The following is a 53,615-nucleotide window of genomic DNA, read 5'->3' as shown; positions in this document are numbered from 1 at the left end:
CAAGCGCAGGCCGACTCGGCCGGCACGGCCCGCATCGCGCGGATCGAAGCCGCTGCCGCCCGCCTTGCGGCAGCCGGCCCCGACACGCCGGCCAGTCCGGCGCCGCGCCCGAAACACCGGCAGCCTGCAATCGCTCGCGCACAGCTTGCGCGGGCGAACGCGGAACCCGAGTCCACCGATCGTTGAAGTCATTCAAGGGGATGCTCATGAACTCCGCCTACCTCGTCTTCCTGCGCCGTGCGGCTCTGGCCATGCCGCTCGCCTTCGCACTTGCCGGCTGCATGTCGTCGTCGCCGGTGTGGGACAGCCGTTTCGGCGACTCGGTGCGTGCCGTCGCACAGGCCCAGATCATCGACCCGCATGCCGCCGACCATGCGGCATCCGATCCGGGGGTCGACGGCGCGGCCGCTGCATCGGCACTCGACAACTACGACAAGTCGTTCAAGCAGCTCGAACCGAAAGGCAACACCTTCGTGATCGGCATCGGCAAGGCTGCCGAATAACGACAGCACGCTCAGGGAGAACGTCATGTCCAGCGCAGTCCGTCGTCCGAACCTCACGCGTCGCGGTTTGCACCGTCGGCGCGGTGCCGTCGCGATCATCGTCGGTCTCGCGCTGGACCGCGGCAAGCTGTATGTCACGCGCAGCGAACCGCAAAACAGCGCCGACGCGTGCGCGCTGTCCGCCGCGCATGACCTGACGTCGGCCATCGGCCTGACCGTTGCCGAAGCGGACGGGATCGCCGCCCTTCACCACGACGCCGCCGCGGGAAAGCCTCTATTCCTCGACGGGCGGCAGCGCCTGTCAATAATCGAACCGACGAGGCACACGTCATGATCAACATCCTCGTAGCTTCCGACGACACGGCGCGGCTTACCCAGATCGCGCGCCTCGTCGCCGACAGCGGCCGCTATCGGGTGACCCGCGCGGCCGGGCGCCCGTCGCAGATCGAGCATCGTACGGACGGGCTCGACGCATTCGACATCCTGCTGATCGATTGCGCGACGATCGATGCGACCGAGCTGTCCGCGATCGAGCGGATCTGCCGGCTGCATCCGGGCCTGACCGGCATCCTCGTGACGGCCGATGCGTCGCCGCACATGTTGCTGGACGCAATGCGGGCCGGCACGCGCGACGTGCTGCAGTGGCCGCTCGATCCGGCAGCGCTCGCCCGTTCGCTCGAGCGCGCCGGCGCGCAAAGCACGCGGCGCGACACCGCGGACACGCGGATCGTGTCGTTCATGTCGTGCAAGGGCGGCGCGGGAACGAGCTTCACCGCGAGCAACGTGGCGTACGAGATCGCCGAAGGCTTCAAGCGCCGCGTGTTGCTGATCGATCTGAACCAGCAGTTCGCCGATGCCGCGTTCCTCGTCAGCGACGAAACGCCGCCGTCGACGCTGCCGCAGCTCTGCACGCAGATCGAACGGCTCGACGGCGCGTTTCTCGATGCGAGCGTCGCGCACGTCACGCCGACCTTCCACGTGCTCGCCGGCGCGGGCGACCCGGTGAAGGCCGCCGAGATGCGCGAGGACGCGCTCGAATGGATCCTCGGCGTCGCCGCGCCGCGCTACGACTTCGTGATCTTCGACACCGGCGTCAGCATCAATCCGCTGTCGATAGTCGCGCTGGACCGCAGCGACGAGATTTATCTCGTGCTGCAGCCGGCGATGCCGCACGTGCGCGCGGGGCGCCGGCTGCTCGAGATCCTCGTGTCGCTCGGCTACTCGACCGACCAGTTGCGGCTCGTTGTGAACCGCGCGACGCGCGCAAGCGAGCGGACCCGCACCGCGCTGGAGGAGGTGCTCGGCCTGCAGGCGGCCTGCACGATTCCCGACGATGCCGACACCGTGCGCGAAGCGATCGACCAGGGCTATCCGTTGTCGCGCGTCGCGCGCAGCGCCGCGGTCGCACGGGCGCTGCAGGGCTGCGCGAAGCGGATCGTCGACGGCGATATGCGCGCGGGGCACGACGCGGCCAGCAGCGAACCGTTGATGTCCCGGCTGTTCGGCCGCAAGGCCGCGCCGAAGCTCAAGTCCATGTGAATTTCTCGGGGAAACCATCATGTCATTGCGCGAACAGATGTCCTTGTACCGGGCGCAGCCGCAGTCGGCAGCCGGCGAGCCGGCGTCGCCCCATTCGTCGGTACGCGACGTGTACCAGAAGCTGCGCCGCGAGATTCACCTGGCCGTGCTCGAGCGCGTCGAGCTGGAGCGTCTGTCGCGGCTGCCGCAGGATCAGGTCCGGCAGGAAATCGCCACGCTGATCTCGCGCATCCTCGACGACGAGCGGATGCCCGCGAACGACATCGAACGGCGCCAGCTCGCGATCGACGTGTACGACGAGATGTTCGGCTTCGGTCCGCTCGAAACGTTGCTGCGCGACCCTGGCATCTCGGACATCCTCGTGAACACGTACCGGCAGGTCTACGTCGAGCGCTGCGGCCAGCTCGAGCTGACCGACGTGACGTTCTATGACGACGCGCATCTGATGAAGGTGATCGAGAAGATCGTGTCGCGCGTCGGGCGCCGCATCGACGAATCGAGCCCGATGGTCGATGCGCGGCTGCCCGACGGCTCGCGCGTGAACGCGATCATTCCGCCGTCGGCGATCGACGGGCCGCTGATGTCGATTCGCCGCTTCGCGGTCAACCCGCTGAAGATGGACGATCTGGTGCGATTCAAGAGTCTGACGCCGCCGATGGCGGAGTTGCTCGATGCGCTGTCGCACGCGAAGGTGAACGTGCTCGTGTCGGGCGGCACCGGCAGCGGCAAGACGACGCTGCTCAACATCCTGTCCGGTTTCATCCCGAAAAACGAGCGGATCGTGACGATCGAGGACGCGGCCGAACTGCAGCTGCAGCAGCCGCACGTGCTGCGTCTCGAAACGCGTCCGCCCAACATCGAGGGCAAGGGCGAGATCACGCAGCGCACGCTCGTGCGCAACGCGCTGCGGATGCGGCCGGACCGGATCATCCTCGGCGAAGTGCGCGGCGCCGAAGCGCTCGACATGCTCAACGCGATGAACACCGGTCACGAGGGATCGCTCGCGACCATTCACGCGAATACGCCGCGCGATGCGCTCACGCGGCTCGAGAACATGATCAGTGTCGCCGGGCTGGCGCTGCCGCCGAAGACGATGCGCCAGCAGATCGCCTCGGCGATCTCGGTCGTCGTGCAGGCCGCGCGGCTCACCGACGGCAAGCGCAAGATCGTCAGCATCCAGGAGCTGACCGGGATGGAGGGCGACGTCATCAACATGCAGGAGATCTTTACGTTCAAGCGCACCGGCGTGGACCGCGACGGCACGGTGCGCGGCCACTTCTGCGCGACCGGTGTGCGGCCGAAATTCGTCGAGCGGCTGCAGGCCTTCGGCATCAACCTGCCGGACTCGCTGTACGACCCGTCGCAGCGCTACGAGACGAACTGACGAGCGGCCGCCGTCTGATTCCCGGGGAGGCTTCATGGGCGCGATCTTTTACGGATTTGTGATTCTGACCTTCATCGCGGTGGTGCTCGCGATCGAAGGCATCTATCAATGGTGGAACGCGCGGCACGGGATGGCCGCGCGGCGGATCGAGTCGCGCCTGCGCGCGATGTCGGCCGGCGGCAACGTGCAGCAGCAGCGGATGTCGATCCTGAAGAAGCGGATGCTCGACGAGTCGAAGCCGTTCGACCGGCTGCTGCTGCGTGTGCCGCGCGTGCATGCGCTCGACCTGACGCTGCAGCAGTCGGGCCTCGACTGGACGGTCGCGAAGCTGGTCGTGCTCGGCGCGGTTTTTGCGGTGACGGCGACGCTCGTACTGAGCTTCACCGTGCTGCCGCTCTTCGCCGTGTTGCCGATTGCGTTGCTGTGCGCGTGCCCGCCGATGCTGTACGTGATGCGGTATCGCAATCGACGGATGCGCAAGCTCCAGCGGCAATTGCCCGATATCTGCGACATGATCGCGCGCGCGCTGCGCTCAGGCCATTCGTTCACGAGCGCGCTCGGCATGGTCGGCGAGGAGTTTCCTGATCCGATGGGCGGCGAGTTCCGGATCACGTTCGACGAGATCAACTATGGCGTGTCGTTGCACGATGCGTTGATGAACCTCGCGACACGCGTGCCGGCGCACGACCTGCGCTACTTCGTGATTGCCGTGCTGATCCAGCGCGAGACGGGCGGCAACCTCGCCGAACTGCTCGACAGCATCGCGTCGCTGATCCGCGAGCGCTTCAAGCTGTTCGACAAGGTCCGCGTGCTGTCGGCGGAAGGGCGGCTGTCCGCATGGATTCTCGGGCTGCTGCCGTTCGGCGCCGCGGCCATGATGGCGCTGCTGAACCGGGAGTTTCTGTCCGTGCTCTGGGAGGATCCGGCGGGGATCAAGATGGTCGGCTCGATGCTGGTGTCGATGATCTTCGGTCTGTTCTGGATTCGCCGCATCGTGCGGATTCGCGTCTGACGCGCGTCACAGGCTTCACGAACCGTTTTGAGGCTGTCATGCAAAACCTGAGCGTAGTAGAGACCGTGATGTTGGTCGGCCTGTTCATCTTCGTGACCGGCGGTGCGTTCGTCGCGATGCTGCTGTTCGCGCCGCGCAACATGGAGCGCCGGATCCAGCAGGCCGGCGGTGCGAGCGCGGGTATCGGCATCGCCGACGGCGGCGAGCAGGCCCCGCACTGGGTGACGAAGCTGGTCGAGATGTCGAAGCCGATCTCGCGGCTGTCGGTGCCGCAGGACGGCTGGGAGACTTCGCCGCTGCGCATCCGGCTGATGAATGCCGGATGGCGCGACCCGAGTGCCGCGGCACTTTACTTCACCGCGAAGACCCTGCTCGCGCTCGCGCTGCCGTGCGCCGCGCTGCTGTCGGTGATCACGACGCGGCTCGCGGAAGAGCGGATGCTGCTGTCGTTCATCCTGATCGCGCAGGCCGGGATCGGCTACTACCTGCCGAACGTGATCCTCGCGCGGCGGATCGCGGCGCGTCAGCGGACGATCTTCGAGGATTTCCCCGACGCGCTCGACCTGCTCACCGTGTGCGTTGAAGCGGGGCTCGGGCTCGATGCGGCCTTGATGAAGGTCAGCGACGAACTGCGCTTTCGCAGCGAGGTAGTCGCGAGCGAGTTAGACCTGCTGCTGCTCGAGATGCGGTCCGGGTTCACGAAGGAGGCGGCGCTGCGCAATCTCGCGTTGCGGACCGGCGTGGAGGATATCGAATCGTTCTGCGCGATGCTGATCCAGGCGGACCGTTTCGGGACGAGCATCAGCGAATCGCTGCGCGTGCTGTCCGACATGCTGCGCACGCGGCGGCGGATGCGTGCCGAGGAGCGCGCGGCGAAGATCGCGCTGAAGCTGCTGTTTCCGCTGATTTTCTGCATCTTTCCCGCGCTGATGGGCGTGCTGATGGGGCCGGCGTTGATTCACGTGTATCGCGTGCTGCTGCCGACTTTCGTCAACATTACACATTGAGCCGAGCGAAACGAATTTCCGTGCCGCCTCGATGCAACGACCGGTCGGCACGGTCAGTGTCTTCATGGGACATTCCTTCCCCCGGGCGACGTCGCGAGACAGGTCGATCATAGCGGCGTCAATGCAACCCGGACCCATGGTCGACCCTGGATACAGCCGTAGTCCACTGCCCGCACGGGTGGCCCCCTACTGCTAACCCTGAATGGCCTGTCGTGTCCGTGTACCTGAACACGACCCACGCATCCGCGCGCCGAAGGGATGCGTCTCCTTCGTCAGACGAACCCGGCCGGGGAGTCCGGGTTCGCGCGTCACTGAAAGTGATGCACATAGCGCAGCACCATCCGCGTGCCCTGCGGCCGGTTGCGCGCATAGACCTCGAAATACGCGTTGAACAGCAGGTGATCCTGCGGCGAGAAGCTGTACATCGCGCCGGGCCCGATCGCGAGCACGGCTTCCCGCGTGCCGGATACGTCCTGCCCGTTCGCCTTCATGTCGGTGGTCTGGCGCAGCCAGTAGCCGTTGAGCCCCAGCCGCAAGCCGGGCCGCACCTCATACTCGGTCGCGAAGTTCGCATGCACGGCCTGGCCGGGCTGCGTCGACGTCACGTCGGACCCGAGCGCGCTTGCCGGTTCATGGTTGGTCGCATTCCACAGATAGTGCAGCCGCCATGACACGGTCCACTTCGGCGTGACCCAGAACGTCGCGGCCCAATACGGATCGAACGACCAGAAATGACTGCCCGGATTGATCGCGCGCGCCGGATCGTAGGCGCCGGTCGGCGCGATGAACTGGAACTCCACGCGCTGCGCAAAGCGCGGCCCCTGCGCGCCCATGACCGGATCGAACTGGATGAACGGGCCGACCAGCAGGTCGCCGAGCCCGGCACGCGAATTCAGCGCGATGTCGCCGATCCCGTCGTTGGTATGCACGGACGCCACCCACGGCAGGATCACGTCGAGCCCCGGATGCATGCCGCGGAACGTCAGCGGTGACTGGTAGACGAGCTGGCTCAGCCCCGCGAACAGGTTGATGTCCTGCTTCGGCAGCCCGACCTTGTTGCCCGCGTTGTCGTTGACGCGGCCGGCCGTGTAGTACTCGAAGTACTGCGTGCCATACCAGCCGGAGCCGGCCGGCGGCATCCCGTCGAGAAAACTCGTCATCCCCAGGTTGACCGATGGCAGGTCGGTCGCATGGGCCGGGGTGTGACCCGCGACGCCGGCGAACACGAGGCCCGCGATCGCGAGCAGGCGAGAGCCGCATTTTTTCATCACCACCTCCTGAGTATTTATTTGTAGGACTAATCAAATGATGCGTTAAAGACCGGGATGATCCGAGATCGTCCGATACTGGCCCGCATGGAATACGAGCGGCGGCTTGCGAAGCACGTCGAGCTGCTCGATCTGGCCGATAAACAGCAGGTGATCGCCGCCTTCGTAATGGCCGACGTGACGGCACACGAAGCGCGCGCTTGCGCCGTCGAGGCACGGTACGCCGCCCGAATCCGCGTCCACGTGCGGCACGCCGTCGAACTTGTCGGCGCTCGGGGTCGCGAAGCGGCGCGACAGCTCGATCTGGTCGTGCGCGAGAACGTTGATCGCGAAGTGCGTGGCCGCCACGAAATCCGGGCGGCTCGGCGCGAGCTTGCGCAGGCTCCACAGCACGAGCGGCGGGTCGAGCGACAGCGACGAGAACGAGTTGGCGGTGAGGCCGACCTTGCGCCCGTCGGCGGCGCGCGTGGTGATCACGGTGACACCGGTCGGGAACTGCCCGAAGGCGGCCCGCAATTGCGTCGGGTCGATGGCGGGATGGCCGGAAGCGGTCGTCATCATCGCGCCGGCTCCGAACGTGCAGCGTGTTCGCCGATCAGCGCGGCGCAGGCAGACGGATCGAACCACCACGGCGAGAATTGGCGCGGATCGTCGAAGCCGTCGACGATCGTCCGGGCGAGCGACGGCAACTGGCCGGCCGCGCCGAGCAGTTCGAGCACGTGCGGCGGCGGCGGAGTCAGCAGCGAGTTGGTCCAGCGCACGACGTGCTGCGCATAGGCCCAGTAGCGTTCGAACGTCTCGTGCATCCAGCCTTCGTCGAACGGCGCCGTCTCGCGCGCGAGGATCGCGTCGCCATACACCTTCGCGCACTTGGCCGCATTGTTCGAACCCTGGCCGGTGATCGGATCGTTGACGACCACCGCATCGGCCATGCCGAACACGGTGCGGCCCGACGGCAGGCGGAAGAACGGCTTGCGCACGGTCGGCGTGAAGCGCCCGGACAGCGTGCCGTTCGGGTCGGTGAGCTCGACATCGCGGCAGCGCTCGAATTCCCACGGCACGTACTGCTGCAGGAACGACAGGCTCCGGTCGAGATGCTGCTCGGGCGTCTTCACGTCGGCCCAGCAGTCGAGCGGGCCGCCGGGGATGCCTTCGAACACCATGATCTCGCACGGGCCGGTCGTGGTCAGCGCGGGGAACACGAAGTATTCGCCGATGCCCGGCAGCAGGTTGAAGCGCACGCGCGAATACGGCTGGCTCGGCGTCATGCCCTTCACGTAGGTGAGGGCCAGCGCGCGCTGCGGGCGGTCGAACGCACTGCGCGCGTCGTCGCGGCCGAGCAGGTTGACGATCTCGCCCTTGCCCGCGGCGAGCAGCACGAGATCGTGGCTGTGCGCCAGCTCCTCGAGCTCGGGCACGCCGACGTCGCAGATGCGCACGTCCGCGCCGCGACGCCCGATGGCGTCGAGCCAGTCGGCCATTTTCACGCGCTGGTCGACGGACTGCGCGTAGCGGGTCAGGCGCGACGACCAGTCGATCGCCTTGCGGCCGTTGCCGTCCGGATGCGGCACCGCGATGCCGATGCCGTCGACGGACGGGCACGCTTCTTCCCATTCGTTCAGGCCGAGGTCGCGCTCGATCTGCAACGCGGTATGGAACATGCACTGGCTCGACATGACCTTGCCGGCACGGATCTGCCCGGCGTCGCGATTGGTCGCGAGCGTGACGTGATAGCCGTGGTCGAGCAGCGTGAAGGCGAGTTGCAGGCCGGACTGGCCTGCACCGACGATGGCGATGCGTTTCATGATGAAAATCCTTGGTAGAACGAATTACATGAGGCGGAACGTGAGCCGGGAGACGTGGCTGGCGGTTATTCCGTCAGCCGCGGAATCGCCGGCACGGCCTGCTCGGGGCCCATCGCGGAGTAACCGCCGTCCACCGCATAGTCGGCGCCGGTCACGAAGCTCGCCGCGTCGCTGCACAGGAACGTGACGACCTGCGCGACTTCCGACGGGTCGCCGACGCGCCCGAGCAGATGAAACGGCGCCGCCACGCGATCGGTTTTCGCGCGGTCGCCGTGCGTCATCTCGTCCATCACGCGCGACCACGTCCATCCCGGCGACACCGAGTTCACGCGAATGCGGTCGGCGGCCAGATCCATCGCCATGCTGCGCGTGAGCTGGCGCATCGCGGCCTTCGACGTCGGGTACAGCCAGCGGCCGGTTTGCGCGCATTGCGCCGAGATCGAGCTGAAGTTCACGATGGCGCCGCCGCCGCGGCGCGTCAGGTACGGATGCACGGCCTTCGCCATCATCGCCGCCGAGACGACGTTGACATCCATCGCGGCGAGCCAGTCGTTGCGGGTGGCCTGGATGCCGTTGTCGACGTAGCTGCATGCGAGGTTGATCAGCAGGTCGACCGCGCCGAAGCGCTCGGCGACGGCCGATACCGCGCGTTCGATCGCACGGTCGTCGGTGATGTCGGTCGCGATGAACATCCCGCGTTCGCCGAGCGAATCGGCGACGCGCGCGCCGTTCCGCGCATCGAGATCGAGGATCGCGACGCACGCGCCGGCGCGGCTCAGGTCCTGCGCGACGGCGGCGCCGATCAGCGTGGCGCCGCCGGTGACGATGGCGACTTTGCCTGCAAGGGCTGTCATGGGGTGTCTCCTGATGCTTGAGTGTCGGTGGGCAAGGGCGGTGCGTGTTCAGCCTGCGTCGGGCGACTGCGCGCTGTCGTGCCAGCGGCTCATCAGCCCGTTCGACGGCACGGTTTCATCGAGCAGCTTGCGCGCCGTTTCGACGCCGGCGACGGGCAGGCCGGCCGCGTCGAGCAGGCCGATCTGCACGAGCACGCTCGCCTGATCCCAGTAGATGTGTTCGTGATAGAGCTTGTCGCCGCGGAACTTGACGATCGCGACGAGCGGGATCTCGACGCGCTTGCCGGTCGGCGCGACGCCGGGCAGCATCCAGTCGATCTCGGTCGTGTGAGTGAAGCAGAACAGCAGTTCGTCGACGATCTGGCTCGCGCCGACCGTGCGCGAGATCGGCGTGATCGTCGTGTCGGGCGGATTCGCGTGCACGAAGTGATGCGTATAGAAGCGCTTGAGTTCGTCGTAGCCGACACCGCCCGTCAGCGTCGGGATATGGTTCACGTAAGGTTGCGCGACCATCGTGGCCATCGTCGCGTCCACGTTGCGCGTGTCGAATTCGTGCCGCAGGTGTTCTTCCCACAGTGTGGACAGGTCGTAGTGCGGGCCGAGCGCCGTGCGGAATGCGGCAATCGCGCGCTGGTGCGCCATTACCGAGGCCGCCTTGTCGAAATGATCGCCGCCGATGCGCGCGAATGCGTGGTCGACGCCTAGATAAACATGCACGTCGACGCCGTCGCGGCCGGACAGCGCGGCGACGATGCGCTGCTGTGCGTCGGGCGGGCAGAAGCGGTCCTGCGCGGCGATCTGCAGCACGAGCCGCCCGCGCAGGTGCGATGCTTCGTCGAGTGCGTGCTCGATCCCGACGCCGTAATAGCTGACCGCCGCGGCCACGCCCGGCAGCCGGCACGCGGCCAGGTACGCGAGCTTGCCGCCGAGGCAGTAGCCGAGCACGCCGGCCTGGCCGGTGCATTCCGGGCGTTGCGTGAGCACGGCGAGCGCCGCCCCGATGTCCTCGACCCCCTTGTTTTCGTCGTACTCGCGATACAGCGCCATCGCGCGCTCGAAGTCGGCGGCGGAGTCGCCCAGCTCGATGCCGGGGGACTGACGCCAGAACAGGTCGGGCACGAGCACCGTGTAGCCTTCTTCCGCGTAATAGTCGGCCACGTCCCGCATCGTCGCGTTCGCGCCGAAAATCTCGTGGCACAGCACGATGCCGGGCCCTTTGCCGGCGGCCGGTACGCTCAGGTAGGCGCGAAACGTGCCGCCGTCCGGCGATGCGATCTCGATGTGATGTCCTTTCAAGTGTCCCTCCATTCTGTTCGTGGCTTGCATGGGCCCAGTATTGGCGGACGAAACGCGCGCTTCTATCCGCTTTCTTCGGCCGGTATCCGCGAATTCCGGAAACCTGCGGATCGGCCCGTCGCGTCGGGGCCGGAACGCGGCGCACTGCGGGTATGTGCGGATGCGGAAGTCCCGCACAGTTTTCTACGATGCGCGAACGGTCCGCTTCTTGCATCAGGTACGCGGGGCTTGCGTAGTGTAACGAAGCGGACTGTCCGGATACTCCGGACGCTATCCGGATCGTGCGACCGGATTCCCGGGAAGCGGGAATGCGTGCACAGCGCAAGTGCGATCGAGCACGACGGGAGAACATCGATGGGGCAATTTTCCGGAACGGGCTGGCTGGGCGAGGCCACCTGTTTCAATCGCGACACGCTGCTGCTGCAGTCGAACGATCTCGACGAGGTGCGCGCGCGCGTGGCGGATGTGTTCAAGCCGCATCGACTCACGCTGACCGGCGATTCGCGCGGGCTGCGCAGCCGCATGCACCACGCGCGCTGGGGCAATCTGTCGTTGAATCTGCTCGACTATGGCGGCGAGGTGTCGATCGAACCCGGGCCGCTCGAGCATTTCTACCTGTTGCAGATGCCGCTGCGCGGCGATGCGGAGATCGAGTGTGGCGCGACGCGCTTCGTATCGTCGCCCGACACGGCGTCGCTGCTGTCACCGACGCTGTCGCTGCGGATGCGGTGGGGCGAAGCGTGCCCGCAAGCGATCCTGCGCATCGAGCGCGAGGTGATGGAGCGGCATGCGCAGCGGCATTTCGGCGACGACCGGCGCGTGCCGGTGGAGTTCGAGCCGGCATTCAGCTTGTCTTCGCCGCAGGGCGCGTGTCTCGCGCAAATGCTGCCGATGCTGGCCGATGCGATCGCAACCGACGGGCATCCGCTGCGTCATCCGCTCGCGTTCGAGCAGCTCGAATCGACGCTGCTGAACCTGTTGCTGTATGGCCATCCGAACACCGCGCGCAACGGCACGCGCCCCGCGCCGGCACCGCTCGCGCCGTTCTATGTGCGGCGCGTCGAGGAGTATGTCCGCGCGCATCTCGACGAACCGCTGACGATCGAACGGCTCGCCGAACTCGCCGGCGTCAGCCCGAGCACGCTGTTCGCGGGGTTTCGCAACCGTCACGGCATCACGCCAATGGCGTTCGTGCGCCAGTTGCGGCTGCAACGTGTGCGCGACGAACTGCGCGACGACGCGACGCCGGGGCTCGCGTCGGTGACGGACGTCGCACTGAAATGGGGGTTCGCGCACCTCGGGCGGTTCGCGATCGAGTACAAGCGCGCGTTCGGGGAATCGCCGTCGGCGACGCTGAGAATGCGGCGCGTGCGCAACTGAAGGCAGCAACGCCGACGCAGGCTCGCGCGTTGAAGGCGTGGCTACGCCCGATGCGTCGGCGGGCGAGCCGGAGCGTCGCGTTTCTCGCGCCCACGGTGCGCTGTGCGGATGGTCGTCGGGACTGACGACCCAGGCGGCGCGGGTCAGATCGGGTCAGATCGAGGCGGGTGAGCGGGTGCGTGGTGCGACACGACGATGACTACTGCTGGCGCGAGTGAGGATGGTGGCCCGGAAATGCATCGCCGCCGGCAAGCGCGATGGCTTGCCGGCGGCGTCACGCAAGATGACCGGTTGCCGCGACCGGGCCGGCCTCGTTGCGCGTGTTTCAGAAATGCACGACGGTCCGGATGGACTTGCCTTCGTGCATCAGGTCGAACGCTTCGTTGATGCCGGTGAGCGGCTTCGTGTGCGTGACGAACGGTGCGAGCTGGATCGTGCCGGCCATCGCGTCCTCGACCATGCCCGGCAATTCGGAACGGCCCTTGACGCCGCCGAACGCGGTACCGAGCCAGCGGCGGCCGGTGACGAGCTGGAACGGACGCGTCGAGATTTCCTGGCCGGCGCCCGCGACGCCGATGACGACCGATTGACCCCAGCCGCGGTGCGCGCATTCGAGCGCGGCGCGCATCACGTTCACGTTGCCGATGCACTCGAAGCTGTGGTCGACGCCCCAGCCGGTCATCCCGACGATGACTTGCTGGATCGGCTCCTGATGGTCCTTGGGGTTCACGCAGTCGGTAGCGCCGAACACGCGTGCGAGGTCGAACTTGCCGGGGTTGGTGTCGATCGCGATGATGCGGCCGGCCTTCGCGAGCTTCGCACCCTGGATCACGGCGAGGCCGATGCCGCCCAGGCCGAACACGGCCACCGAATCGCCCGGCTGAACCTTGGCGGTGTTCTTCACCGCGCCGAGGCCGGTCGTGACGCCGCAGCCCAGCAGGCAGACCTGCTCCGGGTTCGCGTCCGGGTTGATCTTCGCGAGCGAGACTTCGGCGACGACGGTGTATTCGCTGAACGTCGAACAGCCCATGTAGTGATAGACCGGCTGGCCGTTGTAGCTGAAACGCGTGGTGCCGTCGGGCATCACGCCCTTGCCCTGCGTGGCGCGCACCGACACGCACAGGTTGGTCTTGCCGCTCTTGCAGAACAGGCACTCGCCGCATTCGGCGGTGTACAGCGGAATGACGTGGTCGCCGGGTTTCACGCTGGTCACGCCTTCACCGACTTCCACGACGATGCCGGCGCCTTCATGGCCCAGCACGGCGGGAAAGAGTCCTTCCGGATCGTCGCCCGACAGCGTGAAGGCGTCGGTGTGACAGACGCCCGTATGGGTGATCTTGATCAGCACTTCGCCCTTGCGGGGCGGCTCGACATCGATCTCGACGATCTGCAGCGGTTTACCCGCCTCAAACGCAACAGCAGCACGTGATTTCATGGCAATCCTGTTAAAAAAATACCGAATGGAGCGCTACGTCGACGATTCCGCCTCGGTCAACGTAAGTAGGACCGAACGAGCGTGACGATTTCGTCGATCGATCCGGAAGCGGGCCGCGGGGCGTCCGCGAGTTGGGTGAACTCCTCGCGCAAGTGACTTTCCAGCACGTTGGCCATGACACCGTTGATCGCGCCGCGGATGGCGGCCAGTTGCTGCAGGACCGGGCCGCAGTCAGCGCCCTCCTCGAGCGCCTGCTCGAGCGCGTTCAGTTGCCCGCGAACGCGGCGCACGCGGGTCAGGACGCGTTTCTTTTCTTCGGGGGAATGCGGCATGGTGTCGTGGCTTCCGGATACTGGGGGGTAGTATAGAACAAGGCGGCGCGGAGGTATACGGGGGCGTTCCCGGGGCGGCTCGGCGTGAGCCGACCAGGAAGGAGAAGGGGCTCGGTCGGCAATCGATGCGCGGTTTCGGCGGCGGCGTCGCTGTTCCCTGCGCCCTGCGCCGTCAGATCAACAGCTCGAGCGTGCGGAACAGCGCCAGATCCTCGCCGCGCGCCGAGCGTGCATGCCGCCGGATCACCTGCAGCAGGCAGTCGATGAAGCAGCGTGCCGCGTCGCCGAGCGTGCTGCTGCGGCGCGTGACGATCCCGAGTTCGCTCGGCTCGAACGTCTCCTTCAGCGGCAGCACACGCATCCGCTCGCCGAACGGCCGCACCGCCGCGAGGATCGTCGGGCACCACGTGCACATGCCGGCCTGTTCGAGCATCGTCTGCAGTATCGCGACCGACTGCGCGCGCACGATGCGCCGTTCGTCGATCTGCGCGCCGTGGCGCGTGAACAGGTAGTCGACGAGCGCGGCCTGGCCGTCGGCGGACGAATTCAGCACCCAGTCGCAATCGAGCAGCGCGTGCACCGACTTCGCGCGCTCGTGCGGGTGCCCGGCGCGCACCATCACCGACGTGTCGTAGCGCAGCAGCGGCTCGAACGCGAATTCCTGCGCGCTGCTGCCCGGCTGCACGTGGCCGAGCGCGAAATCCATGCTGCCGTCGCGCAGCAGCGGTTGCGCGACGGCCATCAGCGCCTCGTAGAGTTCGAGGCGCACGTCGGGCATCCGCTCGCGAAACCGCTGCACGGTTTCCGCGAGAAACGTCATCGTGAGCCACGGCGTGACGCCGACGCTCAACCGCCCCTCGACGCGGCCGCGCATCCGTTCCAGATCGCTCTGCGCGTGCTCGAGCTGCTTGAGCACGAGCTTCGCGTGCGTGAGCAGCGTTTTGCCGTATTCGGTGAAGCCGATGCCTTCCGGCGCGCGCACCAGCAGCGGCAGGCGCTCGCTCGCCTCCAGCTCGCGCAGCGCGCGCGTGACGGCCGCCTGCGACAGCCCGAGCGTGCGCGCGGCACCGCGGATGCTGCCGGCCTCCGCGCTCGCGACGAGTGCCTGCAACTGATGCAGCTTGATCGTGCTCATGGTGTGAAACGGGACGAAACCCGACAACGAAAGGTTGTCATCATAACGAAACTGCGGCTGTTCGCCGGCATTTTCGCTGCATACGATCCCGACACGATCTGCCATTCGGCAATCGGCAAACCGGAACGCATCGAGGAGTATCGGGGTTGGACCGAGAACGCATTGCGCCAGAAATGGCGGCCATCGAGACGGAGATGATCGCGCTGCGCCGCCGGCTGCACGCGCATCCGGAGCTCGGCTTCGACGAACACGCGACGAGCGGGCTCGTCGCCGACTGCCTGACAACGTGGGGTTATCGGGTGACGCGCGGCCTCGGCGGCACCGGCGTGGTCGGCACGCTCACGCGCGGCGCCGGCAAGCGGCTCGGGCTGCGCGCGGACATGGACGCGCTGCCGATCCGCGAGACGACCGGGCTGCCGCATGCGAGCCGGCACGACGGCGTGATGCACGCGTGCGGCCACGACGGCCATACGGCGATGCTGCTCGCCGCCGCCCGTTGCCTTGCCGAACGCGGGCGCTTCAGCGGCACGCTGAACCTGATTTTCCAGCCGGCGGAGGAAGGGCTAGGCGGCGCGAAGCGGATGATCGACGACGGGCTGTTCGCGCAGTTCCCGTGCGATGCCGTGTTCGCGATGCACAACGTGCCGGGGTTGCCGGCCGGCGTGCTCGGCTTCTGCGACGGCCCGGCGATGGCGTCGGCCGACGAGGTGCGGGTGCGCGTCACGGGGCAAGGCGGTCACGGCGCGGCCCCGCACACGACGATCGATCCGGTGGTCGTGTGCGCGTCGATCGTGATGGCGTTGCAGACGGTCGTGTCGCGCAACGTGAATCCGCAGGAACTCGCGATCGTCACGACCGGCTCGATCCACGCGGGCACCGCATCGAACGTGATTGCGCCGCATGCCGATCTCGAACTGAGCGTGCGGGCGCTGTCGCCGGACGTGCGCGCGCTGCTCGAACGGCGCATTCGCGCGATCGTGCACGGCCAGGCGGAAAGCTATGGCGCGACGGCCGAGATCGACTATCGCCACGGCTATCCGGTGCTCGTCAATCATGCGGCGCAAACCGCGTTCGCGCGAGATGTGGCGCGGGAATGGGGCGGCGACGACGCGCTGATCGCGCACTTACGGCCGATCGCGGCGAGCGAGGATTTCGCGTTCATGCTGGACGCGTGCCCGGGCAGCTACCTGTCGATCGGCAACGGCGACGGTGCGGCCGGCTGCGGGCTGCACAATCCCGGCTACGACTTCAACGACGCATGCCTCGCGACCGGCGCGAGTTATTGGATCGCGCTCGCGGAGCGCTATCTCGCGTGAACCGGACAAACGCTTTCGAATCATCTTCAACGACGGAAACAAAAGGAGACGGGCAATGAAACAGTGGATGGCGGCGCTCGCGGTGGCGCTGACGGCAACGACGATGGCAGGAGCCGCGCATGCGGGCGACTGGACGGGCAAGGAGATCCGCCTCGCGGTCGATCCGACGTATCCGCCGCTCGAATACAAGCAGCCCGACGGCACGCTGACGGGCTTCGGGATCGACATCACGAACGCGTTGTGTGCGGAGCTGCGTGCGCGTTGCGTGTGGGTCGAGTCGAGCTTCGACGGGATGATTCCGGGGCTGCTCGCGCGCAAGTTCGACGTGATCGCGTCGTCGATGACGATCACGCCGAAGCGGATGCAGCAGATCGCGTTCACGAACCGGATCTCGAATGCGCCGGCCCGGCTGATCGCGCGCAAGGGTTCGCCGCTGCTGCCGACGGCCGCGGCGCTGAAGGGCAAGCGCGTTGGCGTCGAGCAGGGCTCCGCGCAGGCCGACTATGCGATCGCGAACTGGCAGCCGGCCGGCGTGCAGATCGAGTCGTACCAGAACCAGGACCAGGTGTATGCCGACCTCGTGACCGGGCGGCTCGACGCGGCGTTCCAGGCATCGATCGCGGCCAGCGACGGCTTCCTGAAGAAGCCGCAGGGCAAGGACTTCACGTTCGTCGGCGCGGCGATCGACGACGCGAAGTACTTCGGGCAGGGCGACGGCCTCGGCTTGCGCAAGCAGGATACCGACCTGCGCGACGCGTTCAACCGCGCGCTGGCGACGATCCTCGCGAACGGCACGTATCAACGGATCAACCGCAAGTACTTCGACTTCGACATCTACGGCGCTAAGTAAGCGGCACGATGGCGCATCGGGTGATAGCGCTGAATATATCAATAAGGAAAGCGAATGAACTGGAGATTGTTTGTCGTCGCGATGCCGGCACTTTGTGCGATGCCGGCCTTTGCGCAAAGCAGCGTCACGCTTTACGGGTTGGTCGATGCTGGTATCGATTACACGAACAACGTCGGAGGCCATGGAGCGTGGCAGATGGCGAGCGGCTTCGCGCAAGGCAGCCGCTGGGGGCTGAAGGGCACCGAGGATCTCGGCGGCGGCTACAGTGCGATGTTCCAGATCGAGAATGGCTTCAACGTGAACAGCGGCACGCTCGCGCAGGGCGGCCGCATGTTCGGGCGGCAAGCCTACGTCGGATTGGGCAGCACGCGCTTCGGCACGCTGACGCTCGGCCGCCAGTACGATTCGGTGGTCGACTATCTCGCGCCGACCACCGCGAACGGCAGTTGGGGCGTCTATCCGTTCTCGCATCCGCTCGACAACGACAACACCGGCAACACGTTCCGCGTGAACAACACGGTCAAGTATGCAAGCCCGGATTTTGCCGGCTTCTCGTTTGGCGGCACGTACGGCTTCAGCAACGACACCGGCTTCGCGAACAACCGGCAGTGGAGCGTCGGCGCGCAGTATGAGCAGGGCGGCCTGCTCGTCGGCGCGGCGTTCCTGAACGCGGACAACCCGGGCGCGACCGCCGGCGGCGCGATCGCGGGCGCGGGGTCGGTAGGGGCGGATGCGAACTTCACGGCGGCGCGGCTGCGGATTTTCGGGGCGGGCATCAACTATACGGCCGGGCCTGCCACGCTCGGCCTCGCGTATACGAACAGCAACGTCACACGGCCGACCGCGAACGTCGGCTACCTGTTCGGCGACGAGACGATCGATCCCGTCACGGGGCCGCTGGCGGGCGGCACGGTCACTGCGATCAAGTATCAGAACTTCGAAGTGAACGGCAAGTATCAGTTCACGCCGGCGTTCTTCGTCGGTGCGCAGTATGTGTATACGACCGTGCGTTACGACGCGACCACGGGAAGCGCGACACCGAAGATCCATTCGCTCGGGCTGATGGCCGACTACAACCTGTCGAAGCGGACCGACGTCTATCTGATGGGCGCATACCAGCGCATCGCCGGCGACGCGACCGGCTCGTCGCTCGATCAGGCGTATATCCCGGGGGCGGCCGACCTGTCGTCGACGTCGAAGCAGATGATGGTGCATGCGGGGATTCGGCACCGGTTCTGACCGGCGTTCACGAAGGCGAACGATGCGCGCGGTTCGACGCCGTGCGTTTTCGACTGAAGATCGCAGCAGGGTATTTCGGCGACCTGCGGGATACGGGTCGCCGAATGCATTGCGCCGGCCGCTCACCCGGACCGGGATGCGCTCTTCCGGCTTTTCAATGCCGCCTGCACTTGCTTGCAGTCGTGGTCGAGCTGCACCCGCAGCAGTTTCAACAGCAATTTCGCGTGCCCGGACAAGGGCTTGCCGGGGCGGAAAATGACCTGGTCCCGGAACGGAACGTCCACCGACAGACGCCGGATCACGAGCCCGCGCGCAATGAAATCGACGGCCGCGATCGGATGGACGAACGCCAGCCCGACGCCGCAACGCGCCAGCTCGCACGCCGTGATCGAGTAAGGCGTTTCGACGATGTTGCGCAGCGTGATTCCGTCGCGGGCGAGCATGGCTTCCAGCGCCTGCCGTGCGACGTCCTCGGCGTTCAGAGAAATGAAGTGATCCGATTGAAGATCGGCCGGCGTGACGACCGTGCGGCGCGCCAGCGGGTGATCGGGCGCCATCGCGATCACACCCGGCAGCGAACTGAAGATCGAGTGCTCGAGCCCGGACGGCGACATCTCGCTCGCCATCAGCCCGATATCGGCGCTGCCCGATTGCACCTTCTGCTGGACTTCGCGCGAGCTCATGACCTGCAACGACAGCTGGATGCCGAGCGAATCCAGCCGGGCGCCGGCGATCGCGCGCGGCAGAAAGCAGTTCCCCAGCGCCGGAAAGCACGCGACGGTCAGCCGCCCGTGCCGGTACGAACCGAGGCTGCGGATCACGTGCTCGACCGTTTCGAAGCCGACGAAGTATCGTTCGATCGACGTCATCAGCACGTTCGCCTCGTGCGTCGGGACCATTCTTCCACGCACGCGCTCGAACAACCGCAACGTGGCATGGGCCTCGACCCGCTGAATCGCCTGGCTGACCGCGGGCTGGCTGATCTCCAGCAACTGCGCCGCGCGCGCGGTGGTGCCCGAGGTCATCACGGCGCGAAATATCTCGATGTCTCGCGGCGACATAACAGAATCCAATAGATCAATAAGTGAGGATTGTAGCGATGTCCAGCCCGGATCCCGATACTTCAGGGCACCCCGCGACCGCCTACCGATTTCGCTCATGGATACCTTCACCATTGCCGCAGCCCAGTTCACCGCCGACGCCGGTGATATCGAAACCAATCTCGCCCGGCATGCGGCGTTTCTTCAGGCGGCTGCGAAACACGGTGTCCGCTATCTGGTGTTCCCGGAGCTTTCGTTGACCGGGTATGAGCTGCAACTCGGCCGGCAACTGGCGATGGGGCCGCGGGATCCGCGACTGCTGCCACTGCTGGCCGATGCGCAGCGACTTGGCGTAACCGTCGTCGTCGGTGCGCCGGTCAGGTTCGGCGGCGGGGGCGAGGTGTATATCGGCGCGTTCACGCTCGGTCCGGCGGGCATTCGGGTGCACACGAAGCAGCACCTGCATCCAGGGGAGGACGCCGTGTTCACCGCGGGCGAAAGCGGACCCGCGGAAATCGTCGACGGCATCGCGGTCGCGCTGGCGATTTGCGCCGATTTCTCGCATGCAAGCCACGCGGCCAGCGCGGCGCAAGCAGGCGCCAGGCTTTACGCCGCGAGCGCACTGATCACGGACAACGGGTACGCGCACGACACCGCATTGCTGACCCGCTACGCCGCCGATCACGACATGGCCGTGTTGATGGCGAACCATGGCGGGGCGACCGGGGGCTGGACGCCGGCCGGCCGCAGTGCGGTCTGGGCGGAAGGCGGGGCGCGCGTGGTCGCCGCGCAGGGGCCTGGGGACGCGCTCGTGATCGCCACGAAGGGCATGGCCGGCTGGGCCGGCGCGGTGGTGGCGGTCAGCGCCGCGCGCTGACCCGCACATCGCGGGCAGCGTGCGGGGAGCCGGTCGCATGACCGGCCGGTGGCTGCGCGCGCCGCGCTATGTGCGAACGCTGACCCGATACCGGGTCGTCTGGCGATAGGTTCCGCCCGGGCGGAGGATGGCTTCTTCGCGCAACCCGTCCATGTTGACCTGGTTCGGAAAGCCGCCGGCCTCTACGCACAGCGCCGCGTGCCGAACACACGGCATGCCGCCGCTCGCACCCACGCCGTCGAGATAGTTGCCCGTATAGAGCTGCAGCCCGCGCTGGTCGGTCGACACGTCGAGCTCGCGGCCGCTCTCCGGATCGTAGATCGACGCGACGTGTCGCATGCCGCGTTCATGGTCGCGCAGCACATAGCAATGATCGAAGCCGCGGCCGACCATGAGCTGCGCATGCGGCTGGTCGAGGCGGGCGCCAATCGGCGCGCGCTGCCGGAAGTCGAACGGCGTGCCTGTCACGTCGGCCGTGCCGGTCGGGATCAGTGCGGCGTCCACTTCGAGGAATGCGTCCGCATCGATCTGCAGCAGGTGGCTGCGCACGTCGCTGCCCGCGCGTCCGCTCAGGTTGAAGTAGCTGTGATTCGTCAGGTTCAGCGGCGTGGGCGCATCGGTCACGCCCGCATAGTCGATCGTCAGCGTGCCGTCGTCGTCGAGCGTGTAGCGGACCTGTACGCTCACGTTGCCGGGGAATCCCGCATCGCCTTCAGGCGAATCGAGCCGCAGCGTCAGCCCGCCATGATCGTCGATCACGTTCCAGCGCGCACGGTGAAAGCCGCTCGCGCCGCCGTGCAGCAGATTGCCGTTCTCGTTGCGGTCGAGCGCGTGGTCGATTCCGTCGAGCGTGAAGCGTGCGCCCGCGATCCGGTTTGCCCAGCGGCCGACCGTCGCGCCGAAGTAGGTGCCCGACCCGACATAGTCGGCCGGCGTGTCGTGGGCGAGGACGATATCGGCGAAGCGCCCGGTGCGGTCAGGCGCGAGCCACGATACGACCGTCGCGCCGAGATCGCTGACGACGACGCGCATCCCGTGCGCGTTGCGCAGCGTGTAGCGCCGTACCGGATCGCCGGCGGGCAGCGTACCCCACGGCTCGGAAGGCATGCTGGCGACGTCGGATGCGGGGCGGGAAGAGTCGGTATCGATGGGCATGAGCGGGCTCGAGCGCGGGCAGTGGGTTCAGTGGGCGGGCACGGTGCGTTGCCGGCAGCCGCGCGGGGGCAGCCGCGCACGCGGCACAAAACCGCAAACCCGTATTGCAACGACTTGATTTCGCGGCGGATCGAGGCATCGGCGGGGTCACCCGCGCGAAGTTGCCGCGGACCCGCGAGCGCTCGTACGTAGTATCGCCGGGATCAGGCTGTCGGGTCTATCGGTCGTGCGCGGCTGTCGGACAGGGTGTTTGTCCGCCTTTCTTCGCGACGGCGGCGGCTACCCTGCGACCGGTCGCGATTCAGCATGGCAAGCGGGTCGCACCTGGGCAGCGCGACCCGCGGCGCGCGATTACGACGCCGCCAACCTGACCGACACGCCCGTCGCGGTATAAACCGGCGTCGCCTTGAACCCGTCGACCGTCACCGTCGAGAACTTCGCGGCGCCGGCCGCGCCGTCGATCAGCGCGATGGTGTCGCCCGCCTTCGGCGCATAGCCGTTCACGAACTTCACGTGCAGCGTGCCGCCCGCGACGGTGAGCGGGCCGCCCACGCGCAGGCGTCCGCCGCCGTTGCCGTCGATATCGAGTTCGAGTGTCGTGTTGTCGAGCTGCGTATAGCGGGTCGCGATCGTGACCGGCGCCGCCGTCGCAATCCGGACGCTGCCGCCCGATCCGACGTACACGTCGCCGTTGCCGAACGCCGTCGTGGAGCCCGCGGCGAGCGTGCCGCCGCTGACCTGCGTGCCGCCCGTGTAGCTGTTGTTGCCCGCGAGCGTCAGCGTGCCGGAGCCTTGCAGCGTCAGCTTGCCGGCGCCCGCGATGTCGTTGCGCCACAGGTCCGCCGCATTGAGGCCGCCCTGCGATGCATCCATCGACACGGTCACGTTGCCGTTGAACGTACCGTAGCCGTCGGCCGCGGCGAACAGGTTCAGGCGGCCCCAGCCTTCCGCATCGTCCATCACCGGGTAGCCGGACGACACTTCGGTCGTCTTCAGCACGACGCGACGCTGGTCGGCGCTCAGGTACGGAAAGCGCGTCTGCAGCAGGATTTCCGCGCCCTTCGGCACGACCGGCGGCGCATCGGTCGATTCGATCGAGCCGAAGCCGAACGTCATGCGGCGCGTGAATCCCGCCTTGTTCGTCGCGTAATCGGCGAACCGGTCGGTGGCCGTCGTGCCCGAATGCGCGAACGCGGCAAACGTCGTGTCGGTCGTTCCCGTGAGTTGCTGCAGCGCCTGGTGGGCCTGGCTGTACGCGCCTTGCGCGTCGCTGGCGTACGCGGTCAGGTTCGCCGCGCTGACGGCCAGCGCGAACATGCGGCCGCCGATCACGTCGAGCGGCGAATGCATGCCGGCGAGAATCCGGTTTTCACCGAGTTCGAGGCCGCGGCTGACCATTTCCTGGAACCGCTCCGGCACGAGCCACGCCATCGTCATCGCATCGCGCATCGCTTCGGCCTCGTGGCCGCTGATGAAGCCGCCGTCGGTCGCGGGCGTCGTGCTTTCCGCCGGCACGAGGGTCGGCGCGACGACCACGCTCGCGCTCCAGCGGTACGGGCGCGCGTATTCGTAGAAGCGCTTTGCGGGTTCGGTCGACGCGTTGTTGCCCATCTCGTTGAGCAGGTCGACGACCTTCCCGAAGCTCGCGTTCGTGCTGCTGCCGACGCCGACGTTGTTGCCGGTGTCGTTGTACAGCACGGTGGTCGCGTCGGCCGGCACGCTGGTGATGCTGGTCGTTTGCTGAGCAGCCGTGCGCCACGCGCCGGTGAGCGGGCCCATGCCGTCGGTCACGCTGTAGCCCTTGCCGCGCCGGTCGTCGAAGTAGGCGGCGTCTGCCTGTTGCGGCGTGCGTGCGGTCGTTGCGTCGACCACATACCGGACATTGGCTGCGAGCACCGCGCCGTTCAGGATCGTGCCGCATGGCGTGCCGCTGGCGGGCAGCCCCGAGCAGGTCGACGGGGAGATTGCCGGAAACGCGCCGTTGGCCGGTGCGCTCACGCCGGCATCGACGAGCATCGTCGCCGGTTGCCACAGATCGAGGAAGCGGCTCACCACGCGTACTGCGGCGTTGGTCGACAGCGTCGCGTAGCGGGCGTCGCCGCGCTGGTTGGTCGCGATGTTGTCGACGAAGGCCGGCACGCTCGGCACGGGCGCGCTGTCGACGAAGCCCGGATCGGCCGGCGGTGCCGGGACGGCCGCGTTGGCCGTGGGCGTGTTCGACGAGACGACATCGTCGCCGCCGCCGCAGGCGGTCAGTACGATCGCACTCGACAGCGCTGCGACGTGCAGCGGGAAGCGACTCCGTGACGCAAGCATGCAAAACTCCATCCTGATGATCGAAGATGGCGGATTGTCGTGGGCGAACGTGACGCAGCCGTTAAGAATTTGTTTCGGGTCGCGGTCGATGTGCCCGAATTCTCACTATCTGGTGAATTCGCGGTGCTGAACGTTTGCGAGCGAAGCGAGCGCCTCGTCGAACCTGTGCTGCAACGACCGGATTCGAACGGCGCCGCGTGTGCGTTCGAACAGGATCGGAGCCGGCGCAGTCATGCCGGTTGAGCGAGCGATTCCGCTTCGGCGCGGCACACGCGGTTTCTGCCCTGGCGCTTGGCTGCATAGAGCGCGAGGTCCGCCTGATGCGACAGCGCATGCACCGACCGCGGGTGTGCGCGATGACCGGTCGCGCAGCCGATGCTGACCGTGAACGGTGGAATCGTCGCATGGAAGCCGACGAGCCGGTTTTGTTCCACGGCGCGCCGGATTGCCTCCGCGACTTCCGCGGCGCCGCTTTCATCCGTATCGGGCAGCACCGCGACGAATTCCTCGCCGCCGTAGCGCGCGGCGATGTCGCCGCGCCGCCGCACGTTCGCGCGGATGCATTCGGCGAGAAAGCGCAGCGCCGTGTCGCCTTGCGCATGGCCATAGCGGTCGTTGTACTGCTTGAAGTGGTCGGCATCGATGAAAAGGATCGACAGGCTGCCTTCGCTGCCGCGCTGCAGCCGCTCCCATTCGTCGGCGAGCGCCGCATCGAGCGCACGGCGATTGTGCAGGCCCGTCAACGGATCGGTGCGCGTGAGGTCGGTGAGCAGCGTTTGCTTGCGCAGGTTGTCGCGCAGCGCGAACGCGAGCAGCCACACGACCGCGCAAAACAGCGCGCCGATGACGGACGCCGATACGCCGACCGTCCACGACAGCCGCGTGATGCCGGCCAGCACGTCGCGCTCGGCGGGCGCGACCACGGCGATCAGCGGCGTGCCGGGCACCTGCTGGTACGTGTAGAGCCGCAGGGTGCCGTCGATGCTCGAGCGGGCCGCATAGAAGCCGGACTCGTGGCTCACCATCCGCTCGAATGCCTTCGAGCGGCGCAGGTGTCCCATCTGGTGATCGTTCAGCGGCGGGTTCCGGGCGAGGATCGTGCCGTCCGCGCGCAGGATCGCGCTGATGCCGTGCGGCCCGACATTCAGCCGGGACAGCAGCCGGTCGAAGTAGGCGAGGTCGACGGCGACCACGGTGATCCCGTCGAACGTATGGTCCGGCCGCTCGAGCCGGCGCGACAGTGCGATCGACTCGGTGCCGCTGCGCGAACGCGCGCGATACGCTTGCGACACGTAGAGGCCGACTTTCGCGGAATCGCGATGGACCTTGAAATAGTCGCGATCGCCGAAATCCCAATGGTGCGACGGGCCGCAACATCCGTCGATCAGCTGGCCGGACGCGTCGGTCACCCCCATCCCGGTCACGTATTGCGCGGCCGTGCGCTCGAACAGCACGTCGTGACGCAGCCGGGCGTCCATGCGCGCGATCGCCGGGTTGCGGAGGTTGGATGCGAGCGCGGCCAGCGCGGCGTTGGACGTCTCGACGGTGCGCGCGATCTCGCTGACCAGCACGGCGGCGACGTTGCGGGACGTCTCGTGCGCGTGCGCGACGACTTCGCTGCGCGCCGCCCACAGCGTCGCCGCGCTGATGCCGAGCGCCGCGAGCGACATCAGCGTGCCCAGCGCGCCGATGACCAGATGGTTGCGCCCGGCCCAGTCGGCAATTTTCTCGATCGAAGTGGATGCGGACATGCTCGCGCTCGTGTGACAAGCCGGCCGCGACGGCGCGGACGGGCTCAAATCCGGGTTAACGGCAGATGCGAGCGGAAATCGAGGGTGGCCTGTCGCGCGATGAACCGCCGCGGCGGGGCGAACGTGCGCGGCCGGATGCCGGCGTGCCGGCGGCACGCACGGACCGCGCGCCCGGCGGGCGCGCCCGCGCATGCGGTCGTGGCGAGGTGTCGTGCGCCCGCGAACGTCGCTAACATCGCTAACGTCACGGGCGCGCGAGCGGGCAGCGGCGCGGCTTCAGTCGAGCCCGCCCTGGCACAGGTACTTGATCGACAGGTAGTCGTCGAGGCCGTAGCGCGAGCCTTCGCGGCCGTAGCCCGATTCCTTCACGCCGCCGAACGGCGCGGCCTCGCTCGCGAGCGCGCCCTCGTTGATGCCGACGATGCCCGTTTCGAGCCGCGCGGACACGCGCGCGATCCGCCGCACGTCCTGCGTGTAGAAATACGCGGCGAGCCCGAACGGTGTGTCGTTCGCGGCGTCCACGGCTTCGTCTTCCGTGTCGAATCGAAACAGCGCGGCAACCGGGCCGAAGGTTTCCTCGCAGGTCAGCAGCATGTCGGCGGTGGCGTCGGCAAGCACCGTCGGCGCGTAATAGTTCGCGCCGAGTTCGGGCAGGCGTTTGCCGCCGGCCAGCACGCGCGCGCCGCGCTCGATCGCGTCGCCGACGTGGCGCGCGATCTTGTCGACCGCACGCGCGTTGATCATCGGACCGATCTGCGCGGCCGGGTCGGTCGCCGGCGCGACCTTCAGCGCGGCGACCCGCGCGGCGAGCTTCGCGGCGAATGCGTCGTACACACCGGCCTGTACGTACACGCGGTTCGGCGACACGCAGGTCTGGCCGCCGTTGCGGAACTTGGCGGCCATCAGCCCGTCGACCGCGGCGTCGAGCTCGGCATCGTCGAACACGATGAACGGCGCATTGCCGCCGAGTTCCAGCGACAGCTTCTTCAGCGTCGCCGCCGAGTCGCGCGCCAGCAGTTTGCCGACGAGCGTCGAGCCGGTGAAGGTGATCTTGCGCACGCGGCCGTCGGCGAGCCAGTCGGCTGCCGCGTCGATGCCGCGCTCGCGCGACGCGGCGATCAGGTTCAGCACACCGGGCGGCACGCCGGCTTCCTGCGCGAGGAAGGCAAGCGCGAGCGCGGTGAGCGGCGTGTCCTCCGCCGGCTTCGCGACAACCGTGCAGCCGGCCGCGAGCGCAGGGGCGATCTTGCGCGCGATCATCGCGAGCGGGAAATTCCACGGCGTGATCGCGGCGACGATGCCGATCGGCTCCTTGACCGCGCTCAGCCGCTTGCCGCGCTGCTGCTGCGGAATCAGGTCGCCGTAGGTGCGCGTCGCTTCCTCGGCGAACCACAGCACATACGACGCGCCATAGGCGACTTCGCCGCGCGCTTCGGCGAGCGGCTTGCCCTGTTCGCGCGACATCAGCTTCGCGAGATCGTCGGTGTGCGCGACGATCGCCGCGTGCCATGCACGCAGGATCGCGGCGCGCTCGCGCGCGGGCGTCGCGCGCCATGCGGGCAGTGCGCGCGCCGCCGCGTCGGTCGCGGCGCGGGCGTCGGCGGCGCCGCTGTCGGGTGCGTGGGCAACGGTCTCGAGCGTCGCCGGATCGGTGACTTCGAAGCGCCGGCCGTCGACGGCGTCGCGCCATGCACCATCGATCAGGTTGGCGGTGCGCACGAGTTCGGGGCGGGAAAGGGTAAGCGACATGACTGATCCTTGGATGAGGCGGCTCGGTGACGACCGCGGAGACACGGGCGCGCGACTATCCCGCGCGGACAGCGTACTGCCGCGTTCCCGGGTGCCGCACGCCGTGCGTCAGTGGCGTTCGCCGAACAGCGATTCGAGCGGATAGTGCCGTTTGACGAACGGCGACTTGATGATGACGTAGCTGAAATACTTCTCGATGCCGATGTTCTGCTCGAGCAGCCCTTCGACGATCGTCTGGTAATGGCTCACGCTGCGCGTGATGAACTTCAGCAGATAGTCGTAGCCGCCGCTGGCGAGATGGCATTCGACGATCTCGTCGACGTTGCGGATCGCCGCGACGAAACGGTCGAAGTCCTCGCGCCGGTGGTCGGCCAGCGTGACCTCGGTGAACACGACCTGCACGTCCCCGAGTTTCTCGAGCTGGATGTGCGCGCCGTAGCCGCCGATGTAGCCGGCCTTCTCGAGCCGCTTCACGCGGATCAGGCAGGGGCTGGGCGACAGCCCGACCGCATCGGCCAGCTCGACGTTGGTCATGCGGCCGCGCTTCTGCAACTGGGAGAGGATGCGCAGGTCGATGCGATCCAGCTTGCTGTCCGTCATGTTCACGTGAGAGCGGAAAAATGGAATGTCCGGTTACTTTAGAGTCGAACGAGGGCCGCTACAAGCCCGGCTTTTCCTTGCCCGGCTCATGCCCGACTCATGCCGGCTGCGCGTGCACGCGATCGAGCGCGCGCTGCACGCCCGCGTCGGCCAGCACGTCGTCGAGCGTCTTGCGCACGCGCTCGAACATCAGCTCGAAATCGCCCGCGGTGAAGCTCAGCGCCGGCGCGAAACCGAGCACGCAGTCGCCGAAGGCGCGAAACACCACGCCGTTCGCGTACGCCGCGGCGGCAATCTTGTCGGGCAGGTTCAGCGCCGGATCGAAGCGCGTCTTGCGCGTCTTGTCGGCAACCAGTTCAAGCGCGCCGAGCAGGCCGACCGAGCGGGAGTCGCCGACGAGCGGATGTGCGCGCAGCGCGTCGAGCCCCGCGGCGAAGCGCGGCGCGACCTCCCGGCCGTTCGCGAGCAGCCCGCCTTCGTGATACAGCTTCAGCACCTCGAGGCCGATCGCGGCGCTCACCGGATGCGCGGAATACGTATGCCCATGGCCGACCACGGCCGACTCGGAGCGGCTGCCCGCGATCCCTTCGTAGATTTCGTCGGACATCAGCACCGCGCCCATCGGGGCATAGCCGGCGGTCAGTCCCTTTGCGACGGTCATCAGGTCCGGATCGACCTGCTCGGCCTCGCACGCGAACAGCGGGCCGGTGCGGCCGAAGCCGGTGATCACCTCGTCGGCGACGAACAGGATGCCGAGGCGCCGGCATGCGTCGCGCATCGCCTTCAGCCAGCCGGCAGGGGGCACGATCACGCCGCCGGAACCTTGCACGGGCTCGCAGAAGAACGCCGCGACGTTGTCCGCGCCGAGCTCGGCGACCTTCGCCTCGAGCGCGGCCACCGACGCGGCGATCAGCGCCTGCGGATCGTCGCCGAGCGGATGGCGATACGGGTAGGGCGACGGAATATGGTGCTGGTCCGCGCGCGGCAGGTCGAAATGGCGGTGGAACGCCGGCAGCGCGGTGAGTCCTGCGCCGATCGATGACGAACCGTGATAGCCGCGCTCGAGCGCGATCATCTGCTTTTTTGACGGGCGGCCGGTCGCGTTGAAATAGTGCGTGATGAAACGCACCGCGGAGTCGATCGCGTCCGAGCCGCCGAGCGTGAAGTACACGTGGTTCAGCGACGGCGGTGCCAGCGTCGCGAGCCGTTCGGCGAGCTCGATCGCCGGCTGCGAGCCGAAATGGAAATAGCCGGTGGCGTAGGGCAGCTTCGCCATCTGCTCGGCGGCGGCCTTCACGATGCTGTCGCGGCCGTAGCCGACGTTCACGCACCACAGGCCCGAGAACGCATCGAGCAGCGTATGGCCGTCGGCGTCGCGCAGGAACACGCCGTCGGCGGATTCGAGCACGGTGACGCCGCGCGCCTCGTGCGCGCGATAGTTGACGACGGGGTGGATCAGGTGTTGTCGATCGGCTTCGATCAGCGCGGCTTGGTTCATGGCAGTGCGGGGCTCTCGTGGGGTGTCAGCGGTGAGTTCATGCTACCGGGCGAGAAGTCGGCACGCGTCTTCAATTTGCGGTCTGAAACGTATGGACACGGCGTTTGCACGGGGCGCTTCGGCATTTTCTGCTGCGCGCCCCGCGGGGCCGGAAGGGGCGTTTCAGTAGCCGCGCGCGCGATCGACGATGCCGAGCATCGGCTGTCCCGCGCGATGGCGCGCGAGGTTCTCGAGCACGGCGTCGACGGCGGTGTCGGGCCGCGTCGCGCTCGCAATGTGCGGCGTGACACGAATGCGCGGATGCGTCCAGAACGGGTGGCCGGCCGGCAGCGGCTCGGGTTCCGTCACGTCGAGGATCGCGCTGTCGAGGCGGCCGCTGTCGAGCGCGGCGAGCAGCGCTTGCGCATCGGCTGAGGGCCGCGCCGGACCTGCACGAGCGATGCGCCGGCCGGCAGCGCGTCGAACACGCGCGCCGAGCAGCCCGCGCGTGTCGGCCGTGAGCGGCACCAGGCAAATCAGGATGTCGGTGCGGGCGAGGAACGCATCGAGCGCCGCGTCGCCCGCGTAGCAGTCGATGCCGTCGAGCGTGCGCGGCGTGCGGCTCCAGCCGGCGCACGGGAAGCCGAAGCGGCGCAGCGTGTCGAGCACGGCCTGGCCGAGCGTGCCGAGCCCGAGCACGCCGACGCGCCGCGACGCGGCCGCGCGCACGGGTTTCTCGTGCCAGACTTGCGCGCGCTGTTGCGCCGCGTAGTCGAACAGGTCGCGATGGATCGTCAGTACGGCCTGTGTCACGTACTCGACCATGCCTTCGATGATGCCCGACTCGATCATCCGGACCACGGGAATATGGGCCGGGATGCGCGACAGGTCGAACTGATCGATGCCGGCGCCCACCGAGAACACGATTTCGAGGTTCGGCAGCAGCGCGGTCGGATCGTCCGGCGGTTGCCACGCGGCGAGGTAGCGCACCGCGCACGGATCGCCGATGTCCGGCCAGATCCGGAATGCGAGATCGGGTGCCTGTTGCGCGAAGCGCTGCGCCCATTGCGCGCCGCGCACGGGGTCGGCCTTGTAGAGGAAGCTCATCGTGCGTGTCGCTCAGCCGAGCGCCTGGTTGACGATCGCGAACGTGCGCAGCGCGGGCTCGCGCGCGGGCGCCGCGCCGCGCGCCATCGCGACGACGGTATCGACGCGCGGCAGGCCGAGCCCCTGCAGCCAGTCGGACAGGCCGCTGTCGCCCGGTACGTCGAGCCGCACGAACATGCCCGCGTGCAGCGCGAGCCAGTGGCTGATCAGCGCTTGCGCGCGCAGTGCGTCCGGCGCGATCACCGGGCCGATCACATGGCCGCGGCCGAAGCGGCGGAACAGCGCGAAGCCGAGCAGCTCGCCGTCGCGATCGAGCGCGATCCCGTTCGCGACGCCGAGCAGCGCATCGATCACCGTATCGCGCGGGTAGCCGGCCGCGCGCGATGCGAGCGCCGCGAGGCGCGGGCCGTCGTTCGTGCCGAGCGGGCGCAGGCGCTCGCCCGGCGGCAGCGAAATCAGCGGCGGCTGGAATGCGGCGCCCTGGTGCTGGTCGATCGTGCCGATCGCTTCGAAGCCGAACTTCACATAGAGCGGTTCGCCGGACGGCGTCGCATGCAGGAAGATCGTGCGCGCGCCGAGGCTGTCGACGACGCGCGCGAGCAGTTCGCGGCCGATGCCGCGGCCCTGGCGCTCGGGCGACACGATGACCATGCCGAGTGACGCGTGCGCGTCGCCGAAGCGCCAGCCGAGCGCGGTGCCGACGATGCCGGCTTCGTCTTCGGCGACGAAGCCGCCGCCGAGCTGGAGCGCGAAGCGCCAGTCGTCGAGCCGGTGCGGCCACTTGACTGCTTCCGACAGCCGATGCGCGGCGGGCAGGTCGGTTTCGGCGAACGGGCGATAGATAAGCGTGCGGGAAGGGTTGAGATCGGACACGCCGGACTCCGGATGGGTAGGAATGACGTATCGACTCTGCCAGCGACACAGCGGCGCGGATAGGACGATTCGCCTGTTTTGCGGTGCCGGCGGGCCGCCTTGCGAGATCGATGCAAACCGGCTCGATCGGCGCGGACGAACGCGCGTTTCGTGCCGGCACGGCCGTTCATTCCGACAGCTTCTGCTGTGCGGATGACACTAGGATTGAAATGCGGTGGCGCTGCCGCTTGCCGGCGAGCCGCGCCGGATGGCGGCAGCGCGGCGGCTTCGTCACGCGGCTCGCGTGGCGGCGCCGCCCGCAAGCGGGCGCCGCAGATCGTGCTGCCCGCGGTCCGCAACACGCGGCGATCGTGCTTTTCGAGCGGCGTCGAACGATGCGCGAGCGACTTTTTGCCCTGATTCAATTTCGTTAAACCCAGCCCGTCCCCGGCCGCGCCGGGGCATCACACCGACAGGACGTCATCATGATCCAATTTGAACCGAAGTTCATCACGTTCGACTGCTACGGCACGCTGACCCGCTTCCAGATGGCGGAACTGGCGCGCGAGATCTACGCGGACCGGCTGTCGCCGGTCGCGATGGAGGACTTCGTGCGCGCTTTCGCCGCCTATCGGCTCGACGAGGTGCTCGGGGCCTGGAAGCCGTACCGCGACGTCCTCGTCAACGCGGTCCGGCGCACCTGCGCGCGGATCGGCACGAAGTTCGACGAAGCCGAGGCCGAGCGTTTCTATCATGCGGTTCCGACCTGGGGCCCGCACCCGGACGTGCCTGCCGGCCTGTCGCGACTCGCGAAGAAGTACAAGCTGGTGATCCTGTCGAACGCAATGGACGACCAGATCATGAGCAACGTCGACAAGCTCGGCGCACCGTTCCATGCGGTGTTCACCGCGCAGCAGGCCCAGTCGTACAAGCCGCGGATGCAGGGCTTCGAATACATGTTCGGCAAGCTCGGCTGCAAGCCGGAGGACGTGCTGCACGTGTCGTCGAGCCTGCGCTACGACCTGATGACGGCCGAGGACCTCGGCATCAAGCACAAGGCGTTCGTGAACCGCGGTCACGAGCCGGGCACGCCGTTCTACAACTATTACGAAGTGTCGGACATCGGCCATCTCGCGACGCAGCTCGGCCTGTAAGCGACGCATCGGCCGCGCGGCGTTCCGTCGCGCGACTTGCCGCCGGCCTGCCGCGATGCCCGGGAAAACCCGCGCACGCGGCAGGCCGGCGGCGTCGGACACCCCGCGCAGGCATTACGCATCGCCTCGCGTGGCGGAGGCGGTCGCAACCATCGCGGCTGCTTCGGCGTCGCGCCGTGGAATCGCGCATCGCCCGCGCCGGATTCGATCGACTCTTCGGGCTCCGATGCAAACGTGCCGGCGCCGAGCCGAATGGGCATCGCGTCCCGCTCCTTCGCGTTGCGCCGGCATGCGCCCGGCGGGCATTCGAACGCCGGCAGCGCACGCGTCGCCACGCCGGATCGCGGCCGGGCGGCGCGGCGCGCGCCGGTCGTCGGGCAAGCCGGCTTCGATGGAACCGGCAATCTTCCGACGAACGCATCGGCTGCCGCCACCCATTGCATCGGGCAAACGACCGTGTGCCGGGGCGCGCAGCTGATCATGCTGCGTAGGTGGCCCAAAACGGTCGAATCGTGTGGTGCGGCCGACCCGAATCGCGATAACCGGCATTTTGGCGATGCTTAAATGAACTCAACACGCATGACGTTGCATTCGCCACCAGCAGGCGAAGGCGGCGAGTTTCTCGAACCACGCTGGATCCCAGGACCCACTTTCCACAGTCAGGAGCAGTTCGGATGAGCGACGATATCGACAACGGCGGCACGGGGGGCTTCACGCGCCGCGACATGATGCGGGTCATGGCGGCGAGCGGCATGATGGCCGTCGGCGGCGGCGGCTTGCTGATGGAGGCGCAGTCGGCCTTCGCCGCGCCCGCACCGAAGCGCGGCGGCAAGATCCGGGTCGCGAACGAATCGAGTTCGACGGCCGATACGCTGGATCCGGCCAAGGGCTCGACGGGTGCCGACTACATCCGCTTCTTCATGTTCTACAGCGGCCTCACGCAGCTCGACGGGAGCCTGACGCCGCAGATGAATCTCGCCGAGTCGGTGCACACGACCGACGCGAAGACCTGGATCATCAAGCTGCGCAAGGGCGTCACGTTCCACGACGGCAAGCCCGTCGGCCCGGCCGACGTCGTGTACTCGCTGATGCGCCACAAGAATCCGGCCACCGCGTCGAAGGTCAAGCCGCTCGCCGACCAGTTCGCCGAAGCGAAGGCGAGCGGCCCGGACGAAGTCACGCTCACGCTCGCCAGCGCGAACGCGGATCTGCCGGTGATTCTCGCGACGCCGCAGCTCGTGATCGTGAAGGACGGCACGACCGACTTTTCGGCCGGCATCGGCTGCGGCCCGTACAAGCTCAAGTCGTTCAAGCCGGGCGTGTCGACCGTCGGCGTGCGCAACGACAGCTACTTCAAGCCGGGAATGCCTTACCTGGACGAGATCGAGCTGATCGGCATCAGCGACAGCGCCGCGCGCCTGAACGCGCTGCTCTCGGGCGACGTGCACCTGATCAACGCGATCGATCCGCGCTCGACGCAGCGCATCGCGTCCACGCCGGGCTATGCGCTGAAGGAAACCAAGTCGGGCCTGTATACCGACCTGATCATGCGCAGCGAAAACCCGATCACCGCGCATCCCGATTTCGTCGAGGGGATGAAGTACCTGTTCGATCGCGAGCAGATCCGCTCGGCGGTGTTCCGCGGCTATGCGGTGATCGGCAACGACCAGCCGATCCCGCCGGGGCATCGCTACTTCAACGCGTCGCTGCCGCAGCGGCCGCACGATCCGGACAAGGCCAAATTCCTGTTCCAGAAGGCCGGCGCGCTGGGCGTTTCGCTGCCGCCGATCTATGCGACGTCCGACGCGAACGGTTCGATCGAGATGGCCGTGCTGCTGCAGCAGGCCGGCCAGAAGATCGGGCTGAACCTGCAGGTGAACCGCGTATCGCCCGACGGCTACTGGTCGAACCACTGGATGAAGCATCCGCTCGGTTTCGGCAACATCAACCCGCGCTCGAGCGCCGACGTGCTGTTCACGCAGTTCTTCAAGTCGGACGCGCCATGGAACGAGTCGGGCTGGAAGAACGCGAAGTTCGACCAGTTGCTGCTCGCCGCGCGCTCCGAGACCGACGATGCGAAGCGCAAGCAGATGTACGGCGAGATGCAGACGATCGTGTCGCAACAGGGGCGGATCGGGATTCCGGCGTTCATCAGCTTCCTCGACGGTTACGACAAGCGCCTCGCGGGCCTCGGTTCGATTCCGACCGGCCCGATGATGGGCGGCATGTTCGCCGAGTACGTGTGGTGGAACGCGTGACGCCGTCGCTGGCCGCCGTCGCGCGACCGGTGCGGGTCACCGCCCCGGCCGTGCGCGGCTTTTTCGGGAGTGTCGATTCATGAACCGGATCCTCATCGGGCTGATCGGCCGGCGCATCGCGGTCACCGCGCTGACGCTGCTGATCGTGTCCGTGATCATCTTCACGATCACGAACCTGCTGCCGGGGGACGCCGCGCAGGCCGCGCTCGGCCAGTCGGCCACGCCGGAGACGATCGCCGCGCTGCGCCAGCAGTTCGGGCTCGACCTGCCGGCGCACGTGCGCTACGTGCACTGGCTGTCGGGGTTGCTGCACGGCGATTTCGGCCGGTCGCTGTCCGGCGACATGCCGGTGTCGGAGATGATCGGCGGGCGCTTGTCCAGGTCGCTCACGCTTGCGGCGATCACGACCGCCGTATCGGTGCCGATCGCGCTGCTGCTCGGCATTCTCGCGGCGGTCAAGCGCGAGTCGGTGATCGATCGCGCGATCAGCCTCGGCACGCTGTCGCTCGTCGCGACGCCGGAATTCCTGATCGCGACGGTCGCCGTGCTCGTGTTCGCCGTGAAGCTGCACTGGCTGTCCGCGCTGTCGTACAGCGGCCCGATCGACAGCACCCACGATTTTCTGCGTGCGTATGCGATGCCGGTGCTGACGCTGTGCGCGGTCGTGATCGCGCAGATGGCGCGTATGACGCGGGCCGCGGTGATCGAGCAACTGAGCGCGTCGTATGTCGAGATGGCCGTGCTCAAGGGCGCGAGCCCCGCGCGCGTCGTGCTGCGCCATGCGCTGCCGAACGCGATCGGGCCGATCGCCAATGCGATCGCGCTGAGCCTGTCGTATCTGCTCGGCGGCGTGATCGTCGTCGAGACGATCTTCAACTATCCGGGCCTCGCCAGCCTGATGGTCGATGCCGTCGGCAACCGCGACTTCCCGCTGGTCCAGGCGTGCACGCTGATCTTCTGCGTCGCCTATCTGATGCTCGTGCTGTTCGCTGACCTGTGCACGATCGTGTCGAACCCGAGACTGCGGACCTGAACGGTTCCGCCCCCTTTCCGAGATGCCCACCATGCACCCGACCGAACCCGTTCACCGCAGCAGCGCGGTGCCGCCCTCGGGCGAGCCGCGCTCGCCGTGGGGCGGCACGCCGCCGCCCGCCACGCCTTCTCCCGACCAGCCGCGCAAGCGTCGCGCCGCGCGCATGAAACTGACCATGGGCGGCCGTGTCGGCCTGTCGATGGTTGGCCTGATGCTGTTCATCGCCGTGTTCGCGCCGCTGCTTGCGCCGCACGACGTCGGCACGATCGTCACGCCGGACGTGTTCGCGGCGTTCAGCGCGAAGCTGCCGTTCGGCTCGGACTTTCTCGGCCGCGACATGCTGAGCCGGATTCTGTACGGCACGCGGCTGACCGTGCTGCTCGCGCTCGCGGCGGTGCTGCTCGCCGCGGTGACCGGCACGACGCTCGGGCTGCTCGCCACCGTGTCGGGCCGCGCGGTCGACGAGACGATGAGCCGGCTGCTCGACGCGCTCACGTCGATCCCGTCGAAGATGTTCGCGCTGATGTTCGTCGCCGCGTTCGGTTCGTCGCTGCCGCTGCTGATCCTGACCGCCGCGGTCAGCTACATGCCGGGCTCGTACCGGATCGCGCGCGCGCTGGCGGTCAACATCAGCACGCTCGAATTCGTGCAGGTGGCGAAGGCGCGCGGCGAAGGCGCGCTGTACATCGCGTGCGTCGAGATGCTGCCGAACATGATCCATCCGATGCTCGCGGATACCGGCCTGCGGTTCACGTTCGTCGTGCTGCTGCTGAGCGGCCTGAGCTTTCTCGGGCTGGGCGTGCAGCCGCCGTACGCGGACCTCGGCTCGCTCGTGCGCGAGAACATCGCGAGCCTCGGCGACGGCTCGGCCGTCGCGATCATGCCCGCGGTCGCCATCGCGATCCTGACGGTGGGCGTCAACCTGATGATCGACGGCCTGCCGCATCGCGGCCGCCGCAAGGGCGCGGCCGGCGCCGCGGGAGGACACTGATGCAACACGAATCGAACCCCCTCGTCGAGGTGCGCGGGCTGCGCGTGGTCGGCGGCCGGCCGGGCGGCGAGGAAACGACGATCGTCCACGGCGTCGACTTCGATATCCGGCGCGGCGAAGTGCTCGCGCTGATCGGCGAGTCCGGCTCCGGCAAGACGACGATCGCGCTGTCGCTGATGGGCCATGCGCGCGCCGGCTGCCGGATCGCCGGCGGCTCGGTGAAGCTCGGCGGCACGGACGTCTGCACGCTGTCGGCACCCGCGTTGACCGCGCTGCGCGGCCGCAAGGTCGCGTACATCGCGCAGAGCGCCGCTGCCGCGTTCAACCCGTCGCGCACGATTCTCGACCAGGTGATCGAAAGCGCGCTGATCCACAAGACGATGACCAAGCGCGACGCGCAGGCGAAGGCTGTCGAGCTGTTCCGCGCGCTCGCGCTGCCGGAGCCGGAGACGATCGGCAAGCGCTATCCGCACCAGGTGTCGGGCGGCCAGCTGCAGCGCCTGATGGCCGCGATGGCGCTGATCACCGATCCGGAGCTCGTGATTCTCGACGAGCCGACCACCGCGCTCGACGTGACCACGCAGATCGACGTGCTGCTGGCATTCAAGAGCGTGATCCGTCGCTACGGGATGAGTGCGGTGTACGTGTCGCACGACCTGGCGGTGGTCGCGCAGATGGCCGACCGGATCGTCGTGCTGAGCGACGGCGTGATTCGCGAGGCGGGCGATACCGGGCAGATCCTGCATGCGCCGGCCCATCCGTACACGCAGAGCCTGATCGCGGCGGTCACGCCGAGCGACACCGGGCACGACGCGAAAGCGGCGAGCGCCGCCCCGGCGCCGCTGCTGGAGGTGCGCGGCGCGATCGCCGGCTACGGCGGCCGCACCGCGAAAGGCTGGCCCGCGAAAGTGATCCTGCATGAAGTGGATCTGCGCATCGGGCGTGGGCAGACGGTCGGCGTGATCGGCGAATCGGGCTCCGGCAAGACGACGCTCGCGAAGGTGATCGCGGGCCTCGTGCCGGCGACGGGCGGCGAGATCCTGCTCGACGGCGAGCCGCTCGCGCGCGATATCGGCAAACGCACCAAGGAGCAGCACCGCCGCGTGCAGATCGTGTTCCAGAACGCCGATACCGCGCTCAATCCGGTGCATACCGTCGAGCGCACGCTGGCGCGGCCGCTGGCGTTCTATCACGGGATCAAGGGCGCGCGGGCACGGCAGCGCGTCGCGGAACTGCTCGAGCTCGTGCGGCTGCCGCAGGCGGTGGCGGGGCGGCGTACCGGCGAGCTGTCCGGCGGGCAGAAGCAGCGCGTGAACCTCGCGCGTGCGCTCGCGGCCGAGCCCGACCTGATCCTGTGCGACGAAGTCACGTCGGCGCTCGATACCGTGGTCGGCGCCGCGATCATGGACCTGCTGCGCGACCTGCAGGCGAAGCTCGGCGTGTCGTACGTGTTCATCACGCACGACATCGCGAAGGTGCGTGCGATCAGCGACGACATCGTCGTGCTGTACGCGGGACGCCGCGTCGAAACCGGTAGCCGCGATGCGCTGTGCGCACCGCCTTATCACCCGTATTCGCACCTGCTCGTGTCGTCCGCGCCCGAGCTGCGCGCGGGCTGGCTCGACGACGCTGCCGAGCGCTGCCATCGGCCGCTGGTGCCGATCGGCGCGAGCGCGGACGATGGCGAGCTCTGCCCGTTCCTGTCGCGCTGCGCGATGCGGGTGGACGGCGTGTGCAACCGCACGGCGCCGGTGCTGCGCACGCTCGGCAACGGCGCCCAGGTGCTGTGCCATCGCAGCGAGGAAGATCTCGCACACTTCCAGGCGGAGCCGGCGCAGGCCGGCGTCGCGCCGGTGCAGCCGGTGCGGCTGTAGCGCGCCGCGCCGGCCGCCCGCATAGTCTGCTGCGGCGGCCGCGCAAAACGGCGATTTGTATGCGTGCCGTGCGCGAATACGCGGCAACTGCGCTTTTTGACGGTGATTAAATGATTCTCATTGAACGGCCGTCGCCGGCATGCAAAAGAAGGATCCGATGAAACTCGAATCGTACTGGCTGGACACCCGCCCCGCGTTTCACGCCGGCTGCGAAGGCCCCGTCGAAGGGCGCGCCGACGTGGTCGTGATCGGCGGCGGCTTTACCGGCTTGTCGGCGGCGCTCGCGCTGGCGCAGCGCGGCGTATCGGTGGTCGTGCTCGAAGCCGCGCAGATTGCCGGTGAGGCGTCCGGCCGCAACGGCGGCCAGTGCAATACCGGCGTCGCGCAGGACTACGCGTCGCTTGCGGCGCGAATCGGGGCCGAGCCTGCGAAACAGTTCTATCGGGCATATGAAAGCGCGGTGAAGAGCGTCGAGACGATCGTCGCCGAGCACGCGATCGACTGCGACTTCCGGCGTGCGGGCAAGCTGAAGCTGGCCGCGAAGCCGCAGCATTTCGCGGGACTCGCGAAGACGTTCGACGCATTGCGGCGCGACGTCGATCCCGATATCGAACTGATCGAGCCGTCGCGGATTCGTGATGAAATCGCCTCCGACGGCTTCTACGGCGGGCTCCTGCAGCGCAATGGCGCGCAGATGCACATGGGCAAGTTCGGCGTCGGCCTCGCGCAAGCGGCCGCGCGTGCCGGCGCGCGTCTGTACGAGCATGCGGCCGTCACGCAGCTCGAACGGCTCGACGGCGAACGCCACACGATCACCTGCACGCGCGGCACGATCGTCGCCGATCGCGTGCTGGTCGCGACCGGCGCATCGCAGCACGGGCCGTTCGCGTGGTTCCGGCGACGCATCGCGCCGGTCGGCAGCTTCATCGTCGTGACCGAGCCGCTGCCCGACGCGCAGCTGAACCGGCTGTTTCCGCATCGCCGCGCGTACGTGACGTCGCGCCAGATCGGCAACTACTTTCGCGTGACGCCCGACAGCCGGCTGCTGTTCGGCGGACGCGCGCGCTTCGCGATGTCGAGCCCGCGCTCCGACGCGAAAAGCGGCGACATCCTGCGCGCCGGCATGGCCGGCTACTTCCCCGAACTGGCCCGCGTGCGGCTGGACTACTGCTGGGGCGGGCTGGTCGACATCACCGCCGACCGGCTGCCGCGCGCGGGCCAGCACGACGGGCTCTATTACTCGATGGGCTACAGCGGCCACGGCGTGCAGATGTCCGTGCACATGGGGCGCGTGATGGCCGACGTGCTGTACGGCGCGGCTGCGGCAAATCCGTGGCGCGAGCTCGACTGGCCGGCGATGCCCGGCCATTTCGGGCACGCGTGGTTCCTGCCGCTCGTCGGCGCGTATTACCGGATGCAGGATTTCCTGCACTGAAGCGGCCGCCCCCCGGAGGATTCGACATGACCGCACGATGCATTTTCCCGCTCACCGCCGGCGGCACGATGGCGGAGCCGATCGGCGCGTTCCCGTACGCGCGATTCGACGCGCTGGCCGCTGCATGAGGACGGAGAGCATGACGACCCTGTTCCACGATCGGGCCGAAGGCGCGGCGGCGCGCGCAGTGCGTGTCGCGCAGCCCGTATCGACGGCGATCGACGACGTGCTGCGCACGATCGACGCGTCGTTCGCGCAGCCGCTGAACCTCGACACGCTCGCGGCGGTGGCCGGATTGAGCGTGTCGCGTTTCACCGCGCGCTTTCGCAGCGAAGTCGGCTTGTCGCCGCATCGGTATCTGTGTTTCGTGCGTGTGCGGCGGGCGCAGGACTTGTTGCGCGCCGGCCTGGCGCCGTCGGTCGTCGCGACCGAAGTCGGCTTCTTCGATCAGAGCCACCTGTGCCGGCATTTTCGCCGGGTGCTCGGGATCACGCCGCGCGATTACGTGGTCGCGCGGCCGGCTGGCGTGTCGGCGAGAACGTCGCCGGTGCGCCCGCGCGCCGAACGTCGCGAAGCATCGTGTCACGTCGCGTAGGCGCAGCGCACGCGGCGTGACCGTTATCCGGCGCTTAACGCGTGGTTTTGGGGTGGTTAATCAGCGGGACGGGCTGCGCCGGCACAATGGCGGAAACGGCTGGCCGCCTACGGGACAAGGCAGGAATCACGGGCGTCACATTTTTTTGAACCGATCAATTGTCCTAACGGGTTTGCGGATCGAGCGTCCGTGAACGACGATTTTCGATATCGCGCGACGGATTCTCGACAACACCGTCGCGCACTGGCAGGAGCAGAAATGACCGCAGCTTTCGTGTTGCATCGTGCCGACGGCACACAGCCTTCAACCACGTTCCGCAAGCAGGCGTTCGGCGAGAACGATCCTTTCGCGCGACATCGGGAGGTGGCGTGGGAAGGGCCAGACGCGATGGCCGCCGGACGTATCTCGTTCGTCGGCGAGCTGGACGTGCCGAGCTATCCGCACATTGAAACCATCGTCGTCGTCGAAGGCGAACTGATGCTCGAAGCGGACGGGGCCGCCCCGCTGGTGCTGGGGCCGCGGGAAGGGGCGGTCATCGGCGGCGGCACGGCGCTGCGCGTCGCCGCGCAATCGCCCGTGCTTCTCGTGTTCTGCACCGCCGCGTGCCCGAAACCGACCAGGCGCGGCCTCATTGCGCTGCGCGCCGATGCCGACTTCAAGCCGTCGTCGTCGCTGCCCGCCGAGGTGCTGCTCGGGCCAGCGCCGCAATGCCGCAGCGACAACGTCTTCCTCGACGACGGCGCAGAGTACTGCGCGGGCACGTGGGACTCGACGCCCTATCACCGGATCATCCGGCCGCATCGCGTGAACGAGTTCATGCTCCTGCTGGCCGGCGGCGTTCGGTTCGCGGCGCCCGACGGCGGCGTCCTGTCGCTCGGCGCCGGCGACGCGCTGTTCGTGCCGCGCGGCGCGCCGATCGGGTGGGAGAGCAGTGAACGCGTGGCGAAATTCTACGTCGTGCAAAACGTCCAAGCATCAACCGAACGAGACTGACCATGTCCCCTCCGCTGCGCCACATAGAAACTTCCCCCACGCTGCCGGCTTCGGCCGACGTCGTCGTGATCGGCGGCGGCATCATCGGTGTCTTTACCGCCTATTACCTTGCCCGGCGCGGGGTGTCGGTCGCGCTGGTCGAGAAGGGCCGCATCGGCGCCGAGCAGTCGAGCCGCAACTGGGGATGGTGCCGCCAGCAGAACCGCGACGCGCGCGAGTTGCCGATGGCCAGCAAGAGCATCGATCTGTGGGAGCGCTTCGCCGCCGAATCCGGCGAAGACACGGGCTTTCATCGCTGCGGGCTGCTGTATCTGAGCAATGACGACGAGGAGCTGTCGCGCTGGGCCAGTTGGGGCGACTTCGCGAAAACCGCGGGCGTGACGACCTACATGCTCGACAGCAAGCAGGCCGGCGAGCGCGGACGCGCCACCGGGCGGCAGTGGAAAGGCGGCGTATTCTCGCCGAGCGACGGCACGGCCGATCCGGGCAAGGCCGCGCCGGCCGTGGCCGCCGCATTGATGAAGCTCGGCGGCAGCGTCCACCAGCACTGCGCCGCGCGCGGCGTCGAGCTCGAGGGCGGCCGCGTCAGCGCCGTCGTCACGGAGGCGGGCGTCATCAAGACCAGGACGGTCGTGCTCGCGGGCGGTGCATGGGCGTCGTCGTTCTGCCGCCAGCTCGGCATCCGTTTCCCGCAGGCGTCGATCAGGCAGTCGATCCTGAGCGTGTCGCCCGTCGAGCATCCGCTGCCCGATGCGATGTATACGTCCGGCGTGTCCGTGACCCGCCGCAGCGACGGGCGCTACGCGCTTGCGATCAGCGGCCGCGCGCGCGTGGACCTGACGCCGCAGTTCCTGCGCTTCGCGCCGCAATTCGTGCCGATGTTCGCGAAGCGCTGGCGCAATCTGCTGCCGGGCGGCCTCGAAGGCATGCGCGGCGGCCACGAAACGCTCAAGCGCTGGCGGCTCGATGCGCCGACCCCGATGGAGGCGGTGCGCATTCTGGATCCGAAACCCGACATGCCGACGGTCACCGAAACGTATCGCCGTGCGGTGGAACTGCTGCCCGAGCTGCGCGACGCGACCATCACGCATGCCTGGGCCGGGTTCGTCGACAGCACGCCGGACGGCGTGCCGGGGATTGGCGAAGTGCCGGGCGTGCCTGGATTGATCCTGGCGGCGGGTTTTTCCGGGCACGGCTTCGGGATCGGCCCCGGCGCCGGTCATCTGATCGCGGATCTCGCCACGGGTACGCAACCACTGGTCGATCCGTTGCCATATCGGCCCAGCCGTTTCGCCGATTCCGCATGGGGCAAGGTCGCCGATTTCTAGGCCGGAGCCGTCACGCGTGCGACGGTGACGGCCTCGGCACGATGCGTTTCGATCCGGACAGCGTGCGAGCGGCCGGATCGATGTGATGAATGCTCGCCGCGCTTTGCAGCCCGGTGCTGCCGACATGGGAGTGTGTAATGCGTTTCGGTTCCTACTGGCTCGATACGTCCGAGCCATTCGTGAGCCGCTCGCCGCAGCGGCCGGACGGAAGTTGCGACGTGGTGGTGGTGGGCGGCGGGATCACCGGCTCGGCGGCCGCGCTGGCGCTGGCGAAAAAAGGCGCACGGGTCGTCGTCTGCGAAGCGGGCACCGTGGGACAGGCGGCGTCGGGACGCAACGGCGGCATGTGCAACAACGGCTTCGCCCAGGATTACGCGTTCCTGTCGCGGCGCATCGGCACGGAACTGGCGAACCGGCTGTATCTCGCGTTCGATGCGGGCGTCGACACGGTCGAGCGGCTGGTCAGGGAAGAGTCGATCGATTGCGATTTCGCGCGGCGCGGCAAGCTCAAGCTCGCGGCGAAGCCCGAGCACTACGACAAGCTCGTGCGAAGCCAGGCGCTGCTCGCCGCGAGCGTGGACCCTGACACGCGCGTGGTGACGAAAGCCGAGCTGCGCGACGAGATCGGTTCGGACCGTTATCACGGCGGGCTGATCTTCGAGAAGAGTGCCGGGATGCACGTCGGCCGCTATGTGCGCGGCCTGGCGAGCGCCGCGCAAGCGCGCGGCGCGCACATTCTCGAGCATGCGCCCGTTCTCGGTCTGGCCAGGCAAGCGGGCGGCACGTACGCGGTGCGGACGCCGCTCGGGGAGATCCGCGCGCGCCAGGTGCTGCTCGCCAGCGGTATCTCGCAGGTCGGGCCGTTCGGCTGGATCCGGCGCAGGATCGTGCCGGTCGGCGCGTTCATCATCGTCACCGAGCCGTTGCCCCGCGAGTTGCTCGACCGGTTGCTGCCGACCCGCCGGATGGCCACCGACACCAAGAACTTCGTCAATTTCTTCCGCGTCACGCCCGACAACCGGATGCTGTTCGGCGGACGGGCGCGTTTCGCCACGTCGAACCCGCGTTCGGACGAACGCAGCGGGATGATCCTGCGACAGCAGATGGCTGCCGTGTTTCCCGAACTGGCCGACGTGCGCATCGACTATTGCTGGGGCGGGATGGTCGACATGACGGCCAACCGCCTGCCGCGCGCGGGCCAGCGCGACGGCGTGTATTACTCGATGGGGTATAGCGGCCACGGCACGCACATGGCGACGCTGATGGGCACGCTGATGGCGGAGATCATGGACGGACGCGCCGATCTCAATCCGTGGAAAAGCTTCGACTGGCCCGCGATTCCCGGCCATTTCGGCAAACCCTGGTTTCTGCCGTTCGTCGGCGCATGGTATCGACTCAAGGACACTTTGCAATGAATTCGCCCGTCAATTCACCCGTTGGCCATCTGATGGAAAACGGCAGGCTCGATCGGTTCTTCATCGACGGCGACTGGGTCTTGCCCGACGGCGACGGCCGGTTCGCGGTCGTCTGCCCGTCCACCGAAGACACGCTGTGCGAGATCCCGCTCGGGAACGCGCGCGATGCCGACCGCGCGGTGCGGGCCGCGCGCAACGCGTTCGAGCGCTGGGCCGCGACGGCGCCGGCGCAACGCGCCGCGCTGCTCGACCGCGTTCATGCGTTGATGCTCGAGCGTGCCGAGCAGTTCGCCGCGGCGCTCGCGCTGGAAATGGGCGCGCCGATCAGCTACGCGCGCAGCGCCCATGTGCCGCTTGCGGCCGAACACATCCGGGTCACGCGCGACAATCTGGCCAGCTACCCGTTCGTCACGCGGCGCGGGACGACCGCGGTCGTACGCGAGCCGATCGGCGTGTGCGCGCTGATCACGCCGTGGAACTGGCCGATCTATCAAATCACCGCGAAGGTCGGTCCGGCGCTCGCGGCAGGCTGCACGGTGGTGCTGAAACCCAGCGAGCTGTCGCCGCTCAGCGCGCTGCTGTTTGCGCAAGTGATCGCCGATGCGGGCGTGCCCGCCGGCGTGTTCAATCTGGTGAGCGGCAGCGGCGAGGCGGTGGGCGCCGCGCTGTCGTCTCATCCGGAGGTCGACATGGTGTCGATCACCGGCTCGACGCGTGCGGGCGTGCTGGTTGCGCAAGCGGCAGCGCCGACCGTCAAGCGGGTCGCGCAGGAGCTCGGCGGCAAGTCGCCGAACATCGTGTTGCCCGATGCGGACCTGTCGCGTGCGATCGCGCCGGGCGTGGCCGCCGCGTTCCGGAACATGGGCCAGTCGTGCAGCGCACCGACCCGCATGATCGTGCCGCGCGACGCGCTCGGCGCGATCGAGGAACTGGCCGTCGCGGCAGCGCAGCGGCTGGTCGTGGGCGATCCGTTCGACGACGCGACGACGCACGGGCCGCTCGCCAATCGCGCGCAGTTCGGCCGGGTCGCGCAGATGATCGACACGGGCATCGACGAACGGGCAAAGCTGATCGCCGGCGGCCCCGGGCGGCCGGCGGGATTCGACCGTGGCTTTTATGCGCGGCCGACGATTTTTTCCGACGTTCGTACCGACATGGCGATCGCGCAGCAGGAGATCTTCGGTCCGGTCCTCGCGATCCTGCCTTACGACTCCGTCGACGAAGCCGTCGCGATCGCGAACGACACGGTCTACGGGCTGGGTGCGCACGTGCAGGGCACCGACAAGGAACGCGTGCGCGCGGTGGCGTCACGCATCCGGTCGGGCCAGGTGCATCTGAACTACCCTGCATGGGACCCGCAGGCGCCGTTCGGCGGCTACAAGCAGTCGGGCAACGGTCGCGAGTACGGGATCGAAGGGATGGAGGAGTACATGGAGGTCAAGTCGATCCTGGGCTTCTACGATTGATGGAACGGCTGCACGCGAACGCGGCAGCCGTGCAGAATCGAAACCGTTTGCTTTCCGAAGGTGCCTGAATTGAATGATCCCATCATCCCCGAGACGTCGCTGGAAGCGCATCGCGCACACTGGGCGATGTTGCGCCGCGATCTGCACGCTCATCCTGAGCTGCGATTCGAGGAACACAGGACGGCCGACGTCGTCGCCCGCGAGCTCGAAGCGCTCGGCTACGCGGTGTCGCGCGGGCTAGGCGGTACGGGTGTCGTCGCGAGCCTGCCCGGAGCGGATCCGGGCAGGGGAATCGTGCTGCGCGCGGATCTCGATGCATTGCCGATCCACGAAGCGAACGACTTCGCACATGCATCGTGCACCCATGGGATCATGCATGCATGCGGGCACGACGGTCACACCGTCATGTTGCTCGGCGCGGCGCGCATCCTGAAGGAATCGCCGCAGTTGCCGGGCACGGTTCATTTCGTGTTTCAGCCCGGAGAAGAAGGCGGCGCGGGCGCGCGCAAGATGATCGACGACGGGCTGTTCGAGCAATATCCGACCGAAGCGGTGTTCGGCATGCACAACTGGCCCGGTTTGCCGGCAGGGCAATTCGGGTTGCGCACCGGCCCGATCATGGCCGCGGGCTCGCGCTTCAGGATCACCGTGACCGGCAAGGGTGCGCATGCGGCGCAGCCGCATCTGGGCCTTGATCCCGTGCCGCTCGCCTGTTCGATGGTGCTGCAGTGCCAGACCATCGCGGCGCGGCACAAGGATCCGGTAGATCCCGCCGTCATTTCCGTGTGCATGTTCCATGCGGGAACGACGGACAACGTCATTCCGGACAGCGCCGAGCTGCGCGGCACGATCCGCACGCTGTCGTCGGCATTGCAGCAACAGCTGCAACGCGATGTCCAGCGCACGTGCGAGGCGCTGGCGCATGCCTATGGCGCGCAGGTCGACGTCGAGTTTTTTCAGTACTATCCCGCGACGGTCAACACGCCGGCCGAGACGGCATTCTGCGAAGCGGTGATTCGCGACACGTTCGGCGACGAACGCCTGCACCGCGACGTGCCGCCGAACATGACGTCCGAAGACTTCGGCTTCATGCTGGAGGAACGGCCCGGCGCGTACGTGCTGATCGGCAATGCGCCGGCCGGCATGGCCGCGGCGGCGCTGCATCACCCGAAATACGATTTCAACGACGACATCATTCCGGCCGGCGTCCGGTATTGGGTCGCCCTCGCACAGCGCTATTTCTCGCGATTCCCGGGAACCTGCGCGTGATGCCGAGCGCGGTCGCGGCCGGGCGGCGCCGAACGGCCGCGCGCGTTCCTTGCGTTAAGTATTCTTTAACGACTGATTGATGAATCGTTAAGCGCAGGAATGGCATTCCTTCCTATAGTTCGTTCCATGAGCTCGCCGCTGCCGTGCGCAGGCCGCAACCGGTGCGACTGCCTCGCACCGTCGTTTGCATCCGGTTGCGAGACAGCGCCACTTCGAAGGATGACTTGATGAACAACGAACACGTGATGAACACTTCCGGCGCCGCGACGGCGCTTCACTATCGACGGTTTACCGCCGCCGATGTACCCGCGGCCCACGCACTCTCGATGGCGCTTCGCTGGCCGTTCAGGGCGGAAGACTGGCAGTTTTCCGCGGACACCTCAATCGCGTTCGCGGCCGAGGAAAACGGGGTGGTCATCGGTACGGCGATGTGCTGGAAGTATGGTGCGGACCGTGCTGCGATCGGGCACGTGATCGTGTCGTCCGAGCATCAGGGCCGAGGCATCGGCCGCGCGCTGATGGAAGTCCTCCTCGACGAATTGGGGCCGCGCGTGACGTTCCTGCATGCGACGCCGGCCGGCCAGCCGCTCTACGAGAAGCTCGGCTTCAGCGTGTGCGGATCGCTGGACCAATATCAAGGGAACGTCAGTCGGCCTGCGGCGGTTGCGCTGCCCGAGGGCGCGCGACTGCGGGCTGGCACGCCCGACGATTTTCGCCGCCTCGCGGAGCTGGACGCGCGTGCTTCCGGCCTGGAGCGCGACGCGCTGCTGTCGGTCCTGCTGAAGCGGGGGGAAAGCGTCGTGCTCGAACGCGATGGCGAGATCGCCGGATTTTCCGTGCTGCGCCGCTTCGGTCGTGGCGACGTGATCGGGCCGGTCGTCGCACTGCGCACGAGCGGCGACGCGGATGCGAAGGCGCTGATCGGTCACTGGTTGAGCGCGCGGGAGCATGAATTCGTTCGCATCGACGTGCCGTCGGGCACGAGTTTGCCGGACTGGCTCGACGCGCAGGGATTGAAACGCGTGGACACCTGCTCGAAGATGGTTCGCAACGCGCCTGCGGCGGCCCACGTCAGCGCGCCCGATCAGGTATGCGGGCTGTACGGCCTGGTCAGTCAGGCGATGTTGTAGACGTCGGCGGCGCGGGGCGTCGCGCTCGGTGCGCGCGCGCGCACCTTCACCTGTTCGGGCGATATCGCCAACGCGCTGGCCGTCATCGCAAACTCGGCCTTCGTCGCGGCAGTCAATCCACGACCTTGAACAGCCGATTCTTCTCGATCACGCCGGCTTTCGGCAGTTTGCCGTCATCCTCGCCCTCGGCGCGCAGGTGCCGCTCGTCGAGCGCCGGCCCGGTATAGCGGCTGCGCGGCCGGATCACCTTGCCCACGCGCAACTGCTCGATGCAGTGCGCCAGCAGCCCGACGCTGCGCGCGATCGAGAACAGCCCGAAGGCTGCGTCGCGCGGCAACTGCAGCTGTACCGACAGCATCGCGAGCGCGACGTCGATGGTCGGCCGCTGGCCGGTGAGCGCCGTCACCTTGTCGATGAAGCGGGCCAGTTCCGGCGGCGGATCGAGTCGCGCGAGCAGCGCGGCCGCGCGCGGATCGCCATCGGGATAGAGATGATGGCCGAAGCCGGGGATCGGAATCGCGGACTTCAGGTGATGATCGACCACGCGCCCGGCGCCGAGCCGCTCGACATCGTCGAACACCGCGCGCACGCGACCGGAAGCGTCGCCATGCAGCGGCCCCGACAGCGTCGCGAGCCCGGTCAGCAGGCAGCCCGCGAGCGATGCGCCGGTCGATGCGGTGATGCGCGCGGCGAACGCCGAACTCGTGATCTCGTGATCGGCCACCAGCACCATCGCACGGCGCAGCAGGTCGGCGCCGTGGCTGTCCTGCCCCCAGCCCGCGGCGAGCCGCTGATGGGTCGATGCGAGACCGGCGTCGTTATGTGCGCCGAAGGCGCGCGACACGATTGCGACGAGCTGGCCCGCCTCGACATGCAGCGCGCTGTCGAGCCGGCCGAGCGTCGAATGACCGTGCGCGGCCAGCGTCGCGAGCATCGTGAATGCGCACTGGCGATCGCGCTCGCCGGGCGGCAACGCCATGTCGGGCGCATCGAACGACACGGGCGTGGTCGCATTCCACAGCAGCGCGGCCGTTTCCTCGAGCGTGGCGGTGTCCGACAGCTGGATGCTGTCGCGGCCGCGATACCACGGCCGGCCCTTGGAAAAGGTGGTGATGCCGCTATAGATGCACGGTTCGGCCCCGAAGATCGTGCTCGCCGCGAGCGCCGCACGCTTGCGGCCGACCTGTTTCTTGCGGCACAGCGCGACGACGTCCTCGGCGCGATACAGGCTCTTGCGCGGATCGTCGGGATCCTGCATGACGGCGATGCTGCCGCGGCTCGCATACGCGTAGACGGTCTGTGCGCGCACGCCGAGCCGCCGCGCGGCTTCCGTCAGGGAGATCCAGTTGTGCATGGGGGGACCACGATCGTGATGAGGATGCGGCCGGCGCCCGGCCGCTTGCGCCGACTATAGACCCGGTTCAGTTGAATGTCATCTCGGCGGGCCGCCGCTCGAGCACCTCGACGAGGATCTCGCCCGGCGCGCGCACGAAACAGCCGCGCACGCCGGCGCGGATTCCCGTGACGGGCTGGACGATCTCCGCGCCGTGCTCGACGAGGTGCGCGTATGCGGCATCGAGATCCTCGACCAGCACGCCGAAGTGATCGATGCCCTGCATCCGTGCGCCGTTGCGCGCCTCGGGCGAGCACGCATCGGGGAGCGCCGTGATGAACAGGTTGACGGTGCCGATGCGCAGGTCGACGCGGCCGGGGCGGCGCACGATCTCGGCATTCAGGCAGCGCGCAAACCACGTGGCGGTGGCCTCGGCATCGGCCGAGCAGAGTTGCAGGTGATCCCATTTGAATTCGATCATTTTCGTTGGCTGGAAGAGGTGAGCCGCCGGAGCGGCAGGCAAGGGGATGCGAACGGGATCAGAGCTCGATGCGCGACAGCTTGCCCAGCAGCACGGAATACGACAGCGTGCCGACGAGACAGATTGCGCCCATCAGGTTCAGCGCCCAGAAAAAGTTGCCGGTGTGCTGCGTCACGTAGCCGATCATCAGCGGCGTGGTGACGGCCGCGATATTGGCCGCGAGGCTCGTGATGCTGCTGGTGAGCCCGACATAGCGTTTCGGCGCGATCTCCGACACCGCGGCCCACGACATCGAGCCGATGCCCTGCGCGAAGAACGCGACGGTGAGGATCGCGATCACGAGTGCGTTCGAGTGCACGAAATTGACGAGCACGATCGACGCACCGAGAAACGTGCCGATCACGAGCGGCGCCTTGCGGGACGACGACATCGATACGCCGCGCCGGATGCAGAGGTCGGACAGGTAGCCGGCGATCAGGATCCCGAGCGTCGCGCCGATGAACGGCATCGCCTGGAAGAAGCCGACCTTGATCATCGACATGTGCCGCTCCTCGACGAGATAGGTCATGAACCAGGTCGTGAAGAACACCAGCAGCGTGTTGTTGCAGAACTTGCCGAGACAGATCGCGAGAATCTGCCGGTAGCCGAGCAGGCGCAGCGCCATGCGCCAGTCGAAACGATCGCGCGCGGTCACCACAGGCCGTCCTTCGGTGATGTACTGCAGTTCGGCCGCGTTGACGGAGCGATGGCGTGACGGATCGCGATAGAGCTTGTACCAGACGATGCTGAACAGGATGCCGAAGCCGCCCGTCGCGAAGAACACCGCGCGCCAGCCGAACGCGGACGAGATCCACAGCAGCAGCCCGGTGAAGAGCGGCGTGCCGACATATTGACCCATGACATACACGCTGGTGGCGAAGCCGCGCTCCTGAACCGGGAACCACATCGTCACGGCGCGCGCGTTCGACGGAAAGGCGGGCGCTTCCAGTGCACCCATCGCAAGGCGCGAGCCGAGCAGCATGTGATAACCATGCGCGAGCCCCTGGGTCAGCGTGGCGAGCGACCAGCCGACCAGTGACAGCGCGTACGCGACGCGCGAGCCGAGCATGTCGGCGAGCACGCCCGCGGGCAGCAGCGCGATCGAGTAGGCGAGGCCGAACACGGCGAACAGTTCGCCCATCTGGACGCGGGTGAGTGCGAGATCCCTTGAAAGCGCCGGTGCGACGATGCCGAGCGCCGAGCGGTCGACGTAGTTGAGGATGGTCGCCACCAGCAGCATCGACAGTACGCCGTAGCGCACCCGCGATCGTCTGGCGGCGCCTGCGTGCGCGTCGAACTCGCGCATGACCGAAACCTGCTCTTCTGCGGTTTTCAATGTTGTCTCCTGATTGTGGGCCGGCGCGTTGTTCTGGTGGGCGCCGGCGAAGCGTCCGGTCAGCCGCGCCCGACGAAGGGCATCGCGCTCGCCATGATCGTCATGTTGAGGATGTTGGCTTCGAGCGGCAGGCTCGCCATCTGCACGATCGCGTGCGCGACGTGTGCCACGTCGACGCGCGGCTCGGGCGCGACGCGGCCGTCGGCCTGCAGCACGCCGCTGTTCATGCGCTCGGTCAGCGACGTGGCCGCGTTGCCGATGTCGATCTGGCCGCACGCGATGTTGAACGGCCGACCGTCGAGCGCGAGCGAGCGGGTGATGCCGAGCACGGCGTGCTTGGTGGCGGTGTACGCGATCGTGTTCGGGCGCGGCGTATGCGCGGAGATCGACCCGTTGTTGATGATGCGGCCGCCTTGCGGGGTCTGGCGCTTCATCTGGCGCCAGGCGGCGCGTGCACACAGGAAGACGCCCGTCAGGTTGGTCGCGAGCACGTCGTTCCAGAAGTCGAGCGAGTAGTCGTCGAGCGGCACGGCGCCCGCGTTGCGGCCGGCGTTGTTGAACAGCACGTCGAGGCGGCCGAATTCGCGCTCGATCTGCGCGAAGCTCGCATCCACCGACGCTTCGTCGGCCACGTCGGTCGGAATGGCCGACGCCACGCCGCCGGCCGCCTCGATGGCCTCCTTCGTCGCGAGCAGCGGCTCGATCCGTCTGCCGAGCAACGCCACGCCGAATCCGGCGCGTGCCAGCGCGATCGCGGCGGCCTGGCCGATTCCGGTGCCGGCGCCCGTCACTGCCGCGATTTTTTTCCGTGCCTGCATTTCAAGACCTCGTCTTCAGTGCGTTGAACATGGAAAAAGCATTGCGCGGCGGCGATTCACCAGCAATCTTGATTCTGTGAATCAATATCAACCGGCCCGTCGTGCCGGGGCCGCGTCAGGGTTTTCCTGAGTTCGCGCGGACGCCGCGCAAGAAGCCGGCAAGCCATTCACGAGCACCGGGCGGCGCGTTGAACGGGCCGCTTCGAATCCGCGACCGTCGCTGCGCGGACACGTTGATCGAATCAATCAATATTGACCGCCGGCGCGCGCGCTTCGTAGGCTGTGTTCCGTTTTTTCGACTCAAGGACGAGACCATGCCTGATGACAAACGCACCCGCCTGCTGGTTGCGCGACGGGTTCCCGCAGCGGTGGCTGCGCGTGCCGAATCCGAGTTCCACGCCTATGTGACGGACGCCGACATGGACGCGCCGTCCGTCGTCGCGTTCTGCAACCGCTATGACACGCCGGCCGTATTGATCGGCAAGAAGTCGGGGCTGCAGGCCGAGCACATCGAGGCGTTGCCGCCGAGCGTGAAGATCATCGCGAACGCGAGCGCCGGCTTCGACCACATGGACGTGGCCGCCGCACGCGCACGCGGCATCGTGGTCAGCAACGCACCCGACGCGCTGACCGAGTGCACGGCCGACTTCACGATGCTGCTGATGCTCGCCGCGTGCCGGCGCGCATCCGAATACGAACGGATCGTGCGGGCAGGCTGGGGCAAGTCGTTCGGAATGACCGACATGCTCGGTACGCGCGTGAACGGCAAGACGCTCGGGATCGTCGGTTTCGGCCGGATCGGCCGCGCGGTGGCGCAGCGCGCACGCGGCTTCGGGATGCACATCGTGTACACCGACAGGCGGCAGGCGCCGCCCGACGTCGAGGCCGGCGCGCGCTATTGCGCGGATCTCGATGCGCTGCTGCCGCAATGCGACATCCTTACGCTGCACGTGCCGGGCGGCGGCACGCCGCTGATGACGCGCCGCGAGTTCGGCTTGTTGCGCGAGGGGGCGGTATTCGTCAACGCGGCGCGCGGCGGTCTCGTCGACGAGGGCGCGCTGTACGACGCGCTGACTTCGCACCGGCTGTTCGGCGCGGGGCTCGACGTCTATCGCAACGAGCCGAACATCGATCCGCGTTTCGCCACGCTCGACAACGTGTTCCTGTCACCGCACATGGCCAGCGCGACGATCGAGACGCGCGACCAGATGGGCTTCACGGCACTCGACAACGTCGCGGCCGTGCTCGACGGCAGGATGGCGCCGAACGCGCTTTGAAGGGGCATGCAAGCGCACGTTGAGCAGGCCGGCTGAAACCAGCCGGCCTGCCCGGGAAAAGCGTGGATCTTCTCGATCGACCCGATGAAGCGGAGCGCAATGGCGACGATG

The 53,615-nt window shown here is 67.7% G+C and carries 48 protein-coding genes and 1 pseudogene; 28 read left to right on the top strand and 21 right to left on the bottom strand.

Features of this window, described 5'->3' with window-relative positions; genetic code table 11:
* From J7024_RS24555 to J7024_RS24525, 7 genes and pseudogenes are all read left to right on the top strand, one after another.
* Window positions 1-186 (top strand): hypothetical protein (locus J7024_RS24555; protein WP_234745554.1); only part of this gene is annotated, 186 nt, incomplete at its 5' end.
* A 20-nt stretch (window positions 187-206) separates the two neighbouring features.
* Window positions 207-503: a hypothetical protein gene (locus J7024_RS24550; protein ID WP_175750908.1), complete on the top strand. Its 297-nt coding sequence runs from the start codon at window positions 207-209 to the stop codon at window positions 501-503.
* Between the two features lie 25 nt (window positions 504-528).
* Window positions 529-753 (top strand): annotated as a pseudogene (locus tag J7024_RS24545) (pilus assembly protein TadG-related protein); the annotation flags it as partial.
* A gap of 80 nt (window positions 754-833) precedes the next feature.
* Window positions 834-2,042, top strand: a complete 1,209-nt coding sequence (locus tag J7024_RS24540) for an AAA family ATPase (protein ID WP_175750909.1) — start codon at window positions 834-836, stop codon at window positions 2,040-2,042.
* A gap of 19 nt (window positions 2,043-2,061) precedes the next feature.
* Complete coding sequence (locus tag J7024_RS24535; RefSeq protein WP_124897208.1) at window positions 2,062-3,426, top strand: CpaF family protein; 1,365 nt, start codon at window positions 2,062-2,064, stop codon at window positions 3,424-3,426.
* Between the two features lie 34 nt (window positions 3,427-3,460).
* Entirely contained in the window at window positions 3,461-4,438 is a 978-nt protein-coding gene (locus J7024_RS24530; RefSeq protein ID WP_124897209.1) for a type II secretion system F family protein, read from the top strand.
* 38 nt (window positions 4,439-4,476) lie between these two features.
* The gene (locus tag J7024_RS24525) at window positions 4,477-5,445 is read left to right on the top strand and encodes a type II secretion system F family protein (RefSeq protein WP_175761162.1); all 969 of its coding nucleotides are present in this window, start codon (window positions 4,477-4,479) and stop codon (window positions 5,443-5,445) included.
* 308 nt (window positions 5,446-5,753) lie between these two features.
* Here J7024_RS24525 and J7024_RS24520 read toward each other — a convergent pair whose 3' ends face one another.
* From J7024_RS24520 to J7024_RS24500, 5 genes are all read right to left on the bottom strand, one after another.
* Window positions 5,754-6,713: a SphA family protein gene (locus tag J7024_RS24520; RefSeq protein WP_175761161.1), complete on the bottom strand. Its 960-nt coding sequence runs from the start codon at window positions 6,711-6,713 to the stop codon at window positions 5,754-5,756.
* Between the two features lie 45 nt (window positions 6,714-6,758).
* Window positions 6,759-7,274, bottom strand: coding sequence for a flavin reductase family protein (locus J7024_RS24515; RefSeq protein WP_175761159.1), 516 nt, complete (start codon window positions 7,272-7,274; stop codon window positions 6,759-6,761).
* A complete protein-coding gene (locus tag J7024_RS24510) occupies window positions 7,271-8,518 on the bottom strand; it encodes a styrene monooxygenase/indole monooxygenase family protein (protein ID WP_175761157.1) in 1,248 nt (415 codons plus the stop codon). Before J7024_RS24510 ends, J7024_RS24515 begins: the two co-directional genes overlap by 4 nt.
* A gap of 65 nt (window positions 8,519-8,583) precedes the next feature.
* Window positions 8,584-9,372: an SDR family oxidoreductase gene (locus J7024_RS24505; RefSeq protein ID WP_175761155.1), complete on the bottom strand. Its 789-nt coding sequence runs from the start codon at window positions 9,370-9,372 to the stop codon at window positions 8,584-8,586.
* Between the two features lie 48 nt (window positions 9,373-9,420).
* Window positions 9,421-10,668: a dienelactone hydrolase family protein gene (locus tag J7024_RS24500; RefSeq protein ID WP_175761153.1), complete on the bottom strand. Its 1,248-nt coding sequence runs from the start codon at window positions 10,666-10,668 to the stop codon at window positions 9,421-9,423.
* Window positions 10,669-11,022: 354 nt separating this feature from the next.
* Between J7024_RS24500 and J7024_RS24495 the strand changes: the two genes are divergently transcribed.
* Window positions 11,023-12,048, top strand: a complete 1,026-nt coding sequence (locus J7024_RS24495; RefSeq protein ID WP_124897216.1) for an AraC family transcriptional regulator — start codon at window positions 11,023-11,025, stop codon at window positions 12,046-12,048.
* A gap of 325 nt (window positions 12,049-12,373) precedes the next feature.
* Here J7024_RS24495 and J7024_RS24490 read toward each other — a convergent pair whose 3' ends face one another.
* The 3 genes from J7024_RS24490 to J7024_RS24480 form a co-directional block, all read right to left on the bottom strand.
* Window positions 12,374-13,483, bottom strand: a complete 1,110-nt coding sequence (locus J7024_RS24490; protein WP_124897217.1) for an S-(hydroxymethyl)glutathione dehydrogenase/class III alcohol dehydrogenase — start codon at window positions 13,481-13,483, stop codon at window positions 12,374-12,376.
* 56 nt (window positions 13,484-13,539) lie between these two features.
* Complete coding sequence (frmR, locus tag J7024_RS24485; RefSeq protein WP_096504646.1) at window positions 13,540-13,815, bottom strand: formaldehyde-responsive transcriptional repressor FrmR; 276 nt, start codon at window positions 13,813-13,815, stop codon at window positions 13,540-13,542.
* 172 nt (window positions 13,816-13,987) lie between these two features.
* Entirely contained in the window at window positions 13,988-14,950 is a 963-nt protein-coding gene (locus tag J7024_RS24480) for a LysR substrate-binding domain-containing protein (protein WP_124897218.1), read from the bottom strand.
* 194 nt (window positions 14,951-15,144) lie between these two features.
* Between J7024_RS24480 and J7024_RS24475 the strand changes: the two genes are divergently transcribed.
* Genes J7024_RS24475 through J7024_RS24465 form a run of 3 tightly spaced genes read left to right on the top strand, consistent with a single transcriptional unit; the run spans window position 15,145 to window position 18,355 of the window.
* The gene (locus J7024_RS24475; RefSeq protein ID WP_390679350.1) at window positions 15,145-16,266 is read left to right on the top strand and encodes a M20 aminoacylase family protein; all 1,122 of its coding nucleotides are present in this window, start codon (window positions 15,145-15,147) and stop codon (window positions 16,264-16,266) included.
* A 55-nt stretch (window positions 16,267-16,321) separates the two neighbouring features.
* The gene (locus tag J7024_RS24470; RefSeq protein ID WP_124897220.1) at window positions 16,322-17,116 is read left to right on the top strand and encodes an ABC transporter substrate-binding protein; all 795 of its coding nucleotides are present in this window, start codon (window positions 16,322-16,324) and stop codon (window positions 17,114-17,116) included.
* Between the two features lie 54 nt (window positions 17,117-17,170).
* On the top strand, window positions 17,171-18,355 hold the full coding sequence (locus tag J7024_RS24465) for a porin (RefSeq protein WP_124897221.1): 1,185 nt from the start codon (window positions 17,171-17,173) through the stop codon (window positions 18,353-18,355).
* 122 nt (window positions 18,356-18,477) lie between these two features.
* Here J7024_RS24465 and J7024_RS24460 read toward each other — a convergent pair whose 3' ends face one another.
* The gene (locus tag J7024_RS24460) at window positions 18,478-19,416 is read right to left on the bottom strand and encodes a LysR substrate-binding domain-containing protein (RefSeq protein WP_124897328.1); all 939 of its coding nucleotides are present in this window, start codon (window positions 19,414-19,416) and stop codon (window positions 18,478-18,480) included.
* A 97-nt stretch (window positions 19,417-19,513) separates the two neighbouring features.
* On the opposite strand from J7024_RS24460, the gene J7024_RS24455 reads away from it, so the two are divergent.
* Window positions 19,514-20,272, top strand: coding sequence for a carbon-nitrogen hydrolase family protein (locus J7024_RS24455; protein ID WP_124897222.1), 759 nt, complete (start codon window positions 19,514-19,516; stop codon window positions 20,270-20,272).
* 66 nt (window positions 20,273-20,338) lie between these two features.
* Here J7024_RS24455 and J7024_RS24450 read toward each other — a convergent pair whose 3' ends face one another.
* The 8 genes from J7024_RS24450 to J7024_RS24415 all read right to left on the bottom strand — a co-directional run bounded on the left by J7024_RS24450 (window position 20,339) and on the right by J7024_RS24415 (window position 31,300).
* The gene (locus J7024_RS24450) at window positions 20,339-21,427 is read right to left on the bottom strand and encodes an aldose epimerase family protein (RefSeq protein WP_124897223.1); all 1,089 of its coding nucleotides are present in this window, start codon (window positions 21,425-21,427) and stop codon (window positions 20,339-20,341) included.
* 351 nt (window positions 21,428-21,778) lie between these two features.
* Window positions 21,779-23,743 (bottom strand): autotransporter-associated beta strand repeat-containing protein, encoded by a 1,965-nt coding sequence (locus tag J7024_RS24445; RefSeq protein ID WP_234745553.1) that lies wholly within the window; start codon window positions 23,741-23,743, stop codon window positions 21,779-21,781.
* 230 nt (window positions 23,744-23,973) lie between these two features.
* Window positions 23,974-25,494: a GGDEF domain-containing protein gene (locus J7024_RS24440; RefSeq protein WP_124897225.1), complete on the bottom strand. Its 1,521-nt coding sequence runs from the start codon at window positions 25,492-25,494 to the stop codon at window positions 23,974-23,976.
* 276 nt (window positions 25,495-25,770) lie between these two features.
* Window positions 25,771-27,243, bottom strand: coding sequence for an NAD-dependent succinate-semialdehyde dehydrogenase (locus tag J7024_RS24435; RefSeq protein ID WP_124897226.1), 1,473 nt, complete (start codon window positions 27,241-27,243; stop codon window positions 25,771-25,773).
* Between the two features lie 108 nt (window positions 27,244-27,351).
* A complete protein-coding gene (locus tag J7024_RS24430; RefSeq protein WP_006749694.1) occupies window positions 27,352-27,843 on the bottom strand; it encodes an Lrp/AsnC family transcriptional regulator in 492 nt (163 codons plus the stop codon).
* A gap of 97 nt (window positions 27,844-27,940) precedes the next feature.
* On the bottom strand, window positions 27,941-29,341 hold the full coding sequence (locus J7024_RS24425; RefSeq protein ID WP_124897227.1) for an aspartate aminotransferase family protein: 1,401 nt from the start codon (window positions 29,339-29,341) through the stop codon (window positions 27,941-27,943).
* A 162-nt stretch (window positions 29,342-29,503) separates the two neighbouring features.
* Window positions 29,504-30,427 (bottom strand): 2-hydroxyacid dehydrogenase, encoded by a 924-nt coding sequence (locus tag J7024_RS24420; RefSeq protein ID WP_234745552.1) that lies wholly within the window; start codon window positions 30,425-30,427, stop codon window positions 29,504-29,506.
* Window positions 30,428-30,439: 12 nt separating this feature from the next.
* Window positions 30,440-31,300 (bottom strand): GNAT family N-acetyltransferase, encoded by an 861-nt coding sequence (locus J7024_RS24415; RefSeq protein ID WP_124897229.1) that lies wholly within the window; start codon window positions 31,298-31,300, stop codon window positions 30,440-30,442.
* Window positions 31,301-31,410: 110 nt separating this feature from the next.
* Between J7024_RS24415 and J7024_RS24410 the strand changes: the two genes are divergently transcribed.
* The 15 genes from J7024_RS24410 to J7024_RS24340 all read left to right on the top strand — a co-directional run bounded on the left by J7024_RS24410 (window position 31,411) and on the right by J7024_RS24340 (window position 48,220).
* Window positions 31,411-31,713 (top strand): hypothetical protein, encoded by a 303-nt coding sequence (locus J7024_RS24410; protein ID WP_124897230.1) that lies wholly within the window; start codon window positions 31,411-31,413, stop codon window positions 31,711-31,713.
* A gap of 51 nt (window positions 31,714-31,764) precedes the next feature.
* The gene (locus tag J7024_RS24405) at window positions 31,765-32,433 is read left to right on the top strand and encodes a haloacid dehalogenase type II (protein WP_175750916.1); all 669 of its coding nucleotides are present in this window, start codon (window positions 31,765-31,767) and stop codon (window positions 32,431-32,433) included.
* Window positions 32,434-32,469: 36 nt separating this feature from the next.
* Entirely contained in the window at window positions 32,470-32,997 is a 528-nt protein-coding gene (locus tag J7024_RS24400) for a hypothetical protein (protein ID WP_175761149.1), read from the top strand.
* Between the two features lie 110 nt (window positions 32,998-33,107).
* The gene (locus J7024_RS24395) at window positions 33,108-34,691 is read left to right on the top strand and encodes an ABC transporter substrate-binding protein (RefSeq protein WP_124897233.1); all 1,584 of its coding nucleotides are present in this window, start codon (window positions 33,108-33,110) and stop codon (window positions 34,689-34,691) included.
* Window positions 34,692-34,770: 79 nt separating this feature from the next.
* Window positions 34,771-35,724 (top strand): ABC transporter permease, encoded by a 954-nt coding sequence (locus J7024_RS24390; RefSeq protein ID WP_124897234.1) that lies wholly within the window; start codon window positions 34,771-34,773, stop codon window positions 35,722-35,724.
* Window positions 35,725-35,755: 31 nt separating this feature from the next.
* Complete coding sequence (locus tag J7024_RS24385) at window positions 35,756-36,715, top strand: ABC transporter permease (RefSeq protein WP_124897235.1); 960 nt, start codon at window positions 35,756-35,758, stop codon at window positions 36,713-36,715.
* Complete coding sequence (locus tag J7024_RS24380) at window positions 36,715-38,589, top strand: ABC transporter ATP-binding protein (protein WP_175770202.1); 1,875 nt, start codon at window positions 36,715-36,717, stop codon at window positions 38,587-38,589. The genes J7024_RS24385 and J7024_RS24380 overlap by 1 nt, the downstream gene beginning before the upstream one ends.
* 157 nt (window positions 38,590-38,746) lie before the next feature.
* Window positions 38,747-40,024 carry an NAD(P)/FAD-dependent oxidoreductase gene (locus tag J7024_RS24375; protein ID WP_124897237.1) on the top strand — a complete coding sequence of 426 codons (1,278 nt, stop codon included), beginning with the start codon at window positions 38,747-38,749 and terminating at the stop codon, window positions 40,022-40,024.
* A 139-nt stretch (window positions 40,025-40,163) separates the two neighbouring features.
* Window positions 40,164-40,619, top strand: coding sequence for a helix-turn-helix domain-containing protein (locus tag J7024_RS24370; protein ID WP_175750919.1), 456 nt, complete (start codon window positions 40,164-40,166; stop codon window positions 40,617-40,619).
* A 258-nt stretch (window positions 40,620-40,877) separates the two neighbouring features.
* The gene (locus J7024_RS24365) at window positions 40,878-41,612 is read left to right on the top strand and encodes a cupin domain-containing protein (protein WP_124897239.1); all 735 of its coding nucleotides are present in this window, start codon (window positions 40,878-40,880) and stop codon (window positions 41,610-41,612) included.
* A gap of 2 nt (window positions 41,613-41,614) precedes the next feature.
* Entirely contained in the window at window positions 41,615-42,940 is a 1,326-nt protein-coding gene (locus tag J7024_RS24360) for an NAD(P)/FAD-dependent oxidoreductase (protein ID WP_124897240.1), read from the top strand.
* A 137-nt stretch (window positions 42,941-43,077) separates the two neighbouring features.
* On the top strand, window positions 43,078-44,355 hold the full coding sequence (locus J7024_RS24355) for an NAD(P)/FAD-dependent oxidoreductase (protein WP_124897241.1): 1,278 nt from the start codon (window positions 43,078-43,080) through the stop codon (window positions 44,353-44,355).
* A complete protein-coding gene (locus J7024_RS24350; RefSeq protein WP_234745551.1) occupies window positions 44,352-45,821 on the top strand; it encodes an aldehyde dehydrogenase family protein in 1,470 nt (489 codons plus the stop codon). The genes J7024_RS24355 and J7024_RS24350 overlap by 4 nt, the downstream gene beginning before the upstream one ends.
* Window positions 45,822-45,890: 69 nt before the next feature.
* Window positions 45,891-47,090 carry a M20 aminoacylase family protein gene (locus J7024_RS24345; RefSeq protein WP_124897243.1) on the top strand — a complete coding sequence of 400 codons (1,200 nt, stop codon included), beginning with the start codon at window positions 45,891-45,893 and terminating at the stop codon, window positions 47,088-47,090.
* Window positions 47,091-47,317: 227 nt separating this feature from the next.
* Window positions 47,318-48,220 (top strand): GNAT family N-acetyltransferase, encoded by a 903-nt coding sequence (locus J7024_RS24340; protein WP_124897244.1) that lies wholly within the window; start codon window positions 47,318-47,320, stop codon window positions 48,218-48,220.
* Window positions 48,221-48,332: 112 nt separating this feature from the next.
* On the opposite strand, the gene J7024_RS24335 is transcribed toward J7024_RS24340, so the two are convergent.
* The 4 genes from J7024_RS24335 to J7024_RS24320 all read right to left on the bottom strand — a co-directional run bounded on the left by J7024_RS24335 (window position 48,333) and on the right by J7024_RS24320 (window position 52,227).
* A complete protein-coding gene (locus J7024_RS24335; protein ID WP_124897245.1) occupies window positions 48,333-49,574 on the bottom strand; it encodes a citrate synthase in 1,242 nt (413 codons plus the stop codon).
* A gap of 67 nt (window positions 49,575-49,641) precedes the next feature.
* Window positions 49,642-50,034, bottom strand: a complete 393-nt coding sequence (locus J7024_RS24330) for a VOC family protein (protein WP_124897246.1) — start codon at window positions 50,032-50,034, stop codon at window positions 49,642-49,644.
* 58 nt (window positions 50,035-50,092) lie between these two features.
* Window positions 50,093-51,379: an MFS transporter gene (locus J7024_RS24325; RefSeq protein ID WP_124897329.1), complete on the bottom strand. Its 1,287-nt coding sequence runs from the start codon at window positions 51,377-51,379 to the stop codon at window positions 50,093-50,095.
* A gap of 89 nt (window positions 51,380-51,468) precedes the next feature.
* On the bottom strand, window positions 51,469-52,227 hold the full coding sequence (locus J7024_RS24320; protein ID WP_124897247.1) for an SDR family oxidoreductase: 759 nt from the start codon (window positions 52,225-52,227) through the stop codon (window positions 51,469-51,471).
* Window positions 52,228-52,541: 314 nt separating this feature from the next.
* Between J7024_RS24320 and J7024_RS24315 the strand changes: the two genes are divergently transcribed.
* The gene (locus J7024_RS24315; protein ID WP_234745550.1) at window positions 52,542-53,504 is read left to right on the top strand and encodes a 2-hydroxyacid dehydrogenase; all 963 of its coding nucleotides are present in this window, start codon (window positions 52,542-52,544) and stop codon (window positions 53,502-53,504) included.
* The last annotated feature ends 111 nt before the right edge of the window (window positions 53,505-53,615 follow it).

Source organism: Burkholderia sp. WTPI3 (assembly GCF_021483755.1).
Classification (GTDB): domain Bacteria; phylum Pseudomonadota; class Gammaproteobacteria; order Burkholderiales; family Burkholderiaceae; genus Burkholderia.
The sequence above is the reverse complement of the archived record's forward strand: the minus strand, read 5'-3'. Positions and strand labels throughout refer to the sequence as shown.

Coding starts and splice junctions, on each gene's coding strand:
- J7024_RS24525 (WP_175761162.1), top strand. CDS start 4,477: ATGCAAAACCTGAGCGTAGTAGAGACCGTGATGTTGGTCGGCCTGTTC.
- J7024_RS24430 (WP_006749694.1), bottom strand. CDS start 27,843: ATGACGGACAGCAAGCTGGATCGCATCGACCTGCGCATCCTCTCCCAG.
- J7024_RS24385 (WP_124897235.1), top strand. CDS start 35,756: ATGCACCCGACCGAACCCGTTCACCGCAGCAGCGCGGTGCCGCCCTCG.
- J7024_RS24540 (WP_175750909.1), top strand. CDS start 834: ATGATCAACATCCTCGTAGCTTCCGACGACACGGCGCGGCTTACCCAG.
- J7024_RS24470 (WP_124897220.1), top strand. CDS start 16,322: ATGAAACAGTGGATGGCGGCGCTCGCGGTGGCGCTGACGGCAACGACG.
- J7024_RS24495 (WP_124897216.1), top strand. CDS start 11,023: ATGGGGCAATTTTCCGGAACGGGCTGGCTGGGCGAGGCCACCTGTTTC.
- J7024_RS24350 (WP_234745551.1), top strand. CDS start 44,352: ATGAATTCGCCCGTCAATTCACCCGTTGGCCATCTGATGGAAAACGGC.
- J7024_RS24340 (WP_124897244.1), top strand. CDS start 47,318: ATGAACAACGAACACGTGATGAACACTTCCGGCGCCGCGACGGCGCTT.
- J7024_RS24535 (WP_124897208.1), top strand. CDS start 2,062: ATGTCATTGCGCGAACAGATGTCCTTGTACCGGGCGCAGCCGCAGTCG.
- J7024_RS24315 (WP_234745550.1), top strand. CDS start 52,542: ATGCCTGATGACAAACGCACCCGCCTGCTGGTTGCGCGACGGGTTCCC.
- J7024_RS24460 (WP_124897328.1), bottom strand. CDS start 19,416: ATGTCGCCGCGAGACATCGAGATATTTCGCGCCGTGATGACCTCGGGC.
- J7024_RS24420 (WP_234745552.1), bottom strand. CDS start 30,427: ATGAGCTTCCTCTACAAGGCCGACCCCGTGCGCGGCGCGCAATGGGCG.
- J7024_RS24355 (WP_124897241.1), top strand. CDS start 43,078: ATGCGTTTCGGTTCCTACTGGCTCGATACGTCCGAGCCATTCGTGAGC.
- J7024_RS24520 (WP_175761161.1), bottom strand. CDS start 6,713: ATGAAAAAATGCGGCTCTCGCCTGCTCGCGATCGCGGGCCTCGTGTTC.
- J7024_RS24335 (WP_124897245.1), bottom strand. CDS start 49,574: ATGCACAACTGGATCTCCCTGACGGAAGCCGCGCGGCGGCTCGGCGTG.
- J7024_RS24380 (WP_175770202.1), top strand. CDS start 36,715: ATGCAACACGAATCGAACCCCCTCGTCGAGGTGCGCGGGCTGCGCGTG.
- J7024_RS24435 (WP_124897226.1), bottom strand. CDS start 27,243: ATGTCGCTTACCCTTTCCCGCCCCGAACTCGTGCGCACCGCCAACCTG.
- J7024_RS24505 (WP_175761155.1), bottom strand. CDS start 9,372: ATGACAGCCCTTGCAGGCAAAGTCGCCATCGTCACCGGCGGCGCCACG.
- J7024_RS24475 (WP_390679350.1), top strand. CDS start 15,145: ATGATCGCGCTGCGCCGCCGGCTGCACGCGCATCCGGAGCTCGGCTTC.
- J7024_RS24405 (WP_175750916.1), top strand. CDS start 31,765: ATGATCCAATTTGAACCGAAGTTCATCACGTTCGACTGCTACGGCACG.
- J7024_RS24450 (WP_124897223.1), bottom strand. CDS start 21,427: ATGCCCATCGATACCGACTCTTCCCGCCCCGCATCCGACGTCGCCAGC.
- J7024_RS24395 (WP_124897233.1), top strand. CDS start 33,108: ATGAGCGACGATATCGACAACGGCGGCACGGGGGGCTTCACGCGCCGC.
- J7024_RS24465 (WP_124897221.1), top strand. CDS start 17,171: ATGAACTGGAGATTGTTTGTCGTCGCGATGCCGGCACTTTGTGCGATG.
- J7024_RS24440 (WP_124897225.1), bottom strand. CDS start 25,494: ATGTCCGCATCCACTTCGATCGAGAAAATTGCCGACTGGGCCGGGCGC.
- J7024_RS24490 (WP_124897217.1), bottom strand. CDS start 13,483: ATGAAATCACGTGCTGCTGTTGCGTTTGAGGCGGGTAAACCGCTGCAG.
- J7024_RS24455 (WP_124897222.1), top strand. CDS start 19,514: ATGGATACCTTCACCATTGCCGCAGCCCAGTTCACCGCCGACGCCGGT.
- J7024_RS24410 (WP_124897230.1), top strand. CDS start 31,411: ATGCAAACCGGCTCGATCGGCGCGGACGAACGCGCGTTTCGTGCCGGC.
- frmR (WP_096504646.1), bottom strand. CDS start 13,815: ATGCCGCATTCCCCCGAAGAAAAGAAACGCGTCCTGACCCGCGTGCGC.
- J7024_RS24550 (WP_175750908.1), top strand. CDS start 207: ATGAACTCCGCCTACCTCGTCTTCCTGCGCCGTGCGGCTCTGGCCATG.
- J7024_RS24365 (WP_124897239.1), top strand. CDS start 40,878: ATGACCGCAGCTTTCGTGTTGCATCGTGCCGACGGCACACAGCCTTCA.
- J7024_RS24360 (WP_124897240.1), top strand. CDS start 41,615: ATGTCCCCTCCGCTGCGCCACATAGAAACTTCCCCCACGCTGCCGGCT.
- J7024_RS24425 (WP_124897227.1), bottom strand. CDS start 29,341: ATGAACCAAGCCGCGCTGATCGAAGCCGATCGACAACACCTGATCCAC.
- J7024_RS24530 (WP_124897209.1), top strand. CDS start 3,461: ATGGGCGCGATCTTTTACGGATTTGTGATTCTGACCTTCATCGCGGTG.
- J7024_RS24390 (WP_124897234.1), top strand. CDS start 34,771: ATGAACCGGATCCTCATCGGGCTGATCGGCCGGCGCATCGCGGTCACC.
- J7024_RS24445 (WP_234745553.1), bottom strand. CDS start 23,743: ATGCTTGCGTCACGGAGTCGCTTCCCGCTGCACGTCGCAGCGCTGTCG.
- J7024_RS24370 (WP_175750919.1), top strand. CDS start 40,164: ATGACGACCCTGTTCCACGATCGGGCCGAAGGCGCGGCGGCGCGCGCA.
- J7024_RS24330 (WP_124897246.1), bottom strand. CDS start 50,034: ATGATCGAATTCAAATGGGATCACCTGCAACTCTGCTCGGCCGATGCC.
- J7024_RS24320 (WP_124897247.1), bottom strand. CDS start 52,227: ATGCAGGCACGGAAAAAAATCGCGGCAGTGACGGGCGCCGGCACCGGA.
- J7024_RS24375 (WP_124897237.1), top strand. CDS start 38,747: ATGAAACTCGAATCGTACTGGCTGGACACCCGCCCCGCGTTTCACGCC.
- J7024_RS24515 (WP_175761159.1), bottom strand. CDS start 7,274: ATGATGACGACCGCTTCCGGCCATCCCGCCATCGACCCGACGCAATTG.
- J7024_RS24325 (WP_124897329.1), bottom strand. CDS start 51,379: ATGCGCGAGTTCGACGCGCACGCAGGCGCCGCCAGACGATCGCGGGTG.
- J7024_RS24480 (WP_124897218.1), bottom strand. CDS start 14,950: ATGAGCACGATCAAGCTGCATCAGTTGCAGGCACTCGTCGCGAGCGCG.
- J7024_RS24510 (WP_175761157.1), bottom strand. CDS start 8,518: ATGAAACGCATCGCCATCGTCGGTGCAGGCCAGTCCGGCCTGCAACTC.